The organism is Algicola sagamiensis DSM 14643, assembly GCF_000374485.1.
GTDB classification, from domain to species: domain Bacteria; phylum Pseudomonadota; class Gammaproteobacteria; order Enterobacterales; family Alteromonadaceae; genus Algicola; species Algicola sagamiensis.
This window is the reverse complement of sequence record NZ_KB894499.1, coordinates 115,344-173,014: the sequence shown is the minus strand read 5'-3', so window position 1 is coordinate 173,014 and position 57,671 is coordinate 115,344. Positions and strand designations below refer to the sequence as shown.

The 57,671-nt window shown below is 43.7% G+C and carries 53 protein-coding genes (2 of these 53 cut by a window edge); 36 read left to right on the top strand and 17 right to left on the bottom strand.

Annotated elements, in window-relative coordinates; all coding sequences use genetic code 11:
• The 11 genes from tssC (C505_RS0113965) to tagH all read right to left on the bottom strand — a co-directional run.
• Nucleotides 1–47, bottom strand: partial view of a type VI secretion system contractile sheath large subunit gene (gene tssC / locus C505_RS0113965; RefSeq protein ID WP_018693245.1) — the 5' end (the start) only. It extends 1,516 nt beyond the left edge of the window; the window shows 47 of its 1,563 coding nt (coding positions 1–47); the start codon lies at nt 45–47; its stop codon lies off the left edge, out of view.
• Between the two features lie 26 nt (nt 48–73).
• The gene (gene tssC, locus C505_RS0113960) at nt 74–1,567 is read right to left on the bottom strand and encodes a type VI secretion system contractile sheath large subunit (RefSeq protein ID WP_018693244.1); all 1,494 of its coding nucleotides are present in this window, start codon (nt 1,565–1,567) and stop codon (nt 74–76) included.
• Nucleotides 1,564–2,067, bottom strand: coding sequence for a type VI secretion system contractile sheath small subunit (gene tssB, locus C505_RS0113955; RefSeq protein ID WP_018693243.1), 504 nt, complete (start codon nt 2,065–2,067; stop codon nt 1,564–1,566). Before tssB ends, tssC (C505_RS0113960) begins: the two co-directional genes overlap by 4 nt.
• Nucleotides 2,068–2,096: 29 nt before the next feature.
• On the bottom strand, nt 2,097–3,227 hold the full coding sequence (gene tssA, locus C505_RS0113950) for a type VI secretion system protein TssA (protein ID WP_018693242.1): 1,131 nt from the start codon (nt 3,225–3,227) through the stop codon (nt 2,097–2,099).
• Nucleotides 3,228–3,370: 143 nt separating this feature from the next.
• Nucleotides 3,371–4,210, bottom strand: a complete 840-nt coding sequence (locus C505_RS0113945; RefSeq protein ID WP_018693241.1) for a PP2C family protein-serine/threonine phosphatase — start codon at nt 4,208–4,210, stop codon at nt 3,371–3,373.
• A gap of 3 nt (nt 4,211–4,213) precedes the next feature.
• On the bottom strand, nt 4,214–4,930 hold the full coding sequence (tagF, locus tag C505_RS0113940) for a type VI secretion system-associated protein TagF (RefSeq protein ID WP_018693240.1): 717 nt from the start codon (nt 4,928–4,930) through the stop codon (nt 4,214–4,216).
• On the bottom strand, nt 4,912–8,424 hold the full coding sequence (gene tssM, locus C505_RS0113935; protein WP_018693239.1) for a type VI secretion system membrane subunit TssM: 3,513 nt from the start codon (nt 8,422–8,424) through the stop codon (nt 4,912–4,914). Before tssM ends, tagF begins: the two co-directional genes overlap by 19 nt.
• Before the next feature lie 18 nt (nt 8,425–8,442).
• Nucleotides 8,443–9,744 carry a type VI secretion system protein TssL, long form gene (gene tssL / locus C505_RS0113930; protein ID WP_018693238.1) on the bottom strand — a complete coding sequence of 434 codons (1,302 nt, stop codon included), beginning with the start codon at nt 9,742–9,744 and terminating at the stop codon, nt 8,443–8,445.
• 13 nt (nt 9,745–9,757) lie between these two features.
• The gene (gene tssK / locus C505_RS0113925) at nt 9,758–11,083 is read right to left on the bottom strand and encodes a type VI secretion system baseplate subunit TssK (RefSeq protein ID WP_018693237.1); all 1,326 of its coding nucleotides are present in this window, start codon (nt 11,081–11,083) and stop codon (nt 9,758–9,760) included.
• A 24-nt stretch (nt 11,084–11,107) separates the two neighbouring features.
• A complete protein-coding gene (tssJ, locus tag C505_RS0113920; protein ID WP_018693236.1) occupies nt 11,108–11,578 on the bottom strand; it encodes a type VI secretion system lipoprotein TssJ in 471 nt (156 codons plus the stop codon).
• Between the two features lie 38 nt (nt 11,579–11,616).
• Entirely contained in the window at nt 11,617–12,903 is a 1,287-nt protein-coding gene (tagH, locus tag C505_RS0113915) for a type VI secretion system-associated FHA domain protein TagH (RefSeq protein ID WP_018693235.1), read from the bottom strand.
• Nucleotides 12,904–13,108: 205 nt separating this feature from the next.
• Between tagH and C505_RS0113910 the strand changes: the two genes are divergently transcribed.
• From C505_RS0113910 to C505_RS0113895, 4 genes are all read left to right on the top strand, one after another.
• Complete coding sequence (locus tag C505_RS0113910) at nt 13,109–15,286, top strand: serine/threonine-protein kinase (RefSeq protein WP_083938349.1); 2,178 nt, start codon at nt 13,109–13,111, stop codon at nt 15,284–15,286.
• A gap of 147 nt (nt 15,287–15,433) precedes the next feature.
• Nucleotides 15,434–16,477 (top strand): hypothetical protein, encoded by a 1,044-nt coding sequence (locus C505_RS0113905; protein ID WP_018693233.1) that lies wholly within the window; start codon nt 15,434–15,436, stop codon nt 16,475–16,477.
• On the top strand, nt 16,477–17,349 hold the full coding sequence (locus C505_RS0113900) for a hypothetical protein (RefSeq protein WP_018693232.1): 873 nt from the start codon (nt 16,477–16,479) through the stop codon (nt 17,347–17,349). Before C505_RS0113905 ends, C505_RS0113900 begins: the two co-directional genes overlap by 1 nt.
• A gap of 24 nt (nt 17,350–17,373) precedes the next feature.
• Complete coding sequence (locus tag C505_RS0113895; protein WP_018693231.1) at nt 17,374–20,889, top strand: RHS repeat-associated core domain-containing protein; 3,516 nt, start codon at nt 17,374–17,376, stop codon at nt 20,887–20,889.
• A gap of 32 nt (nt 20,890–20,921) precedes the next feature.
• Here C505_RS0113895 and C505_RS0113890 read toward each other — a convergent pair whose 3' ends face one another.
• Together C505_RS0113890 and rne are read right to left on the bottom strand one after the other, a co-directional pair.
• Complete coding sequence (locus C505_RS0113890) at nt 20,922–21,299, bottom strand: DUF2784 family protein (RefSeq protein WP_157369042.1); 378 nt, start codon at nt 21,297–21,299, stop codon at nt 20,922–20,924.
• 134 nt (nt 21,300–21,433) lie between these two features.
• Nucleotides 21,434–24,517, bottom strand: a complete 3,084-nt coding sequence (gene rne / locus C505_RS0113885; RefSeq protein WP_026317974.1) for a ribonuclease E — start codon at nt 24,515–24,517, stop codon at nt 21,434–21,436.
• A 556-nt stretch (nt 24,518–25,073) separates the two neighbouring features.
• Between rne and rluC the strand changes: the two genes are divergently transcribed.
• Nucleotides 25,074–26,021 carry a 23S rRNA pseudouridine(955/2504/2580) synthase RluC gene (gene rluC, locus C505_RS0113880; RefSeq protein WP_018693228.1) on the top strand — a complete coding sequence of 316 codons (948 nt, stop codon included), beginning with the start codon at nt 25,074–25,076 and terminating at the stop codon, nt 26,019–26,021.
• A gap of 12 nt (nt 26,022–26,033) precedes the next feature.
• Nucleotides 26,034–26,684, top strand: a complete 651-nt coding sequence (locus C505_RS0113875; RefSeq protein WP_026317973.1) for an HAD family hydrolase — start codon at nt 26,034–26,036, stop codon at nt 26,682–26,684.
• Here C505_RS0113875 and C505_RS0113870 read toward each other — a convergent pair.
• Nucleotides 26,681–27,283, bottom strand: coding sequence for a Maf family protein (locus C505_RS0113870; protein ID WP_018693226.1), 603 nt, complete (start codon nt 27,281–27,283; stop codon nt 26,681–26,683). The genes C505_RS0113875 and C505_RS0113870 overlap by 4 nt on opposite strands.
• A 217-nt stretch (nt 27,284–27,500) precedes the next feature.
• Here C505_RS0113870 and yceD point away from each other — a divergent pair, with 217 nt between their 5' ends.
• From yceD to tmk, 11 genes are all read left to right on the top strand, one after another.
• Complete coding sequence (yceD, locus tag C505_RS0113860; protein WP_018693224.1) at nt 27,501–28,016, top strand: 23S rRNA accumulation protein YceD; 516 nt, start codon at nt 27,501–27,503, stop codon at nt 28,014–28,016.
• A gap of 17 nt (nt 28,017–28,033) precedes the next feature.
• The gene (gene rpmF / locus C505_RS0113855; RefSeq protein WP_018693223.1) at nt 28,034–28,204 is read left to right on the top strand and encodes a 50S ribosomal protein L32; all 171 of its coding nucleotides are present in this window, start codon (nt 28,034–28,036) and stop codon (nt 28,202–28,204) included.
• 13 nt (nt 28,205–28,217) lie between these two features.
• Nucleotides 28,218–29,243 carry a phosphate acyltransferase PlsX gene (plsX, locus tag C505_RS0113850; RefSeq protein WP_018693222.1) on the top strand — a complete coding sequence of 342 codons (1,026 nt, stop codon included), beginning with the start codon at nt 28,218–28,220 and terminating at the stop codon, nt 29,241–29,243.
• 6 nt (nt 29,244–29,249) lie between these two features.
• Complete coding sequence (locus C505_RS0113845) at nt 29,250–30,209, top strand: beta-ketoacyl-ACP synthase III (protein WP_018693221.1); 960 nt, start codon at nt 29,250–29,252, stop codon at nt 30,207–30,209.
• An 18-nt stretch (nt 30,210–30,227) separates the two neighbouring features.
• A complete protein-coding gene (gene fabD / locus C505_RS0113840; RefSeq protein WP_018693220.1) occupies nt 30,228–31,166 on the top strand; it encodes an ACP S-malonyltransferase in 939 nt (312 codons plus the stop codon).
• Nucleotides 31,167–31,178: 12 nt separating this feature from the next.
• Entirely contained in the window at nt 31,179–31,922 is a 744-nt protein-coding gene (gene fabG / locus C505_RS0113835) for a 3-oxoacyl-ACP reductase FabG (RefSeq protein ID WP_040439991.1), read from the top strand.
• A 160-nt stretch (nt 31,923–32,082) separates the two neighbouring features.
• Nucleotides 32,083–32,322, top strand: a complete 240-nt coding sequence (gene acpP, locus C505_RS0113830) for an acyl carrier protein (protein WP_026317972.1) — start codon at nt 32,083–32,085, stop codon at nt 32,320–32,322.
• Nucleotides 32,323–32,396: 74 nt separating this feature from the next.
• Nucleotides 32,397–33,635 carry a beta-ketoacyl-ACP synthase II gene (gene fabF, locus C505_RS0113825; RefSeq protein WP_026317971.1) on the top strand — a complete coding sequence of 413 codons (1,239 nt, stop codon included), beginning with the start codon at nt 32,397–32,399 and terminating at the stop codon, nt 33,633–33,635.
• 107 nt (nt 33,636–33,742) lie between these two features.
• Nucleotides 33,743–34,546, top strand: coding sequence for an aminodeoxychorismate lyase (gene pabC / locus C505_RS0113820; protein ID WP_018693216.1), 804 nt, complete (start codon nt 33,743–33,745; stop codon nt 34,544–34,546).
• Nucleotides 34,539–35,522 (top strand): endolytic transglycosylase MltG, encoded by a 984-nt coding sequence (mltG, locus tag C505_RS0113815; RefSeq protein WP_018693215.1) that lies wholly within the window; start codon nt 34,539–34,541, stop codon nt 35,520–35,522. Before pabC ends, mltG begins: the two co-directional genes overlap by 8 nt.
• A 3-nt stretch (nt 35,523–35,525) precedes the next feature.
• Nucleotides 35,526–36,173 (top strand): dTMP kinase, encoded by a 648-nt coding sequence (gene tmk / locus C505_RS0113810; protein WP_018693214.1) that lies wholly within the window; start codon nt 35,526–35,528, stop codon nt 36,171–36,173.
• A gap of 13 nt (nt 36,174–36,186) precedes the next feature.
• On the opposite strand, the gene C505_RS0113805 is transcribed toward tmk, so the two are convergent.
• Nucleotides 36,187–36,651, bottom strand: a complete 465-nt coding sequence (locus C505_RS0113805) for a DUF2721 domain-containing protein (protein WP_018693213.1) — start codon at nt 36,649–36,651, stop codon at nt 36,187–36,189.
• Nucleotides 36,652–37,455: 804 nt separating this feature from the next.
• Between C505_RS0113805 and fliR the strand changes: the two genes are divergently transcribed.
• The 16 genes from fliR to C505_RS0113715 all read left to right on the top strand — a co-directional run bounded on the left by fliR (nt 37,456) and on the right by C505_RS0113715 (nt 53,564).
• The gene (gene fliR, locus C505_RS0113790) at nt 37,456–38,229 is read left to right on the top strand and encodes a flagellar biosynthetic protein FliR (RefSeq protein ID WP_026317969.1); all 774 of its coding nucleotides are present in this window, start codon (nt 37,456–37,458) and stop codon (nt 38,227–38,229) included.
• A 23-nt stretch (nt 38,230–38,252) separates the two neighbouring features.
• Nucleotides 38,253–39,383: a flagellar biosynthesis protein FlhB gene (gene flhB, locus C505_RS0113785; RefSeq protein WP_018693210.1), complete on the top strand. Its 1,131-nt coding sequence runs from the start codon at nt 38,253–38,255 to the stop codon at nt 39,381–39,383.
• 87 nt (nt 39,384–39,470) lie between these two features.
• Nucleotides 39,471–41,564 carry a flagellar biosynthesis protein FlhA gene (gene flhA, locus C505_RS0113780; protein ID WP_018693209.1) on the top strand — a complete coding sequence of 698 codons (2,094 nt, stop codon included), beginning with the start codon at nt 39,471–39,473 and terminating at the stop codon, nt 41,562–41,564.
• Nucleotides 41,565–41,578: 14 nt separating this feature from the next.
• Nucleotides 41,579–43,057, top strand: a complete 1,479-nt coding sequence (gene flhF / locus C505_RS0113775; RefSeq protein ID WP_018693208.1) for a flagellar biosynthesis protein FlhF — start codon at nt 41,579–41,581, stop codon at nt 43,055–43,057.
• Entirely contained in the window at nt 43,050–43,931 is an 882-nt protein-coding gene (locus C505_RS0113770) for a MinD/ParA family protein (protein ID WP_018693207.1), read from the top strand. Before flhF ends, C505_RS0113770 begins: the two co-directional genes overlap by 8 nt.
• Nucleotides 43,928–44,647 carry an RNA polymerase sigma factor FliA gene (locus C505_RS0113765; RefSeq protein ID WP_018693206.1) on the top strand — a complete coding sequence of 240 codons (720 nt, stop codon included), beginning with the start codon at nt 43,928–43,930 and terminating at the stop codon, nt 44,645–44,647. The genes C505_RS0113770 and C505_RS0113765 overlap by 4 nt, the downstream gene beginning before the upstream one ends.
• Before the next feature lie 51 nt (nt 44,648–44,698).
• Complete coding sequence (cheY, locus tag C505_RS0113760; protein WP_026317968.1) at nt 44,699–45,079, top strand: chemotaxis response regulator CheY; 381 nt, start codon at nt 44,699–44,701, stop codon at nt 45,077–45,079.
• Nucleotides 45,080–45,097: 18 nt separating this feature from the next.
• Entirely contained in the window at nt 45,098–45,922 is an 825-nt protein-coding gene (locus tag C505_RS0113755; protein ID WP_018693204.1) for a protein phosphatase CheZ, read from the top strand.
• 12 nt (nt 45,923–45,934) lie between these two features.
• Complete coding sequence (locus tag C505_RS0113750; protein WP_018693203.1) at nt 45,935–48,121, top strand: chemotaxis protein CheA; 2,187 nt, start codon at nt 45,935–45,937, stop codon at nt 48,119–48,121.
• Between the two features lie 15 nt (nt 48,122–48,136).
• Nucleotides 48,137–49,231: a protein-glutamate methylesterase/protein-glutamine glutaminase gene (locus tag C505_RS0113745; protein WP_018693202.1), complete on the top strand. Its 1,095-nt coding sequence runs from the start codon at nt 48,137–48,139 to the stop codon at nt 49,229–49,231.
• Complete coding sequence (locus C505_RS0113740) at nt 49,224–49,964, top strand: flagellar motor protein (protein WP_018693201.1); 741 nt, start codon at nt 49,224–49,226, stop codon at nt 49,962–49,964. The genes C505_RS0113745 and C505_RS0113740 overlap by 8 nt, the downstream gene beginning before the upstream one ends.
• 9 nt (nt 49,965–49,973) lie before the next feature.
• On the top strand, nt 49,974–50,972 hold the full coding sequence (locus tag C505_RS0113735) for a flagellar motor protein MotB (RefSeq protein ID WP_018693200.1): 999 nt from the start codon (nt 49,974–49,976) through the stop codon (nt 50,970–50,972).
• On the top strand, nt 50,969–51,739 hold the full coding sequence (locus C505_RS0113730; protein ID WP_018693199.1) for a ParA family protein: 771 nt from the start codon (nt 50,969–50,971) through the stop codon (nt 51,737–51,739). The genes C505_RS0113735 and C505_RS0113730 overlap by 4 nt, the downstream gene beginning before the upstream one ends.
• A gap of 8 nt (nt 51,740–51,747) precedes the next feature.
• Nucleotides 51,748–52,512 (top strand): chemotaxis protein CheW, encoded by a 765-nt coding sequence (locus tag C505_RS0113725; RefSeq protein ID WP_018693198.1) that lies wholly within the window; start codon nt 51,748–51,750, stop codon nt 52,510–52,512.
• A 128-nt stretch (nt 52,513–52,640) separates the two neighbouring features.
• Nucleotides 52,641–53,132 carry a chemotaxis protein CheW gene (locus C505_RS0113720; RefSeq protein ID WP_018693197.1) on the top strand — a complete coding sequence of 164 codons (492 nt, stop codon included), beginning with the start codon at nt 52,641–52,643 and terminating at the stop codon, nt 53,130–53,132.
• 93 nt (nt 53,133–53,225) lie between these two features.
• Nucleotides 53,226–53,564 (top strand): DUF2802 domain-containing protein, encoded by a 339-nt coding sequence (locus tag C505_RS0113715; protein ID WP_169337047.1) that lies wholly within the window; start codon nt 53,226–53,228, stop codon nt 53,562–53,564.
• Nucleotides 53,565–53,600: 36 nt separating this feature from the next.
• Here the strand turns inward: C505_RS0113715 and C505_RS0113710 are convergent, their stop codons facing one another.
• Entirely contained in the window at nt 53,601–53,921 is a 321-nt protein-coding gene (locus C505_RS0113710) for an EscU/YscU/HrcU family type III secretion system export apparatus switch protein (protein ID WP_018693195.1), read from the bottom strand.
• Nucleotides 53,922–53,936: 15 nt separating this feature from the next.
• Entirely contained in the window at nt 53,937–55,538 is a 1,602-nt protein-coding gene (fliK, locus tag C505_RS0113705; RefSeq protein ID WP_169337046.1) for a flagellar hook-length control protein FliK, read from the bottom strand.
• A gap of 107 nt (nt 55,539–55,645) precedes the next feature.
• Here fliK and ccmA point away from each other — a divergent pair, with 107 nt between their 5' ends.
• The 3 genes in view from ccmA to C505_RS0113690 are tightly spaced (at most 4 nt apart) and all read left to right on the top strand, a layout consistent with a single transcriptional unit that may run on beyond the window.
• Complete coding sequence (ccmA, locus tag C505_RS0113700) at nt 55,646–56,260, top strand: cytochrome c biogenesis heme-transporting ATPase CcmA (RefSeq protein WP_018693193.1); 615 nt, start codon at nt 55,646–55,648, stop codon at nt 56,258–56,260.
• Nucleotides 56,261–56,264: 4 nt separating this feature from the next.
• Nucleotides 56,265–56,939 (top strand): heme exporter protein CcmB, encoded by a 675-nt coding sequence (gene ccmB, locus C505_RS0113695; protein ID WP_040439945.1) that lies wholly within the window; start codon nt 56,265–56,267, stop codon nt 56,937–56,939.
• Nucleotide 56,940: 1 nt separating this feature from the next.
• Nucleotides 56,941–57,671 carry the 5' portion of a heme ABC transporter permease gene (locus C505_RS0113690; protein ID WP_018693191.1) on the top strand. 22 nt of this gene lie beyond the right edge of the window, so the window shows 731 of its 753 coding nt (coding positions 1–731); the start codon lies at nt 56,941–56,943; its stop codon lies beyond the right edge, outside the window.

Sequence of the window (57,671 nt, the reverse complement as noted above, 5' to 3'; positions counted from 1 at the left end):
TGAAATTCGTCATGCGTATCAATAAACGTAAAATTATCAGCACTCAATGCATCATTCCTTTGCTTGTGAACAATTAGCTACCCATTTCAGGGATTTTTGCAACTAACCTGAGTGATGTTGTGAGCTCTTCCATCTGGAGCCAAGGTCTCAACCAGGCAACAGCATTGTATGAACCAGGCGCACCAGGAATTTCTTTCACCTGTACCTTTGCGTCAGCAAGTGGGTATTTGGCGCGAATGTCCTGGCCACCGCCTTCAGATGCGTTGACGTAAGTGAGGATCCAGCGTTGTAGCCATGCTTCAACATCTTCAGCTTCCATGAAGCTTCCGATCTTGTCACGTGCCATCACTTTTAAGTAATGTGCAAAACGTGATGTTGCCATCATATATGGCAGACGAGCGGAAATCGCAGCATTTGCTGTTGCATCCGGGTTGTCGTAGATTTTTGGCTTCTGGCAAGTTTGTCCACCGAAGAAAACGGCATAATCGGTATTCTTGTAATGGCAGAGCGGCAAGAAACCAAGTTTACTCAATTCTGCTTCCCGGCGATCGGTAATACCGATTTCTGTCGGGCACTTCAGATCAGGATCGCCATCATCACTGGTGAAAATATGTGTTGGAAGACCGTCTACACGACCACCACCTTCTGCCCCACGGATAGCTGTACAAAACCCATATTCAGAAAATGCCTTGGTTAGGTTTGTCGCCATCGCATATGCTGCATTCGTCCAGCAGTACTTATCGTGGTCTGTCGTTGATGTCTGTCCTGTATGTGGATCAACATCAAATTCTTCGTAACGGAACTCTTCAACTGGTTTTGTGCTTTCACCATACGGAAGACGCGCAAGTACGCGTGGCATCGTCAATGAGACGAAACGAGAATCATCGCTTTCACGGAATGAACGCCACTTTGTGTACTCCAATGATTCGAAGACTTTTTCTAGATCACGTGGTTTGCTCAGTTCTGTCCAGCTATCAAAACCAAATAATGATGGTGAAGATGCAGAAATGAACGGGCAGAAACCTGCTGCTGCAACATTCGACATTAATCCCAGTGTTTCAATGTCTTCTGGGTGATTCGTGAATTCATAATCACCGACAAGCGCGCCGTATGGTTCACCACCTGGTGTGCCGAATTCAGATTCATACACTTTTTTGAAGATCTGACTCTGATCGAATTCAACGGCTTTGCTTAAATCTTTGTGAAGTTCTTTTTTGTTTAAACTCATCACCCGGATCTTCAACGATGCATTTGTCTCTGAATTGTTGATCAAGTGATGCAGGCCACGCCATGAACCTTCTAGTTTTTGGAATTTTTCATGGTGCATGATTTCAGCAAGCTGTTTGGAAATCGCTGTATCAATGACTTCAATCGCTTCGTTAAAAGTCACAGTCAGGTTTTTGTTCCAACGAACAGTCCCTTTGAGTGCTTCTTCAGTCAACGTTTTGAGGAGTTCTTCTGCACGAGAGCTTTCAGTTTGTTTTGTTGCACCAATTGCTTGGTCGAGTAATGAAAATGATTGTTCTTCAGCAAGTTGGCCTTCTTGTGCTAACGCTTCCGTGGTCATGCTTCACTCTCCTCAACGTTGAGTTCTTTTGCGAGTTGGTCAAGGTGTTGTGTATTGCTTAGAACGTCTTCAAGAATATTTTCCAGTTCTTCAGAGCGGTCAACCTTCGTCATGAGGTCACGAAGTTTGTTTCGAGTTTCCATGAGTTTGCTGAGGGGTTCAACTTGATTTACGATTGCCGCAGGTTCGAAGTCGTTTAGGGATTTAAAGCTCAAATCAACAGCAATCTCGGAATCATCGTCTGCCAACGTATTCTTGACTTTGAAGTTCAATGTTGGGTTCATTCGCTTTAATACATCGTTAAAGTTATCACGATCGATTTGAATGAATCGTCTGTCCTTCAGAGGCTTCAGTGCTTCTTTATTGTCCCCAGAGAAATCACCAATGACACCAACGACGAAAGGGAGTTCCTTTTCTACTGTAGTGCCTTCTGTTTCAACATCATATGTGATGTGGACGCGTGGCTTGCGAACACGTCTGAGTTTGTCATGGATGCTCATTTTGAACTCCTTTCCTTTTATCAATTATTCTACTCGTCGACTTTGATACCGGAGAGCTTGAAATAGCCCGAACGTGCATCTTGGTCTGAAATTAATTCTTGTAATAAATCTGGCAGCGGCATATCGCTCCAACGGATCACTTGTTCCAGTGCGTAGGACATGGGAGAGTGAGGCTCGGTTTTACGAAAATACTCTGCAGTACTTTTAAGTGACGCAATCGCTTGGTTTCTGGATTGAATGGCGAACTCGATTGGATCAATGTCTTGAACTTGTGACTGAACGACAGTTGTTGATGCTGCTGTACTTTCTTCACCCTCTGTGTCATCAGCTTGTGGCGTTTCTGGTGCTGGTTGAGACGTTCGGTGCATTTCAAGGCGATCACCGACGAGATGTGTGATGGCCTGTTGGCAAAGTTCAAGTGTTTTTTTGATATACGAGGTGGGTTGTGGCTCACCAATGGCATCATCCATTGCTTGGCTCAGACGCTGATAGCTGTCCAATGCCTGCTGAATTTCCTGTTCAAGCTCAAGGAAGAACTCAGTCGGGGTTTCCTTCACACTCTGTTCAATATCCGCTAAAGTTACCGCGCCATTTTCAGCACGTCTTGCGCGTTTTTCTTCATCGAGTCTTTGTAGATCGACGGCGCGTTCATATTCCCAAAGAGAGTAGGGGCCAAGTGAACCGCCAACGGTTAATGGGATACTTTTAATCGGCAGGATCAAAGCACCTTCGCTTTCATAACCATTGAGTCCAGCCAGTGGAGAAACACGTTCCGATAAGTCCCCGTCGTCTGGATCTGGCATAGGATACAGCGTATCCCAAAATTGCTCTATCAAAGTCGTTGCAAGTTCAAATCCAGCAGTCATCCCCGGGAAACCATCAAGACGACACAAGGCTTCAATCAACCACGCGGCCAGTTCTAAATCTTTGCTTTGTTCTTGTAGAACTGTTGGGATCTGTTCAACGAGTGGGCGCCAATCACGGATAACGGACAGGATACTTTCTTCATCAATCAGTGCATTTCTTTCATTAGCTCGAAGGGTATTACGAATATCCTTGAGTGTGTAATAAGCTGAGGTTGGCGATATATCCTGTCTGAGGTCTTCTCCGGTTACAGCATCTTCTGAAATTGGTAATATCAGTTGTGGGACATCGATCATATAAATCCCTGACCTTATTGGTTTCCATGAGTTAAACAACGCAGGCTATGATAATTAATTTCGAATGTAATAACAATCATTAACAAGCCTAATTCTTTTGTTATTTGGTTTCTTTTTTTGTTATTTTAAATAGGTAATTTGTATTAGTTAAAATGGTCCCTTGTTAAGATTGGAACGGTTGTGTCAACATCGTGTTGTGTTGCTCCAAATTCACGAATTGGCGTGCGTGTTGTCTCGTTCATATCGCTGACGCCCATGTTCTGAAAGCCTTTATTTTTGACGATGATACAGGTCACATTGTCTTTAGCACCCCGAACAAGAGCAGAGTGCATCAATGCCATGCCGCCATCAATGATCTTTTGTGGTTGCAGAACACGTTCAATCTCAGCATCAGACATTTCCCCAGTGAGGCCGTCGCTACAGAGTAAGAACATATCGTTCGGATTCAAATCTCCTTCGACAATCGAAATTTCTACTTCTGGGGTGACGCCAACCGCACGGGTGATCACGTTGGAAAGCGGGTGGTTCTCTGCTTCATCTTCGCGGATCACCCCTTCATCAATGAGGTCGTTGACCTGGCTATGATCACGGGTTTTTTGTTCAAGATGATTTTGACGGATCAGGTAGCCACGACTATCTCCAACCCACATGAAGTAATATTTATCCTGGTCGATGAATAATGCGACAACGGTACTTCCTGCTGTTTTTCCATCAAGATGCAATCGACTGTATGAAAACAGCAAATGATTTGCTTTGTGGATCGCTTTTAGGACATCTTCACATTGAGGTTGTTGATGTCCCAATGCATCCATGCTGGATTTGATGGTATCAATCACCATTTGACTGGCGACATCACCGGCTTCATGACCGCCCATGCCATCAGCAACGACCCATAGATTGTACTCTGGTAGCTCGATGCAAGCATCTTCATTAAGCTTTCGGACAATACCGCGATGACTTTGGGCATAACTCGTGAAATTCATGGTTTATCCTTGATCCAACACCTGATGCGCATTCCACTGCCAATGTTGCCAACGGCCGTCTAACATTGCAGCAAATTGGTTGATTGCAGGAAGTCCTGGTGTCACAAGAAGATTTGGCTCAATGAGACAGGAACCTTGAGTCCACCAAAGGCAATACTGACCATAATGTTGATGGAGCATGGCGTGCATCAGATCAGCGTGGGACATATGATCACCCAGTTCAAACAAAGTGCTTGTTTTGTGCGGGTCAGCGCTCTTTTCAAATAATGCAGTTTCAAATTCCGATGGCGCAATGTTGAGATAGTCTTGAACTTGCTTGATCCACTTACCAAGATCCAGTGAGTCATCTAACGCAATCAGAACCTGATCTTCATACGCTTCGTTCGTGACATTTTGCAGATAGATATCAATTGGCCTGGCATTGATGGGGGTTGCGACTGTCATTGGGAAATGACGTCCTACAGCATCAATACTTGGAATAAAAGTTCCAAAATATGCTTGTTGTCCGCAGGTTGCAGGCGAGATGGCGAAATGCCATATCGGAGATGTCAAGTAGCGATCAACCCAGCTATCTCCCAGTTGCTCTTTGCTGACTGCAATGACAGCTTGAAGCCATTCATTCCAAGGAGCAATAAACGTCTTATCCAGACCTTGTTCAACAAAATCACCGCGGGAAGGGAGCTTCCCGCAGTAACCCAAATTTATAGTTTGTTCGGACATTTGAACTTCTCTATATTTGCGCTCCAGAATGGATGAATACTGCTGCTTGGGATCATCTTCAACTGAGCATGATTCCCATTGAGCGAGATATGGAGCTCGTGATCTCGCTTTGTGGATGGACGACGCGTCTGTATCTCATCCAGCATACGGAAAAACGACCATTCTCCTTTCAATGTCGTATTAATCGAACGTTCACCTCCTGGCGGTGTGAACACAATCCGTGTTTCATTATCAGCGGAATCACCAGGCCAGACGAAATTAATCACACGTTGTGGACCATGTCGGTAATTAATGGATTGCCCATCAACTTCTAAGAGGAAATGACTGACATGACTGTCGAGATAGACTGGCTTGAGGCCAAACTCAACATGTGGCGTATTCGAACCGCCTTCAAAGAAAGCCTTACGAATTTTGTCAGCACGCTCAAATGCGATGAGCGTGGATGAATGTAACCCAATGTTACTTTCGAAGCGCCATGGCGACTTACTCGTATCAACGTGACGTTTTAAGTAACGATTAAAGAATTTATCCAATGTGCCTTGTGGGCCGAAGAAGCGAGTAAAGTCTTTCATACGGACTTCTTTTTTCGAGTTCGAAGAAAAAGGGTAGCGTCCCGCAATCGTAGCGCGATATTCACGTAGGACCTGACTCTTCCAGATTTCATTCAAGTGCTTGCCTGCAAAAGCGCGATTGATACTTTGCGCATCTTGGGACATGGTTCTGATCCAACCTTCGAAAGGCATGGGTAATGAACGTGCTGTTTGGTTGAGCTTCGTCATAAAATCAGGAGAACCATTTCCTGCGAAACTTGACTTGAACGAAATTGACTGGGCATCACCATCTGCCATTTTATCTAGGTAGCGGTGAAGCTGACGCAAATTGCTTTGCAATTCGTCCAAAGTTGCTGGAGAGACTTCAAGCAAGTTTGCAAAAGCAAGCTCGACCTCTTTTCCAGGAAGAGAAACTTCCACGTTGATACCATCTGCTGGCAATAAACGCTTCAAGCGGGAAGTTTTGCTATGCAGTGCTTTGTCGGCAACCGATGCAGCTGCTTTTGCAGCAGACTTTTGCTGATCACTGATAGGCAGGCTGGTTAAGCGAATATTTTTCTGAGCCGCAGTTACCAAGTTTTTGATAGGCGCTTCTGGTCCAGATAAAATCTCGGTCATTGCTGCGCCATCAGCAGTGTTGGCATACGACTTTAACGTGAGGTCGTCGAGGAAATCTTCCCAGTAATAGACGTAGTCACGTAAATATTTATACTCAAGCTCTTTTTCAATCTCAGCTTTTGCATCTTCAGAAATGATCCCTATATCATCCCCGTACACCCAACTGTCCTGAAGCAGGTTATCCAGTAGTTTTTTCTTCTCAATATTGAAGATACTGTGATAACCATTGTAGGTGTATAAGCCTGGAATACCGGTATTCATGGGTTTTCCACTCTTAAACTGGAACGCTATTGTACTGTGGTTACTCATGACATCGATCAACGTAAAGTCAGGAACTCGGCTTTTTAGAAAATCGGCTTTCAGGCGCTGATAAGCACGTTCGACCAAGGGGAGCTTTGTCAGTTGTATTTGCGCATTTTTCACCGCTGCTAAATCTTGCTCTCCTTTACTAATTCCTTTCGATAATAGGGTTGCAAAGTGCTGCTCAAGATTGACGCGTGTTGGCAAATTGACGTCGCCAGGCAGTTTGCGCTCAAGATATGCAGCAAACCAGGCACTGATATCTTCACGATTAAAATGCTCTGGGAAATACAGCATCAGATATACTTTGAGGGTTTCATAGAGATAACCCAAATGTTGCTCGTGTTGCTTCATTTCATCAATGAGCGCATTTGTAAGCACTGGTGAGAGTAATGCTTGCAATGCACGTTGATATGTTTGAACAGATGGAATATTGAGATCATCTGTTGTGTCATAACCAAAGGCAGCTGTCTCTTCCAATGGCATTTGCTGTGTATATCCCATTGGGAGATCACGCAGACGATCCAATGCATTGGAGAGGGTGACTAAATCTGGACTCGTCTGAAAAAGACGATCACTTTCTCCCTCAAATTGGGTCAACGCTGCTTGGGATTTATCCAACAATGCTTGGTTCCAGTGATAACTGCTGTACCATGAGATAGACAGTCCAAGTGTCAATATGCTTGCTGTTGTGAGTGTTCCAACACGCAGCCATTTGTTTTGTTTCGCATGGTGGCGGTTGGTAGAAGCAAGGTCTTGCTCTGGGAAAATCACCTGTTCCAGAACTCGTTTGACGAAGTAACTGCGAGACTCAGACTGAGTATTTTTCGTCTTAGAAACTGACTGTGATGTGAGGAGATTTTCAGGGTTTCCTTCCTGAGTTGAGCTGGAGAGGTAAACACCGCGAAGCATCGGAATTTCTTCATAAGCATTCGGTGTAAAAATTTCTTTCAAAAACGTATCCGTGATCCCTTGTAATACGCGGAGTTGGCGTGGGAATTCGAAAATCGCCGAACGTCTCTCAATATCGCGCTCTTGAGAAAGTCGTTTATTCAACCTAAGCGTCAATTGCGAAATCAGATGATGGAATTCTTTGTTGAACTGGTGAACAGGCGCATTATCAGCCCCGCCAGCTTGTAGTGGAAACGTGACTCCCCAGACTTGCTCCGTTTCTTCTTCAGAGAAGTCGTCAAAAAACTCTTCAAACCCGGCAATTAGGTCAGCCTTGGAAAGCATAAAATATACAGGGAACGTCATGCCTAGCTGGTTTTGTAGCTCTTGTAGGCGTTGCTTAATCGCTCTGGCATGGAGGTTTCGTTCCGTCTTGGTCTGGTTCATCAGCTCCAAAATACCCATACTGATGATCACGCCATTGATCGGGCGAAGTGGTCGGTATTTTCTTAATAGGCCCAAAAAACCCTGCCACGCACCTGAGTCGTGTGTTGCGTGGCTGTCCTGAGTTGTATAACGACCTGCAGTGTCAATCAAAACCGCTTTGTTCGTGAACCACCAATCGCAGTTTCGTGTACCACCAATCCCTTTGACCATATCGATACCAAGAGACTCTCGTAATGGATAATCGAGACCTGAATTATGGATCACAGTTGTTTTTCCAGATCCAGGAGGGCCGATCATGAGATACCAAGGCAGCTGATAAATGCTCTTTCCTTGATAAAGCTTGGCATTTTTCAGCGTATCAATCGCTTCTTGCATGCGCTTTCGTAATTGAGAAATTTCATCACTGGTGACCTGATCGTCGTTTTCCATCAACTGACTGGTCATTTTTTCATTACGCTTTTCTTGCTGGATTTTACGTGTGAGATTTAACACACCCCAGATAATGGCAATGAATAGAAGAACCCCAAGGCGGGTGACAGGCGAAGCAAGTGGTGTGCTTTCACCAATGCTCACTAAAGGCCCACCGAACCAGATCAGCATCGCTAAAGCAATAAATCCGATCGTTGTTACGACAAGCTTTGAAGTCATTTTGTAATATAAATGGCTGGCTTTTTGCTTAAATGACATAGGACTATCCCTGGTAAGTTAAAGCAATAACAAATCGATTTCGATGCGTCGGTTGAGTGAGCGGCCGTTTGCGTCCGTATTTGGTGCAATCGGCTCTGCTTCTCCGCGGCCTTCTGGCCAGAGTCGTCCTGCTAAGGTGGCGTTTCTGTCCATGACATTGGCAATTTGGGTTGCTCGAGCAAGCGACAAGCGCCAATTCGATGAGTATTCACCATTCCCAATCGGCGTATTATCTGTATGTCCTGTAATAAGGATTTTTCCTCGTGTGCCTTCTAATGAGCGGGCAATTTTGGCGATAATTGGCTCAATATCTGAACGAATGGATTTACTGCCCGAATCAAATAAGGATTCACTACTAATACGAATACGAACGCGTTCAGGTGTTTCTTCCAATGTTAGGATTTGTTTTTGTATCTCTGTTTGTAAGAGTTGTAACAGCAGTTGATATTGATCACTGCTTTGCCCGCCAACAACACTGGTGTTGCTCATGGGCACTGCCGAGGCAAGACTTTTTGTGACGTCAGTAAGGCGCGTATCCAGTTTGTAATTCAAACTGGTATAAATCATCAACATCAATCCGGCAAAAAGGGTCACAATGACCCAAAGGGGAAACGGTTGCCTCAGTTCGACTCCATTCGCAACGCGATCCTGCCATTGTGGTGAAAGTGCTTGTTTGATTGGACCTTGAAGGGCACTTAATTCTCGATAAAGCTGATCCAGGTAACTATCAATCGCTGCACCACCATGTTTATCCAGTCGATATTTGCCTTGGAAGCCAAGCTGTAAGCAAAGGTATTGAAGCTCCAATAAGTCATCATTTGCACGCGTATTGAGTAGAGAGTCATCCAGTAGTGTGTAGAAGTATTCGCCACCAAAAGTTTCTTTATGGAATGTTGAGAGGAGACTTTCTCCCGCCCAAGCGCTGACACCGCCCCATTCTGTATTCAGGACAGTCTCATCTATCAGAGCGCACAGACAATAGCGGGCCGATTGAACCTTCTCTAGAGAAATATTGGCTTGACGAAGTTTATTTTCATACAGTTTGATACCGTCAATACACTGGCGCTTGAGAGTATCAATCTGATCAAATTGGTGATAACTTCTGATCCGGATCACGATCGAAAACATATCAGCAGCGTGCTCAACCAAAGGGTACTTAAAAATTGGCACGACTTGCTGTTTTTTGATGGGATCTGGCTCCTGAGGAATGTTGATGACCGTTTTTGCATCCTGATCCACTGGTGATCGTTCAGGTGGTTGTTGGGCTTGTTCTTCCCTTCCTCGGCGTCCCGGTCTGGGTCTGATGATTGTCTTATCCATGAGTTCCCTATCGTTAGTTTCTGATTGCCCAAAGCATGATGTTTAAGTTGGGATAGTTTCCAGCAAAATGGATTGCAATACCGCCACTATTTGCAAGGCGTCCCCAATGTTCGTTTGACTTATCCAGCTGAAAGTAAATGAATCCATCGTAATGTTTGACCTGGCGTGGAATGTAAAGCAAAGGCTTTAATGTGATCCCAGGGATCTGGTTGTTGATGAAGTCACGGATGGTTTCCACTGGACCAATTTTGGTTTGGCGAGGAATGTGTTGTCTCATTTCTTCTTCAGGCACATTTGCTTTGATTGCCAATACAAATGAAGCCTGATTTAGCAGGCCTTTATCACGAATTGCACCATGGAAGATACCGACTTGTGAACGTTCTAACTGGATCTGCTGTGCTGTTTGTTCTAGCACATGGCTGAGGAGCTGATTGGTGAGTCCTTTCAATCCATCAAAGATATCGCCAAGGTTGTGGTGGTCGTATTTGGGCAATTCAGGCACACGCTTTGTTGCAAGGCAATAAGTACTGAGCTCACCAATCATATCTGTGAGTCTTTGATAAAGCATGTAAGGATGAATAGAAGCACTATCCTGAAAATGGATAAATGCTGGCTCGTGTTTATTCAATACTTGCAGTTTTAAGAAATCCGTAACAGAACCAGTCACATTTTCCTGATTAAGGAGCTGTGCTGTCGCTTTTGCTCTTTGTTGGATGAGTCCTTTGACTTCATTAATCAACTTTTCTAACAGCGGTGAATTGTCTGTGGTCAAACACGGTGGGATAAAGTGACTGTCAAGTTTGATCTGTCCTTCGCCAGTCACTTCAAGTATGCGAGCAACAGGCATTGTGATAAATCCTGTTAAATCTTCACTCGATAGTTTAAAAGACAGGTTCAGCTTTGCGACCTGAAGCAATTCCTGAGCTTCGCTACCAACACTGATATCTGTGCTTGTATGATCTTCATACTGAAAGCGAGTGATCGTCATATTTCCGTTTTCAGAGATATTCAGTGTTTTTGTTTTGCTGCTCGGGATGGCCAGATGAATAACTTGATTTCTGACTTCTCGGTCAATTTTCAATCCCAATGGTAGCGGATCATGAACAGGTAAATGGATGAGTGTATGATCAGGCATCAGACCAATCGCATGTTCCAGCTGGAATTCACCCTGGCTGAGCATAGCATGGTTGATCTTCAGCTCTTGAAACCCCCAGTGATAGGGAGTCGTATACTCAATTGCGCGATGGATGTTATTCAACAGGTATCTTTCAGTCTGTTGAAAGTGCTGTGGACGCAGGAACATACCTTCGGTCCATGCGATTGGCGTAAAATCACTCATACATTCTTCCTTTTGAGTTCGGTATTACTTCTGTTGTGGGTAGACCGCGATAGACTCAACATTCACCGAGAAGTCATCGTACCCAGTCGGATCGACCGGGAGTACTGCACGCCATCTGGCTTTATCAATACTACGATATGCGACGACCAGACCGATATATCGTGTGTTTTCATTGAGTGACATGTTGTGTTCCAACTTGGAAGCTGGTTGTAATTCAAGTTCGTCTTTCTTTAACAAATCAGGTCCTAATACGGTCTCTGGGGACTCATAGAGCGTAAAGAAATCTTGCGTATCAAAAACAGTTCTCGAGCTCAGCTCGAAAATTTTCACCACGACAGGTGAGGGGCGTTTATTGATGTCCGGGTTAATATCCGGCGCGACGTTGAATGTAACGTCCGTGTATGGCTGGACCACTGTGTTTACGAGCGTACAACTGACATTCATCAATGTGAAAACAAAAAGAGTAAATAAAACTTTAAAACGATTGAGTTTCATTCTTCCTCCATACAGGGGTAATTGAGTTGAACCAAGGGTTATAAATTATGTAATTTTTCGTCGTAAGCTTTGACGAAGTCATCGGACAAGGCTTTGGTACCGTTTTGCTCTATATCTTGCATCAAGTCAGCATACAGAGATTGATAGAGACGCCAGCTGGTTGCCTGTTGCTGATTTGGTAAAATCTTTGCAAATGACAGCTGCTCAGTTGCTTTGGTGCCAAGCTGTTGTGGTGATAGTGTCTCCAACATACCTTTAATGGCACCAAGTGTGCCAGCAAGCAGTGCTGTATCGTGATCTCGCGTATCCTTAAAGGCTTCTTCAATTGATGCCGCGGGAGGAAGAAAGCTGCGGCTACGACGGGTAAACAGATTTTGAAATGCATCATCCACGTTGCCAGAAAACTTGAGCGGGTTATTTTGCTCAGCCTGAAACATGGTGTGAGACAGCTTCAGTTCCTGCTTGATTTCGTTGCGATGACGCAACGAAGCAATCACCCCCTCAAATAACAAGCTCATACATTGGCCCATTTCCTGCCAGACTTCTGGGCTGTTCAGCTCATCGCAGACACTATCAGAAACTTGTAACCCACGTAAAAATGCCTGAACACATGGATCATCATTTGAACCTGTGCTTTGTGTCACTGGTGCGATGGGTTGTGAACCTGATTGACTCGGCTCCTTTACAGGCGCTGGAGTGGCTGGTTGCGAGAAAGTTGGCGAGCTTTCTTGATCTGGTACAGAGGGTGCTTCTGCCGGTTCAGGTGAAAAAGCAAGATTCCAGTCCTCAGGAATATAAATTGGGTCTGATTGGGAACCGATTTGTGTTTCAACGGTTTGATGAAATGCTTCATCTATAGGAGCAGGGTCAAGAGCCTGCTCCAGCGCTACAACTGATGGGCTTAATCCAAAATCATCAGAATTGTTATAACTGCTTGAAGCGTCAAAATCATTCGAAGCAGTGAACTCATTTTGCGATGCAGAAGCATGTGGAATAGCATTTGTTTGCTGAATTTCAAAGATGAGTTCATAGTCTCCAATTCGGATACTATCGCCTGACTCCAACAGATATTGGTTCCCTTTTCCAATTGGAGAAACCTGGTGGTTAATAAATGTACCGTTTGTTGATGTGTCGTGAAGAAGAAAGCCACCAGCAGGCGCTTGCTCAATCATAGCATGCTGACTAGAAATGATTTTTTCCGGGTCTGGGAGGTGCCAGTCAGAGCTCGCTGAACGCCCAAGAGTAATGGTTTGATTTACTCTTTTTTCTTTTTCAATATCAAGGGATTGCTGGTGATAGCTCGTAATTCTTAGAATCGCTTCCATGTTGATGCGCTTAAATTTTCCAAACTGAAATATGGGTGATAATGGGAGGATATTTCCAGGTTAATCAGCCCGTGTTTTTTGGCGTCATCCTAATGAAGAATCAATAAAATGTCAATCAGTCCTCAGTAGGATGAAACTAAAACTTTAGTTGTATATTTACGACGATTTAACGACAACACCTGATATTAAATAACTTGGGCTTGTCATGAGCATATTGTTATTGTATCTTCGCCCTTTGTATGGAATGTATGAGCATTTTGCTACTAACGAGCGACTGGACTTCATGGATAATAATAAGCCTTCCCAAAATAAAGAATCTTCTGAAAACACACCACAAACCGAATTACCAGAACAAAACGATAAAACACAAATCGCTGGTTTTGAGAGCAATGCTAGTTTTAAGAGCAATCAGATACATATTGCAGATTTTGATGACAATAAGACGCAAATTGCACAAATTGCAGGTATTCAATCCAGTTCGACATCCTTTTCAAATAACATTGAAGGTGTCACGCTCTGTGATCGTTATCAGGTTGATAAACTGATTGGACAGGGGGGAATGTGTGATATTTATCGTGCTTATGATCGCTTTTTTGAGAGTGAGAAAAGCGAGAAATTTGTCGCGATAAAAGTGTTGCAACGTCAGTATAGTGATACACCAGAAGCAGTTGATTTATTGAGAAAGGAAGCGGAACGTTCTCGCGAATTATCGCATCCGCATATTGTGCGTGTGTACCACGCAGATAAATGTGAAGATTTGAACTTTATTGTGATGGAATACATTGAAGGTGAAACGCTCGACGCGCTGATTCGTCGCTCTCGTCCTGCGGGCGTTGGATTGAAAAAAGCAAAAGTGATCCTCAATCAAGTCATCGACGCCCTGAGCCATGCACACCAGCTTGGTGTGATCCATACCGATCTCAAGCCTTCAAATATCATGATCACGAGTCAAGGTGAAGCAAAGCTGCTGGATTTTGGGATTGCACGAACAGAACAATGCAGGGATTTATATGCTTATACACAAGAAGTGGTTGATGAAGGTGTTGCGGGATATACCCCTGCCTATGCCAGCCCTGAACAACTGAATGGGTCTGATGCCAGTATTGCGGATGACGTTTTTTCCTTAAGTTGTATTGCTTACGAGTTAGTTGCCAGTAAGCACCCTTTTGACAAGGTCGCAGCCAATAAGATCAAAGCAGACTTTCAATTGAAAAAGCCATCTGGTATTCATTTGCTGGCATGGCAAGCCTTAAAGTTAGGCTTATCATTGAAAGCAGCTAATCGCCCGGCGTCAATTGAGCAGCTTCGAAAAGGTCTGAATCGAAGCTTGAAAATGCCACTAGCTACAGCTGCTTCAATCATACTTTTTTTGGGTATCATCTACTCAACATTTGATCGGCAGAGCACTTCCTATCAAGAGTTGGAAGCCAAATATCTCAATACCCAAGCACAAAACAAACAGATTGAGGACTGGATGCAATGGCGCGGTCAGGATGTACTCACAAAACTTGGTGATATACCGCCACAATATGACGCACTAAAACAAGGTTTATTACGCCTCAACCAGGAAAGGATCCTCAACAGCTTTGCAAAAAGAGCTGAAGATGAATCGTCCTCAGCCAATAGTGAAGTCAGAGACTTTACAAAGATGCTGCAGATCTATGAAGAAGCGAAAAAACATTTCCCTGACTCGAAGCAGCTATCCGATTTGGTTTATCACGCGGAGTCAGAACGACAATCGGTAGTCGATGGTATTGTCGAGAAATTGGAACTTCTATTAAGCCAGGGGCGCTATGAAGAAGAAGGACGTAATGGAATTGGTTCACTCATTCAGCAATTGAAATTTGTGTCTCCTGCATCACGTTATCAACCGTCAGAAGCTTGTATTGAATTATATTCAGCTGAGTTTGACAAAGCGATGCAGCTGAATCATGCGGCAAGACTTCAAGTACTGCTTCGTGTTGGAGAGCAGGTGTTTCTTCATGAGCAGGCGCTGCAACCGCTTCTTGAAAAAGCTAGGGAACTTAAAAGTGCGATTGAAGCACTTGCACAATACGAAGATAAAGTTTCTCAAGGTTTGGAGGCTAAATACCCAGCTGCGCAAGCTGAGTTGCTTTACGAAAATGCAATTGCGGATCTGACCCAAGCACTTCAAGCCGTCAAGGGGCCGAAGGATTTGATTGCGCTTGAAGCGCATGTGGGGGAGTTTTCGCGTCAGGTTCCGACTAACTTTGCACCGATTCGACGCTTAAAAGAAGATATGGCAAAACGTTATTTATCACTAGCAAATCAACTCATGGAAAAACGTCGATATCGTATTGCAAAAGACCTCATCAGTCGCAGTGATAGAATTTACAGCGAGTTGTCAAAGACAACGCTTTAGTCATTCGATTGTGATTTAGCAAGATACTTTGTTATTGAGACAAAGTATCTTGTGTTGAGCGTGCACATATTTTAGATCTGATAAGGAAGCTGACAAAGGTATTCATTGCGGTATCTTACAAGTATTCAAGGAGTAACCCTATTCGAGATGGAAGACTTTCAAGCATTTTTAAAATCCCTAACACAAGTTGCGCATCTGGCTTATCAACCTTTTGCTTCAAATATGAATTATCAGAATGATATGCGGCGATTGTTGTTGCAGCTTGAGCAACCTGACTCTTTTTGGCGGGGCTGGAAGTCTAGTCAGCAACCGATTGAGAAGAGTGACTTTGCTGACCTGATTGGCCACGTTGATCACGAGACTCAGGTGAGTTTTTTTCAAGTCTTGGATGCGTTTCAGTTGATTGACTTGGTGGACTGGGTGAATAAGCATATCAACACTCATTGTGATCAATCACGTGCAGCGTTAGAAGCTTGTTTTCGACAAGGTCTGCTTGCACATATATTTTTTTGTAACGCGGATAAGATATTTCATGACTACCTATTGTTGAAAAGCATGCTTGGTCTTTGTCATGAATTAGAAAAACCACAGCTATCACAGGTTTCCAGTTCTTACTTATTCGAGATGTCGGATATCAAAACGATAGAGATGACAGGAAAGCTTTGTAAAGATATTTGTGAGCTTTCTCCTGTATTGATGGAATTGATTTTACTTCGTCTCACTTCAGAACAGATACACCAACTTGCAAATTATGTGAATCAGTTTCATTCACGCGAACAGCTTTGTGATGTTTTGCTGAAAAGCCGCTTGCTGAAATACAAAAAACTAGTTCTATCCATCCTAGAGTCAGGAGAAATGAAGCAAAGCTATTTGGCTGATTTTCGATATAGTTTCGGTGATATGCTGGATAAATTTATACCGATGTCTTTGCAGATGGAGGCGTGGGAGGCACCATGCGACCAACAAGAGGCGTTTATTCACGTATTTCAAAAGCACTGGGAGATGCTTTCTGACAGTCTCCCTTATCATACCGCTGTCCTTCATAGTGTGCCACTTGATCACGAGTCGACTGGACCAACTCAACAATTGCTTCTCTCTGTCGCACCTGCACATATCAACTTAATATATAGACTGTTGACGCATACACCAGACAAGCTGTTTGAGCACCCTCTCAGGATTGGAAATTCCTAATGGCTATTGACTTGATCCCACATGCGTTGTGTCTTCCTTTTCTCAATGACTTTTCAACTCTGTTGTCTTTGGAAGAACAGCCGTTGATGACAGACTTCCAAGAAACCTATACACCATGCCCTCAGTATCTGGATCTCATCGATACAATCAAATCATTTTATGCAACACATGCCATCCAGCCTGACAAAACCCCTATTTTTTGGCTATTACGGGATTTAACTGGTAATGAGCAAGTCATGATGACGTTGATGCAAACACTCACAAAGTCATTTCCAGGACAGTCACTTCATTCATTGACGCGACTTTATCCCTATGGGGATGTGTCATTTCAAATGGCTTGGTCAACAGCCCAGGAATTGTTGTTAGCGGATAATCTGAGTGAAATTTGGCTGGTTGCAGTTGATTATATTTCTCAGCGAAAAGATACGGCGATACAGCAAGTCACGGGAGTTGGATTGGCCAGCATGATCCTCAAACCGTCAGATACAGGGCTATATCAACGTGATTTTATTGCAGAGGCGACGTTAGATCCGCAACAATTCAATCCGTTTCAATCGTTCTTTGAGCGATTCAGCCAACAAATCAACCTGTCTGTTGATACGATGTTCGTACCTGTGGTCCAGGAGGGAAATGCAAATGGCGCTTTTGTCCCGTGGTTAGATGCTTTTGCATCACTTGGTGAGCACGTATCGCCTTTCATCAAGTTTGCGCAACCGCAATACCGTTTTGGCGATGTAGGTTGTTTGTCTGCATTTTGTACAATTCTGTTGATCAAGCAATGTCTTGAACAGAAAAAGAATCCATGCAGTGCCATACAGGTTGGTCAAACAAAACGGTATCAAGCAGCCTCTTTATTTGAATGGAAAGCATAAAATAAGATTAGGAACGAACTTGATATGGATTGCAAGCAAGTCACTTTTCCAAATAGCCAATTAGCGGTAAGTTTGCCTGGTAGCCGACAAGAACAGCCTTCAGTGGAAGTGTCTGTGTTTGAGCAGGATTGTCGTGGGGCGGGTGTATCGATGCTTACTGGTGAAACAATCCAGTTTTCTTCAGATATCACAGTGGAGAGCCCAATAGGCATTGAGTGGCAGCGTATATATCGTTCATCGAAAGCAGACCATTCTCTGGGAATGGGGTTTGGCTGGCGGCACCTTTTCCAGGTGTCTCTTGTAGAGTGCTGTGAACCGCCAGCGAAAATTGGCCCGAAGAAAAAAGGTCGTGAATGGATCGAGTTTACGGATGAGCAAGGCCGTGTACACACCTTCGATAAGATATTACCAGGACAGTCATGTTTTCAAGCGGACAGTCGATTGGAGTTGTGTGCCTATCAGTTTGGGTTGACATTATCTTATGACATCGTATATCCAGATGAGTCCCGGCTCATTTTTAAGGTGGTCCATGGGCAGTGGCAATTAAGCGAAGTACATCGAACTCAACGACGGGTATGGCTCCTTCAGTATGATATCAATGGGCGGCTCTTTCGAATTGTCTATAACAACCAACGTGGAGTTCAACTGAAATATGACAGGCAGAAACAACTCATCGCTTTATTTGTACTGAACTTTATCGACGAGAAGCTACAAGCTGTCAGTACACCGATTGTGCGTTACGAATATGACTCGTTTGGGCACTTAATTACAACAATGAAACAGCAGGGAAGCCTCGAGCGCTATACATATGACGTAACACATCGGTTGTTGACGCGGGTTCACCCTTGTGGTCTGTCCCATTATCTTCGTTGGGAAGGAGATGTTGTGTCTAGGTGCCATATCTCGAAATCAGGCAATGATGATATGGCGACTTATCGATTTTGTTTTAACCATGTGGAACGTCAAAGTACCTGCATGGATGAGCGTGGAGGAACAGAAACTTTCGAATATGATATTCGTGGGAAACAAATACAGTACATTGATCCAAATGGGCATTGTTGGCGTAAAGTATACAACGCATCAGGACAGTTAAGTCAGTTGATTGAGCCATTGAGTGGTATTACGACTTATGAGTACAACGAACAAGGTATGTTGGAAAGAGAAACAAATCCATCAGGTCATCACACGTATTCTCATTACAACCGATTTGGCCATTGTGATATCACTATTCAGCCAGATGGCACAGAAATACAACGCATATTAACGCCGGATGGTCTGCTTCAAAGTGAACAGTTACCTGATAACCGGGCAAGTTTGTACGAATATGACTCGAAAAATTTGCTGATAAAACATATCGACTTTGATCGGACGTGTCGTACCTTTATTTGGGGGAAGCAAAATGAGCGACTTGCCGACACAATTGCTGGTGCGACGACCCGATACAGCTACAATGAATTTGGAGCACTCAATGCCATTCTAAGCCCAACGAACTTGCTCTGCACTTGGTTCCGGGATGAACAAGGGCGGCTTGAACGTGTAGAGCATTATGATCGAAATAAGCCGGAGCTTAAGCAGGTTGATACGATTGGCTATGACCCACAAGGCCGTTTGAGTTTCTGGATAAATAGTTTGGGTCATCTTCAAAGCCTTTCCTATATAGACGATTCTGAACCGAAGCTGCTTGAGCGCCCAGATGGCACCACTTTAGCGTTCACGTATGATAAACGACGCTCCCTGACAGGTATTGAACGCAGTGATGGTTGTCAGTTTCTGATTGAGTATGATTTGAATAAAAACCCGATCCGTTTGAAAGAGGCTGATGGACGTATCAAACAATATCAATTTGATCCCTGCAACCGAGTGCTCTCTTTTGAAGACGGTAAACAGCGTTTTGTGGCATTGACTCGTGATCAATTAGGGCGTATCACGCATCAGCAAGGTAGTCTCAAAGCGCATCGTGACCCTGTACGTACTCATGTTCATAATCGATTCAAATATGATGTGATGGGACGGATCATTCAGGCCAGTAATGGATATCAAACAGTGACAGAACGTTGGGATGAAGGCGGGAAATTAATCAGTTCACAGCAGGGATCCTATCATGTTATTACATTTGAGTATGATCGGTTTGGTCGCCGAACAACGCTCAATTTACCCAATGGGCCTCAAATTCAATATTCCTACGATAAGCATGGTCGCTTAATGAGCATGCATGCAGGGGAGGATGAACTTTGTCATTGGAGCTACGATAATGCTGGGCAGCCGGTGAAATTGAGATTTGGTAATGGTATTGAGACGACACAGCAGTTTGATGTGTTCGGTCGTTTGTTGGAGCAAACTCTTTCCCATCCAGATGCATTGATTGATGATCACTGTTTGTATCGTTATAACAAAGGCCATCAATTGGTTAAACGTGAAGCAGTCGGTATTCTAAACCAACAGGTATCATTTGAATACGACCAAGTTGGACAACTCTCGACAGTTTGTATCAATGGAGAAAAGCACCAATTTGCGAAAGGGAGCTTTGGAAATCCAAACGAATACTTTTCTGAAGTATCTGAAAAACAAATTCGTGTCACTGGTGATCTGGTATACGTCCAAGATGATGTCGAATTGACTTATGATGAAAGTGGGAATCAGACCCAATGTCTTGGTCGTCAGCGCCGAGTCAATTGCAGTTATAATGCGCTCAATCAACTCATTGATTATCGCCGAGGCAATGATGTTTGGGCACAGTATGAGTACGATGCATTTGGTCGGCGTTGTGCAAAAACCATCGGCAGAAAGCGCATACAGTACATTTGGGATGGTGATCAGCTCATTGGAGAAACATGCAACGGTCTGGATACTTGGTATTTATATCCTCCGGGGTCATTCGTGCCAGTGGCACTTATCCGAGATGGGCAAGTCTATTTCTATCATAATGACCAGCTTGGCACACCTCGCTTCGTCACAAATACACAATGTGAAGTGGTATGGCAGAATCAATCCGATGTTTATGGCAAAGAACATGACTGTCCCGAAGCATTTCATGTTTATGGCAAAGAATATGACTGTCCTGATATCGGTCCTGATATCGTTGGTGATAAAAAAATCAGCTTTCAGTCATTTGAGCAATCACTACGGTTTCCTGGTCAATATCATGATGCAGAGTCTGGTTATCACTACAATCGTTACCGATATTATTCGCCACAACAGGGACGTTATATCAGTCAGAACCCGCTGGGAATTGTTAGTGGTTTAAATCCATATCAATATGCCCCCGACCCTGTGAATTGGGTGAACACGCGAGGTCTTCAATTTCAGGGAAAGGGAGACAATCATTTCAATCTATTTGAAACAATTACAGGACAGTCACTTCAAAATCATTTGAATAAAAATCAATATTTGAATGAAAAACACCCTTTGAATGAAAAGCTGGCAGTCATGATACGGGACTGTGTGTTGAGTCCAAATGAGCAGTATGAGAAACCCAGGACGTTTATTTTTGAACAGATAGGCTCAGCTGAACATTCTGATTCTGACTTTATCAAACTGTAAAGTACAATAAGAACCTATTCAATGTGGGATACTTATAAGAAAGACAACATAAGCTTGATGATACTGATGATATATATTCCAATCGCGATAGCGTTGGTCATATAGTTAACTTTTCTTTCATTAAACCCTTCACGAATCGCTTTATCCAACATGTATTTGATATAGAGCTTCGTTTCCGGCTTTTGATCGTACCTGTCCTTAATTTTCCAATGAATATGCGTCAAAGGACAGAAGCCAGCACCATATTGACCAGGCAGTCCATACCAAAAGACAATCATTAAAGTAGACAGACTGAAATGCAGTATATGCGTTGCAGGAAACAACCAACCAATTAGAAAAAATGTAATATAACCGAGGTGCAGACTATGGAGAGCACAGTTGAGTAGGTGGTATATCTGTCTGTTTTTCATGGATGAGCATGTATCATAGAGTGATTCTATATCATTATAGAGCGACCATGATGCATATCAGTGTGCATGCAGGAAAGTGAACAGGCCATGAAGAGTAAAGCCCGCATGAGCGAGCTTTACTGGTTGTCAATCAATTATTCCGGCTTTGTCATTGGTGCGGAACTTGATGAATGTGCTGTTTTCGTACCAGCAGCACGTGTTGCGACATAAAAGCGATGTCTGCTTTCACTTGGCATGGCTGGTGGGATCACTGAAATAAGATTTGCAGCAGCCTTTTCCGGCTTCGTCATTGGAAAGTTGACGGCATGCTCGTAACGATTCAACGGGTTGATTTGTTGCATCGGCGCGGTTTTCTTTTCTTCAGTAGGTGCTTGTTCTTGTGCTTCTTCAACTGGTGCAACTTCTGATTGAACAGGAGCTGTTACAGATGGCCCGGCCTGAACTGCATCTGTAATTTGCCCATTGACAGGTGTCTCTTTTGCTTCCAGTTCAGCCACGGGCTGTGAATCAGGCAATTCCTTTTGTTGCTCTGATTTTTCTTCAACCTGAATATGATTGGAAACTGATTCTGAGCTTTCCTCAATCGCTACCGGCTGCGGTGAAGCATCCTTTACAACATGCTCAATAGGCTGTTCAGTTGTATTCACTGTATCGGAAAGTTGTGTCCCATTCCTTTCTTTTGCTTCATCCACGAGTTGCTCTTGATTATCCGCAGTTGTTTCTGGAGCTGTATCCATAGAAATGACTTCTTGCTGAGCAGGAGCCTGCATATCTGCGTTATCCGAATCCTCAACAGAAGATGCATTTTCGCTGGTCACGTCTTCGGGCTTATCATCCATCGTACGACGACGCTTTTGTCCAGCAGCTCTTAAATGACGTGGCGAGCGACGAGAACGATTGCGTGTTTCTTGTTTTTCACCGTTCTTTTCTGCGTCAGCTTCTGTTTCTGCAGACATTTCAACTTCTGCTTGAGCAGATACAATCGCTTCGGAAACTGTTTGCTGTGCAGGAACTATATCACCACGTTTTTCAGCAGCCTTATTCGGTTTTGCTTGAGGTTTTTCAACCTGTGATACTTCTTCTACAGTAGCCTCAACAATCACCTGCTCTTGCTCAACAGGTTTTGGTTTCGCCTCTTTTTTTACAGGCTTTTCTTTTTGTTGTTGTGGCTTCTCAGCTTGCTTCGGAGCATCAATACGGACGTTCTTACGGAGCTGTCTACGCTCACGGCGCTCAGCAATTTTCTGCTCTTTATGTGTCTTTTCGCGTTGTGCCGGTTTTGCACCTTTGGCTGGTTTTTGCTGTTGCTCCTGTTTTTGTGTCTTCAGCGATTTATTGTCTTCCTTCGAGAATTCTTTCGCATCCTGCTTACGACCTTTACTACTGCCACGTTTATCCTGAGGGCGCTCTCTATCCTGTTGACGCTCGCGATCTTGGCGACGTTTTTGCTGATGATGTGCTTTCTTCCCACCTTGTCTACGCTTTTGGCCTTCGTGGCGTTTCACTTCTGGCTTTGGAGCTTCCTCTTCAATACTGTCAGAGGAAAAGATGGACTTAACCCATCCGAAGAATTTACTCAGACCACCTTCGAGACGATCATCTTTTTTCGCGACTGAAGATTTTTCTGGTGCAGCGACCATCCCTTTAATTGCAGGCTCTTCACGCTTCGTTTGAATATCAACTGCTGTAATATCAGGTGTTTCTGGTTCTTTGATCAAAGAATAGGAAACATCGCTAATTGATTCGTCTTTTCTTAAACGGAGTACTTCATAGTTGGGAGTTTCCAAGTGTGGGTTTGGAACAATCACAACCTGAATATTACTACGCTGTTCTAACGTCTGGATGCTGTCACGCTTTTCATTCAATAGATAGGAAGCAACAGGGACGGGAACTTGTGCCTGAACTTGTCTGGTGTTTTCCTTGCGACCTTCTTCCTCAATGAGACGAAGGATGGACAGTGCGAGTGATTCGTTTCCCCTGATAGTACCTTGACCATTACAGCGTGGACAAAGTAATTGGCTTGCTTCACCAAGAGATGGACGAAGGCGCTGACGAGACATTTCTAACAAACCAAAGCGAGAAATGCGTCCAATCTGGACACGCGCTCTGTCTTGTGAAACGGCTTCACGAAGTTTGTTTTCTACTTCGCGCTGGTGACGAACTGGTGTCATATCGATGAAGTCGATGACAATTAAACCACCTAAATCTCTTAATCTGAGCTGGCGAGCAATTTCTTCTGCTGCTTCTAAGTTGGTGTTGAGTGCGGTTTCCTCGATATCTCCGCCACGTGTCGCTTTTGCGGAGTTGATATCGATTGATGTTAACGCTTCCGTTGGATCAATGACAATAGAACCTCCAGAAGGTAGTCTGACTTCCCGTTGGAAGGCCGACTCAATCTGGCTTTCAATTTGATAGCGGTTGAATAGCGGTGTGTCTTTGTCTTTGTAGAGTTTCACATGGTCACTAAAGTCTTTACGGAAGACTTCAATATGGCGTTTCGTCTCTTCAAATTTCCCTGGATTATCGATCAAGATTTCGCCAATGTCGGGGCGCAAGTAATCTCGAATCGCACGGAAAATGACATTGCTTTCCTGGTGGATCAGGAATGGGACAGGCTTTGCCGCGGCTTCTTCTTGGATACGTTGCCAGTGGTTTAACAAGGTATCGAGATCATCCGCAAGATCTTCATAGGACTTGCCAATCCCAGCAGTACGAACGATAAGCCCCATGTCTTTCGGTCTATTGAGACGGCTGAGCGCTTCTTTGAGGTCGGTACGTTCATCCCCTTCAATGCGGCGAGAGATCCCACCTGCACGAGGGTTATTCGGCATCAAAACAAGATAACTACCTGCAATACTGATGAAGGTTGTTAAAGCAGCCCCTTTTTGTCCACGCTCTTCTTTATCGACCTGGACGATCACCTCTTGGCCTTCGCGAACAACATCTTTAATATTCGGACGACCTTGGATCTGGTAACCTGCTGGGAAATAAGACTTTGCGATTTCCTTCAAAGGAAGGAAACCGTTTCTTTCACCACCGTAGTCGACAAATGCTGCTTCTAAACTGGGCTCGATTCTTGTAATGCGACCTGTATAAATATTTGCTTTCTTTTGTTCATGACCAGGACTTTCGATATCTAAATCATATAGTTTTTGGCCATCAACCAGAGCAACGCGTAATTCTTCTTCCTGCGTTGCATTGATTAACATGCGTTTCATAAGTTGTGACTCTAAATTTTTTGCTCAGCTGGCCACAACACACGACGTTTCATATCTGTGACTTCAGACATTCCCAAAATAATATTTAATTGTCTATGCAGTCTCACGACTGGAAATGCCTATGGGAATTTAAGTAATTAAAAAATCTATTCTTTCTTTTCTCGTTTTATCTGAATCACCGCGCGCTATTCGTGTGTTTTGGCACGGATTAAACAATTCTGCCTTTGCTTACTGAAAAGGATATCCATCCTTTCTTTTTGTGAAGATAAACCCTTTTCACTGGAGAGAGCGATTGTCAAATTTTGGCAACAAGTTACTCGCGTTGCCTCAAACAATATGCGTAATCATCCCAAGACCGACCAACGAAAGAATTAACTGGGTATATACCCCTAATCTATGTATAATCTGGCGTCCGGGCGTGCTGCGCTTAACTCTCCAATACTGATTTAAGCCTTGGCGCGTTATACCGTATTATTCAAGGTATTGAGGGCCCGCATTATCCCATTATTTAAAATGCGAGCGCAACTAATTATTTATCATCAAATCGAATTTTTCCATGACAGAACAAAAAGCATCTGGCGTTCAGTATCTCACCGTTGAAGAAGGGTATGAAGGCCAACGAATTGATAACTTCTTGAAGGCAAGACTGAAAGGTGTACCGAAAAGCGTGATCTACCGCATTTTGCGAAAAGGCGAAGTCCGTGTGAATAAGAAACGAGTGAAGCCTGAATACAAGCTTGCAAGCGGCGATTTACTCCGTATCCCGCCTGTTCGATATACGGAAAAAGAGCCTGAAGTAAATACGAAGCTCAATGCTGTGATAAAACTAGAAGATGCAATTCTGTATGAAGACAAGTATCTGATCGTGATGAATAAGCCTTCTGGGATGGCTGTTCATGGTGGGAGTGGGTTAAAATTCGGCGTCATCGAAGCGATGCGTCAGCTTCGCCCACAAGAACGTCATCTTGAACTTGTCCATCGGTTGGACAGGGATACTTCAGGTTGTTTGATGATTAGTAAGCGGCGCTCTGTCTTAAAGTCATTACATGAACAGCTTCGGAATAAAACAGTCCAAAAATATTATTGGGCGCTTGTTGATGGAGAATGGCCCAAGCACCGTCATAAAGTCATTGAACCTCTGAAGAAGAACCAACTGCAATCCGGTGAACGCGTAGTCAGAGTTGACAAAAAAGAAGGGAAACCGTCCGAGACACGATTTAAGGTGTTGGAGGTTTATGATGGTTGTACACTTGTTCAAGCATTTCCTGTGACTGGACGTACACACCAAATCCGAGTGCATACGGCCTGTAAAGGTCATTCAATTGCGATGGATGATAAATATGGCAATGAAGCATTTGATGACCGTATGTCAAAACTTGGGCTAAAGCGTTTATTTCTTCATGCCAAAAGCTTGAAGTTCATGCATCCAGTCGATGAAACCACTCTTTTGGTTGATGCGCCTTTGGACGAACAATTGGAAAATACACTCAAACGTTTGAAGTAAAGAGAACGAGCGATGAAATATAAAATGGTCATCTTTGATTGGGATGGAACCCTAATGGACTCAATCCCAAAAATTGTGACTGCGATGCAAACAGCAGCTGCTGTGGTCAAAGTTCCAATCCCCACCGAACAACAAGTCAAAGATGTGATTGGGCTTAGTCTCACACCTGCGATACAAGGACTATTCCCAGATATTTCTGATTCAGACAAAGCATCCATTCTCAGTGCTTATCGTGATGCTTTTTTAGGTCTTGAGGAAGTAAAAAGTCCTTTCTTTCCTGGAGCAGAATCCTTAATCCATCAGTTGCATGAACAAAAAGTCATTTTGTGTGTGGCAACTGGAAAGTCCCGAAAAGGGCTAGAGCGGGTATGGCAGAGTCTTGCACCAATGTTTGCGAGTTCTATCTGTGCTGGAGAGGCGGATTCAAAGCCTGCGCCAGACATGATCCATCAGCTTATGACTTGGCATGACTGCCAGTCAGAAACAGTGATCATGATTGGGGATTCGGTTCATGATATGCGCATGGCTGAGTCAGCTGGGGTTGTTAGAGCAGCAGTCACACATGGTGCTCATGATGCTGCTCAGTTATCTCAATATGACCCGATTTCAGTTCACGATGACCTGTATTCATTACAAGATTGGTTGATGAACGAACGCATTTAACGGTTCATCATCGAGAAAATGTCGTAGCCCAGTTCTTCAAAGTATTGAGTCAGCTTAATGAGAGGTAAACCAATTAAGCTGTTCGGATCACTGCCTTCCATTTTCTGAAACAAGCAAATGCCTAATCCTTCGCTCTTGAAGCTTCCGGCACATTGGTAAGGCGTTTCTTGTTCCAAGTAAGTTTGAATTTGCGTGTCAGTTAAATCCTTAAAATAGACACTATAGTGAGCAATCCCATCCCGCAGCGTGTGATGTTTTGTATCAATCACAGCTAAACCAGTAAAAAAGTCTACCTTTTGTCCACGAAAAGCGCTGAGCTGAGCAAAGGCATTTTCAAAGTTACCGGGTTTTCCTAGTATGTTTCCATCATATACTGCGACTTGATCAGAACCTATAACGAGCGCATTCTCTGTGTGTTGTGCAATAACATCTGCTTTATCAATGCTTAATCGACGAACCAGTTCTTGTGGTGATTCACTTGGGAGCGGTGACTCATCTATATTTGGGCTTTTACACTGAAAAGGAATATTTAACTTCTCGAGCAGTGCTCTTCGAAAGGGAGAGGTAGAAGCAAGGATTACCGTTGGTGTTTTATTCATTTGTCATGTCTTCGAATTATTCAACGCATTGAAAGAAATCATACTTTTTGATGTAAATGGGAGTTTTACTCGCGTTTCGCGAAACAGGTCGTATCCTGCAACAGAATCTTTGCGGGACAGCCTACCATAAAATTGTTGAAAAACACGGCCGGATTGGTGAAAAAAGATCATAATTTCCTTTGACTCTTTTTGTTTGTAACTATAGAATTCGCGGTCTATGACGAATGTGAAAATTCCAGTGACTTTGGATCCTGTTCGTGCAGCCCAGAAAAGACTGTCTTTTGTTGGTGTTGTAAACACGTCAAATTTGACTCGTCTTCTGGACGGTGCAGAGGGTGCGGATGAACAGGTAACAGTTGAAATTCACTGCGGCATTGATGAGCAGAAACTGTATCATATATCAGGTTCTGCAAATGTAAGTGTTAACTTACCTTGTCAACGCTGTGGTGAGGTTATGACAGTGGATTTGGCAGCGAGCTTTGCGTTCTCTCCTGTTCGGAGTGAAGACGAAGAGCTTCCTGAGCGATACGAACCCGTCGTTTTAAATGAAGATGGCGAGGTAATGTTGCATGAACTTATTGAAGATGAGTTGATACTCGCACTACCTATCGTGCCTAAACACGAAGATGATGGTTGTCAGTACGCTCAAGAAGCGATGAGTTGGGGTGATTTACCCGAGGAAAGTACTCAGTCAAGTCCATTTGATGTCTTGAAAGAATTAAAGCGTAAATGATTTTAGGAGAAGGGTAAATGGCGGTACAACAGAATCGTAAAACTCGTTCTAAGCGTGGTATGCGTCGCTCTCACGATGCACTAACGACTGCAACACTATCAGTTGAATCTACTACAGGTGAAACGCATCGTCGTCACCATGTATCTGCTGATGGGTACTACAAAGGCCGTAAAGTTATTCATAAGTAACGAGGTCTGATCGATGCGGCGGCTCACCGTTGCTATCGACATCATGGGGGGTGACTACGGCCCCCGTTCAACTATACCTGCTGCAATTAAAGCAATTGATGAGATTTCCTTTTTGCATCTTATTCTTTGCGGTGATGCACAACTCCTCCAAACTGAGCTGAATAAATACAACAAGCTCCACCATCCTCGGATCCAAATTGAACACTGCTCTCAAGTGATTAATATGGGCGAGCGTCCAGTCACTGCGCTGCGTACTAAAAAAGATTCCTCAATGAGAAAAGCGCTTGAGCTTGTCAAAAAAGGGAAAGCGCAAGCATGTGTCAGTGCTGGGAATACAGGGGCCTTATTGGCCATTGCTCGTTTTGTTTTAAAGATGCTCCCTGGGGTGGAAAGACCCGCTTTAATTACTTCATTGCCAACCAATAGCAAAGATCCTGTTTATCTGCTTGATCTTGGAGCAAATGTCACTTGTACTGAAGAATTACTATTCCAATTTGCGGTCATGGGTTCTGTTCTTGTTCATGAAGTTGAAGGCATTGACAATCCACGTGTTTCTTTACTCAATGTTGGTTCCGAAGAAATCAAAGGAAGCAAAGAAATTAAACGTGCAGGTAAACGCCTCTCTCAGGAAGAGCATCTAAACTATATCGGCTTTGTTGAAGGGACAGATATATTTGCTGGAAAAGCGGATGTTGTTGTCTGTGACGCGTTCGTCGGTAATGTTGCATTGAAGACTTGTGAAGGTATTGCCACCCTCATCATGAATAAGCTCAAACAGGAATTGAGCAGTCACATCTTTGGTAAAATATTGGGCCTCTTTCTCTTCCCTATTCTAAAAAAATTGTATAAACGCGTGAACCCCGACCACTATAACGGTGCAAGTTTGATAGGATTGCGGGGAATTGTGATAAAAAGCCATGGAAATGCGTCGAAAGATGCGTTTTTTAGTGCCATTAAAGAAGCTGTCCGAGAGATTGAGCGACAAGTACCACGCAAGATTGAGCACAAGCTTGATCAAGTTTTGAATCAACAAAATTAGAGTCTCATGTATTCAAAAATAATTGGAACAGGAAGCTACTTCCCTGAAACAATCCGTACAAACGAAGATCTAGAAAAAATGGTGGATACCAGTCACGATTGGATCGTTGAGAGAACCGGGATCCACGAAAGACGCATCATTGGTGAGAATGAAACTGCGTCTTCGATGGGGTATCAGGCTGCACTAAAATCGATTGAAGCTGCCAATATTGATAAGCACTCGATTGATATGATCGTTGTTGCAACGACCAGCCATCACCGCGCATTCCCTTCTGCTGCCTGCGAGATACAACGCGATCTTGGCATTCTAGAAATCCCTGCTTTTGATGTTGCAGCAGCTTGTGCCGGCTTTTCATATGCCCTTAGTGTGGCCGACCAATTTATCAAATCAGGCGCAAATCAACGTGTACTTGTGATTGGAACTGATTGTTTGTCACGAATGATGAGCCCAGAAGACCGTTCAACCATTATTCTCTTTGGAGATGGTGCTGGCGCAGTTTTACTTGAAGCGAGTGAAGAACCTGGAATTTTGTCGACTCATGTTCGTGCTGAAGGGAAACATTCAGAGCTTCTCTATGTTGACCAGCCAACGCGCGGAGACGAATCAACGGTTCACTCGTCCTGGGGACATATGAAAGGTAATGAAGTTTTCAAAGTTGCTGTGACGCGTCTATCTCAGGTTGTCGAAGAAACGCTTCAGCACAACCAGCTCACGAAAAAAGACATTGATTGGCTTGTCCCTCATCAAGCAAACTATCGAATCATTTCAGCCGTCGCGAAGAAGCTAGACATGTCGATGGAACAAGTCGTTGTGAACTTGGGCCGTTACGGAAATACGTCCGCTGCCTCAGTACCGACAGCGCTTGATGAAGCGATCCGAGATGGCCGTATTCAACGTGGCCAAACCCTTCTTCTCGAAGCCTTTGGCAGTGGATTTGCCTGGGGCTCAGCATTAATCAAATATTAATGACAGGAATTTAGTACGATGAAAAATTATGCCGTTGTCTTTCCAGGGCAAGGTTCTCAGTTTGTCGGTATGCTGTCCGATTTTGAACAGTCTTCTATTGTCAAAGAAACCTTTGAGCAGGCATCTGATGCGCTTGGTTATGGCTTATGGGCGTTAACACAACAAGGCCCTGAGGAAGAACTCAATCCAACACACAGGACACAACCCGCTTTGCTGACCTCTAGTGTGGCAATCTGGCGTCTATGGCAATCTCAAACTGATATACAGCCAAGTCAACTCGCAGGACATAGTTTGGGTGAATATTCAGCATTAGTTTGTGCTGGTGTTTTCGACCTTGATGATGGTGTAAAACTCGTAGAAAAACGTGGTGAATTAATGCAAAAGGCTGTGCCTGAAGGTGTTGGTTCAATGGCAGCAATTATTGGGTTGGATGATGAGAAAATTGAGACTGCGTGTCTGGAAGCTGCACAGGGACAAATCGTTTCTCCAGTCAATTACAACTCACCAGGCCAAGTTGTCATCGCAGGAAACCAAGAAGCTGTTGGTCGAGCCTCTGAATTATGTAAGGAATTTGGTGCGAAAAGAGCAATGCCTCTAGCTGTCAGCGTTCCTTCTCATTGTGCGCTCATGAAGCCAGCCGCAGATGAGTTTGCGCAGTTTCTTGCAGCAGTCAATATGCGCTCGCCAGTCATTGACGTAGTGAATAATGTTGATGTAGCGATTGAAACAACACCAGAAGCGATTCAGCACTCGTTACTAAAACAGCTATATAGTCCGGTTCAATGGACAGCAAGCGTTCAGTCCATGATTGATACTGGTGTAAGTCAGTTTTTTGAAATGGGACCAGGTAAAGTACTGACAGGACTGTCAAAAAGAATTAATAAGTCTGTGCCATGTGCAAATATCGGAAATGAAAGTACACTCAATGATGCGCTGGCTTGGCTAAAAAATGAATAAATGGGGAAAGCAATGAGTTTTTGTTCTTTAGAAGGGAAAGTTGCTCTAGTGACCGGAGCAAGCCGCGGAATTGGCAAATCAATCGCACAAACACTGGCAGAACATGGCGCAACAGTGATTGGTACAGCAACCAGTGAAAATGGTGCGAATGCAATTTCTGATTACCTTCAAGGGAAAGGTGAGGGAATGGTTCTCAATGTCACCTCTCCTGAGTCAGCTGAAAACGTTCTTGCTGCAATTCAGGAGAAGCATGGGGGTGTGGATATTCTCATCAATAACGCTGGTATCACACGCGATAATCTGATGCTGCGCTTGAAAGATCAAGACTGGCAAGACATTATGGATACAAACCTCACATCTATTTTCCGTATGAGTAAGCAAGTTTTACGGGGAATGATGAAGAAACGCTTTGGTCGTATCATTAATGTGGGTTCTGTTGTTGGTTCAACAGGGAATGCAGGACAAGCAAACTATGCAGCAGCAAAAGCGGGCGTCATTGGGTTTAGTAAAAGTCTTGCACAGGAAGTTGCATCACGCGGTATTACAGTGAATGTTGTTGCCCCAGGTTTTATTGATACGGATATGACTCAGGAACTTACCGATGCTCAAAAAGAGCAGATCCTTTCAGGGATCCCAGCTTCAAGGCTTGGCCAACCGAAGGAAATCGCGAATTCTGTTTTGTTTCTAGCGTCAGAAGAGGCGGGTTACATCACAGGAGAAACATTGCATATCAATGGCGGTATGTATATGAATTGATTCTTGAAAATCTCAGTTTCATGGTTATTATAATCCATTGGACTGAGGTTTGACCACAAGCTTTATATTGCGCGATATCTTGCAACCTGCCGAATCAGGCAATACACTACGCGCAAATTTATATAATTCGCAAAATGGCGAAATCAATAAGGAAACACAAATGAGCAACATCGAAGAACGTGTAGCTAAAATCATCGTAGAACAACTAGGTGTTAAAGAAGACGAAGTCAAAGCAGAAGCGTCTTTCGTTGAAGACCTTGGTGCTGACTCTCTAGACACAGTTGAGCTTGTGATGGCGCTAGAAGAAGAATTCGATACCGATATTCCTGATGAAGAAGCTGAAAAAATCACAACAGTTCAAGCTGCGGTTGATTACATTACAGCGAACCAAGAAGCTTAAGCATTTCTTAAAAGGGCAGCAGAAGCTGCCTTTTTCTTCCCATTACAATTCCATTTTTCTATTCGGAGGTTTCTGTGTCCAAAAGGCGTGTCGTTATTTCAGGCATGGGAATGATATCACCACTTGGTAATGATTTATCTTCCAGCTGGGAAGCATTGCTTGCCGGTAAAAGTGGCATCAATCTGATTGAAAATTTTGACGCTTCAGAGTACAGCACACGTTTTGCTGGGCAGGTCAAAGGACTTGATATTGAGGCTTATTTAGAAAAAAAAGACGCCAAGAAGATGGATCTCTTCATCCAATATGGCGTCATTGCGGGTATCCAGGCATTAAAAGATTCAGGACTTGAAATCACTGAAGCAAATGCTCATCGAGTTGGTTGTGCTGTCGGCTCTGGTATCGGTGGCCTTGGTTTGATTGAAGAAAACCATATCAAACTCCTCAATGCTGGTCCACGCAAAGTATCTCCATTTTTTGTACCTTCGACCATTATCAATATGATCGCGGGTCATTTATCCATTAAGTTTGGATTAAAAGGACCGAATATCTCGATTGTGACTGCGTGTACAACAGGCACACATAACATCGGGCATGCTGCACGTATGATCGCCTATGGCGATGCAGACGTCATGCTTGCAGGTGGTGCAGAGAAAGGCTCGACACCACTTGGGATGAGCGGCTTTGGGGCAGCAAGAGCACTTTCAACAAGAAATGACTCACCAGAGTTAGCATCCCGTCCATGGGATCAAGATCGAGATGGCTTTGTACTCGGTGATGGTGCAGGTGTGATGGTGCTTGAAGAGTATGAACACGCGAAAGCGCGCGGTGCCCATATTTATGCAGAGCTTGTCGGTTTTGGGATGAGCGGTGATGCATATCATATGACATTACCTGCTGAAAATGGCGCAGGTGCAGCATTATCTATGGAAAATGCGCTTAGAGATGCGCAAATCAATCCAGAAGAAGTCACATATGTGAATGCGCACGGTACGTCAACACCGGCTGGCGATCTTGCTGAGTCACAAGCTGTTGAGCATGTTTTTGGTGAGCATAGCCGCGCAATGATGGTTGGTTCTTCAAAGTCGATGATTGGCCATTTGCTTGGTGCTGCGGGCGCAGTTGAAGCGATTATTACAGCGATGTCACTTGCAGAGCAGAAAGTGACACCGACAATTAATCTGGACAACCCAAGTGAAGGATGTGTGTTAGATTATATTCCCCATACAGCTAGGGAGTGTTCAATGACCTATGCCTTAACGAACTCCTTTGGATTCGGTGGAACGAATGGGAGTTTGATCTTCAAAAAGATCTAAGACTCAAATCCGATGCTAGCCGTCTTGCTGGCATCGCACTCTTATCTGTAGCTTCTCTTTTTGATCCGAGATATTATCCCCTTTCCAAATCATTGATAGATATCATCATGGATTCTGATCACATTTGTTTTGAAGATAAACGAGTGAGCTTACGCGACCGTGCTTTCAACTATGGCGATGGCTTATTTACGACGCTTCTGTATGATGGAAAAAAGCTACACCATTGGGATGCGCATGTTGCGAGATTTCAACATGGCTTAGCTGTTCTATCAATTCCAGAACCGAACTGGCAAACAATTTATCAAGCTGTTTTATCCCGCCTATCAAGCGAGAGACAAGTCGTGAAAATTCATATCAGTCGTGGATGTGGTGGCAGGGGTTATGCTTGTGGTGAAATTGAGGGGCCAGATATTCGCATATCATTCAATAATTTCCCAAAGCACTATGAGATGCTTCAAATGTCAGGCGTTGGGCTTATCACCTGTAACTTTCAGCTTTCAATTCAACCTTTTCTTGCTGGTCTTAAGCATTTAAATCGACTTGAGCAAGTGATGATCCGTCAGGAACTTGATGCTAAAAATGCGTTCGAAGGGATTGTCTGTGACTACAACGGTGATGTGATTGAATGTTGTAGTGCGAATATTTTCTGGTATTCCAACGGTGTATGGTTTACACCTGAATTATCTGAGTGTGGTGTGAAAGGCATAATGAGAGGGCATGTGATCCGTCAACTACAAGAAAATGCACAATCGCTCCAAATTGGGCGGTTTGGTATTCAAAATATATTATCTGCTGAGTCAGTATGGATATGTAATAGCTTGATGGGTATTGTCCCGGTTTTCAAAGTGGATCAGCAAGCCTATGATGTTCAGCAAGCAACAGAATTGAGTCGTAGGTGGTTGAGTGCGTAATTACCTTGTTTTATTTAGTGCATTTCTCACAATCGTTGTGATTGTTGTCAGTGCTTTATTCTATCAAGCATATGATAAATCGACCTTGAATGAGACCACGATCAATATTCAAGTGAAAAAGGGAAGCACATTATACTCCAATTGTCAGAGGTGGGCACAGGATGGATTGGTCCAGACTTGCTTTGACTTTAAGCTCATTCGTTTGATGCTCGGGGAAGGTGTGATCAAGGCAGGAACTTATCAGATAAAGCCTTTTACATTGTTGCCCGATTTTTATGAAATGCTGATGGAAGGTAAGGAGCATTTGTTTTCGCTGACGCTTGTGGAAGGAAAAAACGTCACACAATTTCTTGAGACCTTAAAAGCCCATCCACATATTATCTATGATCTGGAAAATACTTCGTTGGATGCTGTTTCTAAAATAATTCATCAACCAAACCCGGAAGGCTGGCTACTCCCAGAAACATATCGATTCAGTACAGAGACAAAGGCGTCGACGATTATTTTGCAAGCTTATCAGCTTATGGAGGAGAAGCTCGAAGAAATCTGGTTGACTCGCCCAGCAGAAACGCCGCTGAAGTCAGCCTATGATGCATTAATCCTCGCCTCTATTGTTGAAAAAGAAACGGGGCAAGCTTCAGAGCGTCCTGTGATTTCGGGCGTTTTTCATAACCGATTGAAGAAAAAAATGCGCCTGCAAACTGACCCAACCGTGATTTATGGGATTGGTCCATCGTTTGATGGCAATATTACTCGCGCCCATTTAAGGCAAAAAACACCTTATAACACTTATGTGATCAAAGGGCTGCCACCAACGCCAATTGCAAACCCCGGTGCTGAGGCGATTCAGGCTGCGGTTCATCCAGCAAAAGTGAAATATTTATTTTTCGTATCAAAGGGAAATGGTACGCATCAGTTTTCGGCGACGCTCAAGGAACATAACAAAGCCGTCAATCAATATCAGAGAAAGAAATAACGTATGAGCGAAGTGAATCAATCAGGCATGATGATAGTATTTGATGGCATGGATGGCGCAGGGAAAGGCACGCAGATCCAGCAAATTTATCAACGGCTGAAGGCCATTGGTAAAAATGTGATTGTGACACGTGAGCCAGGTGGTTCTGCTTCTGCCGAAGAAGTGAGAGAGCTGTTGGTGAAAGGTGAACCAGGCAAGTGGGATGCGATGACAGAATTACTTCTGATGTATGCGTCTCGCCGTGCACATTTAAGAGATACCGTTTTTCCTGCTTTAGAGAAAGGTCAGTGGGTGATCTGTGATCGCTTCGCGGATGCATCTCGCTGTTATCAAGGCATTGCAGGGGAGCTTGGTTTAGAAAGAGTTGAGTGTTTACATGAGATGGTTGTCGGTGATTTTCAGCCTGATTTATCGATTATTATGGATGTCAGCCCAGAAGTCTCACTCTCCAGAGCACTCAAACGAGGCGGCGCTGAAGATCGCTTTGAAAAGAAAGGACATGAGTTTCATGGCAAAGTACGAGAAGGCTTTCAACAAATCGCAGCGCGTGATCCACAGCACTATGTCCTCATCAATGGTGATCAGCCCGTTGAGCAAGTCACCAATGATATTTGCAAGGCATTGGAAGAGAAACTTGGCATTGTTCTTTAATACCTTGGGAAGGTTAAGCCTTCCCTTTTGTCCCTTTCATACCTTTCTTAATTCCTTCTGCGGCCATATAAATTTCTCTTAATAGTCCAGCGAGACTCATAATGAGAAAAACCATGGCAAGAATAAAGAGTACGGAAATGACTTTAGACAGATTGACGGAAGCAAAGTGGCTGTAGAATAGTGAAACGACAACCAAGCAAATATGAAGGGCTGATAAAACCGTTAAGCTGAAGGAGCGTGTGATCCAACGTGCCCGTTTCCAAATCAGGAGAAGTTCCAGATTGAGTGTCTTAGCTTGTTCTGTGCCTTCATTATTTTGAATTCTAGCTTCTAACACGCGTGCGCGATCTGTCAATCGGCCTAATCGAGTCGACAAGACACCAAGTAGAGCAACAATACCTGTCAGTAAAAATACGGGTGCAACAGCTGCTTGAACAACTTTTCCGATTGTCACGATATCAATTACACTCGGTTCCACAACTTACGCCTTTCAACATCAAAAGTGCTATTTTAGCAATCCATTTTTTGAATATCGAGGACTCTATTTTCATATGGGTTGAAAAATGAATTCTCTTGTATTTTTCACGATTTTTTATGCGGTGTATTCGATATTTGGGCCATATTTCGTTAGATTAGATAGGTGAAAAAAATATAAAAAACAATATGTTGAAATATCGCCTCTTCATGTTAATGGAATTTGCACAGTATGAAAATAATTCAAAAAAAGAGCCAGGTATGTCTGCGTAGATAGCCTCTCCCATGGCTGGCGTCAAAATTCCAACACTGCATGACGTTGTACCCATCGTAATCGATTTGGGTTGAATCAATCTACGGCATTTTGTTGAAGGTCAGCGCAGCTCGGGTTATCTCATGTAATGACCAAATTTCTCTCCTCACGCCTTGATTGAAGCTTTTTCAGCGGTAACAGCGTGCATTTCCGAAAGATCAAGAGATCCTTGTTTTCACTTGAATGCAAACATCTTGTTGATGACGACAGTCCTGACCACAGTCTGCGATAAATTGTGGCCCATATATTGCTGTGATGATAGGAAGAAAACGTGTATTTTTTGCATAGAGTTCGCCTTTTCTTGTTGTATCGTTTGAGATTTTGAACTGCTTCAAAAGTATGAGGAAAAGCGGCCAGAATACACAATGATCTGGAAGGATAAATGACGCTCTTTTACAGATTATCTTTCTGAAATCATTTATAATTTCCCAATCACTCACGAGTATTTACTTTCAATGAAGAAAATTCAGTTTAAACGAAGAGATAAAATGCATGATTGAGTATCCTTTTGCGATGATCATGCAGTTTCTTGCAGACTTCTTGCTTGTATCTAGTCGTGTGTCCGGAATGTTTTTAACGATGGCTGGTATTGGGGGGAAGTCAATCCCTTCTCGTGTAAAAACAGCACTAGCTGTGACATTTAGTTTAATGTTGATCCCTGTTTTACCGCCATCTGGTTTTACAGAACTATTTTCCTTTCAAATGATCTTGGTCGTGGCACAGCAATTACTCATTGGCATTGTGATTGGCTTTATTTCCCAGTTATTTTTGAATGCATTTATTCTTGCAGGCCAAATTCTTGCGATGCAAACGGGCTTGGGTTTTGCGTCAATTGTTGACCCAATCAATGGGCTCAATGTACCAGCAGTTGGTCAATTTTATCTGATCTTGGGGACTCTAATTTTTTGGGCAATTGATGGGCATTTGACGATGTTTTTGATGTTAGTCCATAGTTTTGAGTTATTGCCGATTTCTACTGAGTGGTGGTCGGTTGTTAATTACACCAAGGTGATCGCGTGGGGTACTTACGTCTTTTTGACGGCAGCAAGCCTCGCTCTTGCGCCTGTCACTGCGATGTTACTGATTCAATTTGCATTTGGTGTGATGACCCGTGCAGCGCCACAACTGAACATTTTTTCACTTGGCTTCCCAATTACGATGACAACTGGATTAATGATCATTTGGTTGACGCTTGGAAATTTCATGTATCATTTTGAAATCCATTGGGATCGTGCTGTTGTCTTAATGTGTGATATAGCCAAGTGCTAAGCAACAAATTGGAAGCAAACTAAATGGCTGAATCCAGTGATCAGGAACGAACAGAAGAACCCACAGCCAAGCGTCTTGAGGACGCAAGGCAGAAAGGCCAAGTAGCACGCTCCCGTGAAATGGGCACTGCTGCAGTGTTGATCACAAGTGCGGTTGGCTTTCTTATCGTTGGGGATGAGCTGGCTATAGGTCTTATGCAGGTTATGCATTCCTTATTTAGTCTCAATCGTGACCAAGCTTTTGATACAACGAAAATGACTGAGGCTTGGGCCATTGCATTCGAACCGATTGTTTGGCCTTTGAGTATTCTATTTATTTTGGTACTTATCGCTTCTTTTATAGGAAATATCCTATTGGGAGGGTTTAATTTTTCAATGCAAGCCGCCCAGCCAAAGTGGAGTAAAATGAGTCCACTAGCAGGCTTCAAACGGATGTTTGGATTAAATGGACTTGTTGAACTCATTAAATCAATTTTGAAAGTACTGGTCGTATCACTCAGTACATACTTCCTATTAGATGCTTTTTTCATTGATATCATTCGGTTAAGCATTGAAAGAACGCCACTCAATATGATCGATGCAGCTGAGATTTTTATTTGGTTGTCACTGATCATTGTGAGTAGCTTGATGGTGATTGTTGTTGTTGATGCGCCCTATCAAAAGTGGAATCATATGAAGCAGTTGCGGATGACAAAGCAAGAAATCAAAGACGAGCATAAAAATACGGAAGGTTCTCCAGAGGTCAAAGGCCGTATTCGTCGTCTGCAAATGGAAATGTCTCAACGCCGAATGATGCAGCAAATCCCAGAAGCTGATGTTGTTGTCACCAACCCGACTCACTTTTCTGTTGCCCTCAAATATGATGGTGGAGATGGCGCAGCGCCAATTGTTGTCGCGAAAGGTGCTGATGAAGTTGCGAGGCAAATTCGGAAAATCGCCAATGCCCATGAGGTCCCGCTGGTAGAAGCTCCGATGCTTGCTCGCGCGATATACTATACAACCGAATTGGATGATCCGATTCCAGAGCAGTTATTTGTTGCGGTGGCCCAGGTCCTTGCCTATGTTTATCAGCTGAAAAAATTCAAAGCTGGAAAAGGAAAGCGACCAAACAAACTTGCATCAAACTTACCGATTCCACCAAATTTTAGATATTAACCTATTGAATTTTAATTTAATTATCTTGGCCTGATTATTGCTTTTCTCAACTTGTGTCAATTTTTTGCAAGTAGAGAAGAGCGGTATATGGCGTTATCTGGAATTATCGACCAAATCAAACAAGGTGACTTATCGATCATTAAAGGTGTCGGTGCGCCATTACTGATCATTGCAGCACTTGGAATGGTTGTTCTTCCCATTCCGCCTTTACTGCTCGATATCCTCTTCTCGTTTAACATTTCTTTATCGCTGGTTGTTTTACTGGTTGCGATTTATAGTTTAAAACCACTCGATTTTGGTGTTTTCCCAAGTATTCTTCTGATTGCGACGATTTTGCGACTTGCCCTGAATGTTTCGAGTACCCGAGTTGTCCTGTTGGAAGGTCATCAGGGCACGGGTGCCGCAGGAAAGGTTATTGAAGCATTCGGCTCTGTGGTGATTGGTGGTAACTTTGCAGTGGGTCTCGTGGTCTTTCTGATTTTGATCATCATTAACTTTGTCGTCATCACCAAAGGTGCAGGTCGGATCTCAGAAGTGAATGCCCGCTTTACATTGGATGCAATGCCAGGGAAACAAATGGCAATTGACGCGGATTTGAACGCTGGATTTATTACGCAGGAAGAAGCACGCACGAGGAGAACAGAAGTCCGCCAAGAAGCCGACTTTTACGGTGCAATGGATGGTGCGAGTAAATTTGTGAAAGGGGATGCGATTGCTGGGATTGTGATCCTATTTATCAATATCATCGGTGGATTATTTATAGGGATGGTACAGCATGACTTGCCATTTGCGAATGCTGGTGAAATTTATACCTTACTCACCATTGGTGATGGTCTGGTTGCACAAATCCCATCACTATTGCTTTCAATCGCAACCGCACTAGTCGTCACACGCCAGAACGAAGAGCACAATATGGGCGACCAAGTGACCAAACAGCTTGGGAATGAAAAAGCGCTCTATATTGCTGCGACTGTCCTCTTCGTGATGGGCATAGTACCAGGTATGCCACATTTTGCTTTCCTTAGCTTCGCGACTGTTTTAGCGGGTGTTGCGTATTCTCGGAAATATTTTGCAAAAAGAGCAGCGCAAGCTAAAGCAGAAGTTCAGACTCCGGTTGAGCAAGGGCCACCACCAGAGCGTAAAGAAATTAGTTGGGATGATGTGAGTCAACTTGATGTAATCGGACTGGAAGTTGGCTACCGCTTGATCCCGCTGGTGGATAAAAACCAGGGTGGCGAACTACTTTCTAGAATTAAAGGTGTCCGTAAAAAGCTCTCTCAAGAACTAGGCTTCCTCGTCCCGCCTGTTCATATTCGTGATAATTTAGATTTAGATCCGAATGCTTACAATATCTCGCTACTGGGTGTCGGCACAGGTGGTGGAGAATTACGTCACGATAACGAAATGGCGATTAACCCAGGTCAAGTCTTCGGCAAAATAGAAGGGATTGCAACGAAAGATCCAGCCTTTGGCTTAGATGCGGTCTGGATCAAGTCGAGTCAGCGTGAACAGGCGCAGACATTGGGCTACACAGTTGTGGATGCTGCAACTGTGATTGCAACGCACCTTAGCCAGATCCTCATGAATAATGCAGCCACTCTTCTGGGCCATGAAGAAGTTCAAAATCTACTCGATATGCTTGCAAAAAATCATCCAAAGCTTGTTGAAGGATTGGTTCCAGAGATTGTACCACTTGGCACTGTCGTCAAAGTATTGCAGAACTTACTTCATGAAGGTGTTTCGATTCGCGATATGCGCTCCATTGTACAGACCTTGACAGAATATGCACCGAAGAGTGTCGACCCAGATGTATTAACGGCTGCGGTGCGAATTAACCTACGCCGGCTCATCGTTCAGGAAATCGTTGGACATGCTGATGAAATACCTGTCATAACTTTGGCACCTGAGTTGGAACAGATGTTGCATCAGTCTATGCAAGTGACTGGGGATGAAGGTGCAGGTATCGAACCAGGTCTTGCTGAACGCCTTCAGCAGTCACTGAAACAGGCAAACCATGAGCTTGAAATGAATGGAGAACCTTCCATTCTGCTGACGTCAGGGATTTTACGTAGCGTGATGGCCCGGTTTGTGAAGCATACAATCCCAGGTTTGCGAGTACTTTCTTATCAGGAAGTACCTGATGACAAACAGATTAAAATTGTCAGCGCGATTGGGCAGTAACAGAGGAAGGGAAAATGAAGATTAAACGTTTTATAGCAAAAGACATGAAAACCGCACTTCGTGAAGTCAAAGCTGTACTCGGTAATGAAGCAGTGATCATGTCCAATAAGAAAACCCCTGAAGGTGTCGAAGTTGTTGCTGCGGTTGATAATGACACATCTGTTGAACCAATTCGCAAAGCGAGGCCACAAACCGTAGCAAAAGCAGAACCACAAGCTGAACGCGTAGCAAAACAGAGTGTTGTAGATATACCTGCGAAAAGTGGTGAAAGCTTCGCATCTTCTCTCGATGCTTTATTAGCACGTCAATCGAACGACAGTAAGATCTCTCAAGAGGCATTTTCAAAGCCTGGTGCACTATCACAAGCACTGAAAGCGCAAACACAAGCAATTGAAGAGTTACAATCTCGTCAGTCAGAACAACAGCCAAAAGAATTGGCCCAATCAGCACCGCTTAGTGAGTCTGAACAGCATTTTCAGGATTCATTTCGTCAACGACAACCCAATACTTCGAGTCGTCTATCGCAAACTGATGTCGATCAGTTGATGAGCGCACAACGTGACGAAATGCTGACATTGAAAAATGAAATGGCCTCGATGCGAATGCTGCTCGAACATCAGGTTTCCGGTTTGATGTGGCAGGATTTGGCTCGCAGAGAACCTCGCCGTGCTTTAGTTTTAGAGCGGCTGCAAAGTTTAGGACTGTCTGACCAGATGTCTGATCAGCTGGCATGCTTTATTCCAGAAGATGTCTCAGAAGAAGAAGCAATGTCCCATGGCCTTGAACTTTTAAAAGGACAAATCAATACAACGAATAATGAAATATTAAAGCGTGGTGGTGTTTTCGCACTGGTAGGACCGACAGGTGTAGGGAAAACCACAACAATCGCAAAACTGGCGGCGCGTTTTGCGCAAAAGCATGGCGCTGATAAGGTTGCACTGATTTCAACAGATACCTATCGCATTGGTGCATACGATCAACTTGCTACTTACGCCAAAATCATTGGCTGTTCGATTAAAGTGGCGGAGTCCGTTGAAAAATTGCAGGTTGTTTTGGAAGGTTTTCGAAATAAAAAACTTGTTTTAATTGATACAGCTGGAATGGGACAACGTGATCTGCGTTTAGCAAAACATTTAGACACATTGGTGAATCATCGCCACTTCCGCATTCGGACATACTTGGTTGCATCAGCGACAGCACAGCGTCATGTTTTGGAGGATACAATCGAACAATTTAAGACAATTCCAATCGCTGGCTGTATTTTTACAAAACTAGATGAAAGTCGTAGTTTAGGTGAAATTATCAGCGTTTCTTTACAACATTCACTTCCGATCGGATATTTAACAAATGGGCAACGCGTCCCAGAAGATATATTGCTCGCTACTGCAGATCATTTAATCAATCAGGCGCTTGAAATGCAGGAAAATATTAGTAGAACAAAGCACTTGTGGTATTCTGATAATGATGGTCAGTCAGTAGGAACCTATGGATAAACAAGTCATCAGAGATCAGGCCAGTGGCCTACGAAATATGAATCAAAATCATCTCGTAAAAGTAATCGCAGTCACAGGTGGAAAAGGTGGTGTTGGTAAAACCAATGTGGCATTAAATACAGCCATTTCACTTGCACAACAAGGGCGAAAAGTGCTCGTACTTGATGCTGACCTCGGGTTGGCAAATTGTGATGTTCTGCTTGGTTTACGTGTTGAAAAAAATCTCTCCCATGTTTTGGCAGGTGAATGCGATCTGGAAGATATTTTAGTCACAGGACCTGCGGGTATCAAAATTGTGCCAGCTTCTTCCGGTATCCAGTCTATGGTCTCCCTAACACCCACTCAGCATGCTGGATTGATCCAAGCTTTCAGTCAACTCAGAAGTCAATGTGATGTTTTGATTGTGGATACGGCTGCGGGGATTTCCGATATGGTTCTCTCTTTTGCTAAAGCATCTCAAGATGTGATGGTTGTTGTCTGTGATGAACCGACATCAATCACGGATGCTTATGCCTTGATGAAGGTGTTGGGACGGGACTATCAAGTGCAGCGCTTTAAAATCGTTGCAAATATGGTGCGATCTCTGCGTGAAGGTCAGGAACTCTTTGCTAAGCTATCTAAAGTAACAGAACGCTTTTTGGATGTGAGTTTGGAATTGGTTGCGATTATTCCGCAAGACGAAAACGTCAGAAAATCAATTCGAAAGCAACGTGCTGTTGTGGATCTCCATCCCAGTTCACCCGCTTCAATAGCAATAAAAAAATTAGCAATGAAAATTGAGACTTGGCAGGTGCCAGATCAGCCATCAGGACACTTAGAATTTTTCATTGAACAATTAATTAATCATCATCAGTTGGCGAAGGAAGATTTGTGAATAAGCTTGCAGCCTATGGCAGTGCCGATCAAATGCAGCAGCTCGTTGAGCTCCATGCAGGTTTGGTGAAACGGATAGCGCATCACATGATGGCACGTTTACCTGCTAGTGTGGTTGTGGACGATCTGATCCAGGCTGGCATGATAGGTTTATTGGAAGCTGCAAAGAATTTTGATGGGTCTAAAGGGGCTGCATTTGAAACATTTGCAGGGATCCGGATCCGTGGTGCGATGATTGATGAAATTCGTCGTGGGGATTGGACGCCGCGTTCTGTCCACCGGAACAGTCGTATGATAGCGGATGCAATCAACGAATTGGAAGGTCAACTAGGCCGTGACGTGAAGGATACAGAAGTCGCTGAAAAACTTGATATAAGTCTTGATGAGTACCATCATATGCTTAGAGATGTCAGTAGTGGCAAGATCCTTGGCATTGATGATCTGGGTGTCACCGAGGACGTAATTTCTCCTGAGAACCAAGACAAGGAACAGGACGAACCATTTGAAGGGTTTGCATCTGACGCTTTCCAACAGGCTTTGGTTCAAGCGATTAGCTCCTTACCTGAAAGAGAAGCATTGGTGCTTTCCCTGTATTACGATGATGAACTAAACTTGCGAGAGATTGGTGAAGTTCTCAATGTTAGTGAATCTCGCGTAAGCCAAATTCATAGCCAGGCGATGTTGCGATTAAAAGCAAGAATGAAAGCCTGGACATGATTTGCGAGATGTGAAGTTTTAACGAGCAGACGAGCCTCACTGGAGGGTGCTTTGGATAAAAATATGAAAATTCTTGTTGTAGACGATTTTTCTACGATGAGAAGGATTATCAAAAATCTTCTGAGAGATCTTGGCTTTACAAATGTACAAGAAGCTGATGACGGGAGTACGGCCTTGCCAATGTTGCAAGGGGGGGACTTTGATTTTGTTGTGACCGATTGGAACATGCCAGGTATGCAAGGTATTGACCTGCTGAGGGCAATCCGCGCGGATGACAAATTAAAGCACATCCCGGTACTCATGGTGACAGCTGAGGCCAAGAAAGAGCAAATAATCGCTGCTGCACAGGCTGGTGTAAATGGTTATATCGTGAAGCCTTTTACTGCTGCGACGCTTAAAACCAAATTAGATAAAGTATTTGAGCGCCTGTAAAGCGATGAGGAGAACTCGATGTCTGCGACTATTGCTCCATTGATTACGCTTGAGCAAGCCAAACAGCTTGTCTCCCACCTTGAGAATGGGGAAAATGAAGCTGCAAATGAGATATTGCAGATGTCGTGTCCTCCATCAACTGATGAAGATGAGTCAGACGCAGCTGGAGAAATGAGCATCGCTGATATGGCTGCGGCAATGGAGGGCAAAGATACATCGGAACTATTTAGTGAAGTCGGTAAGCTCACTCGCCAGCTTCATGACTCCTTAAAAAATTTCCAGCTAGATGCTCGCCTATCGAATCTGGCAACGGAAGATATTCCCGATGCGAAACAACGACTCAATTATGTCATCGATATGACGGAGCAGGCCGCCAATAAAACGATGGATGCTGTCGAGTCAAGTCTCCCAATCGCAGACAAACTCAATGAAGGAATTTCTTCCATTAAACCCAAATGGGCAAAACTGATGAGCCGAGAGTTAGAACTTGGTGAATTCAAAGATTTATGCCATAAGCTGGATGAATTTATTACTGAAGCAGAGCAAGATTCTGCTCAGTTACACCTATTGATGACAGAAGTCCTGATGGCACAGGACTTTCAAGATTTGACTGGACAGGTGATCCGTCGCGTGATTGAACTGACCAGAGAGGTTGAAGACAGTCTGATCCATTTGTTGACCGTGTTTGGAGATACGGATCAGGAAAAAGCATCTGAAGTTGCAGCAGAGAAGAAAATTGGTGCTGCGGACCCAGAAGGACCAATCATGGATGCGGACACCAGAGATGATGTCGTTTCTGGGCAAGATGACGTTGACGATTTATTGTCTAGTCTTGGATTTTAACGGGAGCTGCGCATGGCGTATGATCTTGATGAAGACATTTTGCAGGACTTTTTAGTCGAGGCTGGAGAGATACTCGAGCTACTCTCTGAACAGCTTGTGGAATTGGAAAATAATCCCGAAGATACGGATTTGCTCAATGCAATATTCCGAGGGTTCCACACAGTGAAAGGCGGTGCAGGGTTTTTGGCGTTAACGGATCTTGTTGAAGCTTGTCATGGTGCTGAAAACGTTTTTGATATTCTAAGAAATGGCCAACGGAGTGTCACAGCCGAACTCATGGATGTGATCCTTCAAGCATTGGATACTATCAACGAGCAGTTTGCATGCGTGCAAAACCGTGAGCCTACGAGCCCAGCGGATCCCACGCTTATCGAAATGCTGACAAAGCTTTCAAAACCAGAAAGTGAAGATGAAGCTTCGGCAGCACCAGAAGCTCCTGCTGCGGAACCAGAGGCACCTCAAGATGAGTTTATAGAGATTGATACGGTTACCTCATCAGAAGGGGAAAGCATTGATGAAATCACCGAAGATGAATTTGAACAACTCTTAGATGAACTTCACGGGGATGGAAAAAGCTCAGAACCGAGTGAAGAATCTGCTTCTGAAGATGAAATCTCTGATGATGAATTTGAAAACGTCCTTGATGAGATCCACGGTAAAGGGAAGTTTAGTGCTGGTGAGTCTGCACCTGAGACACCGCCAGCTCCAGCGCCATCAAGTGGTGGGGATGATGAAATTACGGATGATGAATTTGACGCACTATTAGACGAGCTGCATGGTTCCGGGAAAGGGCCTGGCGAAGGTGAAGCACCGGCACCAGCGTCTGCTCCTCCGCCTCCAAAAGCAGAAGCCCCGAAAGCGGAGCCTCCGAAGCAAGAGAAGCCAAAACCTGCACCAAAACCAGCAGAATCTCCAAAACCTGCTGCGAAGCCAGCCGCCGCCGCAAAATCTGCCCCTGCAGCACCAGCCGCTGCTAAATCTGGTGGTGGCAGTCAAGCGCCACAAGCAGAAACAACGGTCCGTGTTGATACGAAACGACTCGATCAGATTATGAACATGGTTGGTGAGCTTGTTCTCGTGCGGAACCGCTTAGTCAGTCTCGGTGGTTCGCTTGCCGATGAAAGTATGGGCAAAGCAATTTCTAATCTGGATGTAGTGACCGCCGATCTGCAAGGTGCGGTGATGAAGACACGGATGCAGCCGATCAAGAAAGTTTTTGGCCGCTTCCCTCGAGTTGTTCGTGACTTGGCCCGCAGCTTGAATAAAGAGATTACCTTACAACTGGAAGGTGAAGAAACGGATCTGGATAAAAACCTCGTTGAAGCATTGGCAGATCCATTGGTCCACTTGGTTCGAAATTCAGTGGATCACGGAATAGAGATGCCCGATCAACGGGAAAGTGTTGGTAAACCCCGTGTTGGTACAGTGAAGTTGTCAGCGTCTCAAGAAGGTGATCACATCCTCCTCACAATCAAAGATGATGGTGCAGGGATGGATCCTGAAAAATTGAAAAATATAGCCATTGAGCGTGGTGTATTGGATGCAGATGCTGCGCAAAGAATGCCAGATACAGAAGCATATAACCTGATTTTTGCACCTGGTTTTTCTACCAAAGAAGAAATCTCTGATATCTCTGGCCGTGGTGTCGGCATGGATGTTGTGAAGACGAAGATCAACCAGCTCAATGGTTCGATCCATATTGAATCTCAAAAAGGAGAAGGGACTGTTCTGCAAATCAAAGTCCCACTCACTCTTGCGATTTTGCCAACACTTATGGTTGTTGTAAACGAACAACCTTTTGCATTGCCACTTGCAACGGTCAATGAAATTTTCCATTTAGATTTAACGAAGACCAATAATGTCGATGGACAGTTGACGATTATCGTGCGCGAAAAGGCGATTCCGTTATTCTATCTTGAGCAGTGGTTATGTCGTTCTTATGCGTCTTCGTCATCATCTGAGGACAAAAATGAAGGCCATGTTGTCATCGTTCAGATTGGTACACAGCAAGTAGGATTTGTTGTTCACTCGTTGATTGGACAGGAAGAAGTGGTCATCAAGCCACTGGATAACTTACTTCAGGGAACGCCTGGTATGGCTGGTGCGACCATTACATCTGACGGGAGCATTGCGCTCATTTTAGATGTACCTAGCTTATTAAAACGTTATGCATCACGTTCAAAAATACAATTAAGATAAGGATGATGTTATCCCATGTCAATTAAAGTACTGGTTGTTGATGACAGTAGTTTCTTTCGACGCCGTGTTTCAGAAATTATTAATTCTCATGCAGAAATGTCTGTGTTGGATACGGCTGTCAATGGGAAAGAAGCGGTTGAAAAGGCAAAAAGTTTATCACCTGACGTGATCACAATGGATGTCGAAATGCCGGTCATGGACGGGATAACTGCTGTGAAAGAAATCATGAAGGATTCACCAGTACCAATTATCATGTTTTCTTCGCTGACACATGAAGGTGCGCAAGCAACACTGGATGCTTTGGAAGCTGGTGCTTTAGATTTTCTTCCCAAAAAGTTTGAAGATATTGCTCGGGATAAAAAGGAAGCAACTGAACTTTTACAAGAACGGGTGCGAGCTGTTGCAAGGCGGAAGTCTTTTATGCGCTCATCTCCGGCGCCAAGAACAAGGTCGGCAAAACCTGCGGCACCAGCTGCAAAAGAAAGTGCAGCTCCCAAGCGTGCAAAATCAACAGCGCCATCACGTCGAATGGATTTTAAGCTTCTTGCCATTGGAACATCAACGGGTGGGCCCGTTGCTCTGCAAAAAATTCTTACTCAGCTTCCTGAAAATTTTAAAACCCCGATCTTACTGATTCAGCATATGCCTGCTGCATTTACACCGACGTTTGCGGTTCGTATGAATTCACTTTGCAAAATCAATGTGAAAGAAGCAGAACAAGGGGATGTGCTTGCACCAGGGACTGCCTATCTTGCACCAGGTGGAAAGCAAATGTTTCTGGATAGCTCTTCAAGTCCACCAAAGTTGGTGATCAAAGAAGATAATACGGGGAAAGTGACCTATAAACCAAGTGTTGACATTACATTTGGTAGTGTCGCTAAAATCTATAAAGATAAAGTACTTGCGGTAGTGTTAACTGGGATGGGAGCGGATGGACGCGAAGGTGCAAGATTATTAAAGCAACATGGTTCAAAAGTTTTAGCCCAGGATGAACAAAGCTGTGTCGTATATGGGATGCCTCAAGCAGTTGTTACTGCTGGTCTGGCTGAAGATCCAATCGCATTAGATGATATGGCAGAAAGAATACTAAACGAGATGGGGCATGGATAAATTAACCCCTCTGGGGTTACTGATCGCATTTGTTGGAGTTATTGGGGGGTTTGCAGTAGAAGGTGGAGTCGTAGGAACTTTATTCCATATCCCTGCTTTTTTTATTGTTTTTGGGGGCACACTCGGCGCCACTTTACTGCAAAGTCATATGGATTTATTTCTACGCGCATTACGAATACTACCAAAGGTGTTATTTCCGCCCGATCTGCATATGGAACAGGGGATAGAAAGTATCTCTCGATGGTCTTTTGAGTGCCGGCAAAATGGCTTTCTTTCTCTAGAAGAGGAAGCACTCCATGAAGTCGATCCATTCATAAGCAAGGCACTCAATATGCTTGTAGATGGTGTTGAACCTGAGATCCTACGTAGCAGCCTCGATGCAGATATTTTTTTGGAATATGATAAAAATATTAAAGCCAGTAAATTTTTTGAGGCGATGGGTGGTTACAGCCCAACTATCGGTATCATCGGCGCAGTGCTTGGTTTGATACAGGCAATGACAAACCTGCAACAACCTGAGTTACTTGGCCAAGGGATTGCGACTGCATTTGTTGCCACTGTTTATGGTGTTGGTTTTGCTAACTTCATCTATATTCCCGTGGCAAATAAATTAAAAGCACAAAGCCAAAATGAATCCTTATATAAAGAAATGATGCTTGAAGGTTTTTGTGGAATAGCGAGTGGGGATAATCCTCGAAGCATCGAATTAAAACTATCTGCTTATATACGTTGAGAAGTTGTGATGAGGAAGCCACTGAGTCGCTATGTCGAAGAGGAAAGCGAAAATCATTTAGAACGCTGGCTAATTTCATATGCTGACTATATGACATTGATGTTTGCACTTTTCGTGGTGCTCTATGCCTATGCAATGGTCAATGAAGAACAGTATAAATCTCTGCGAGAAACAATCGAGACCGTTTTTACTCAGCCGACTGAAGAAGGCACAGGTGTAAAAGGAGAAGGATTACTTTTGGCAAACAAGGATGAGAGAGAGCAAAACCTGTATGGTGACTCTTTATTACCGGAAAAAGGCCCAGAGTTAGTTGAAGAAGCAACGGCATTGTCGAATATCACAAAAAAAGCATTGGGTAATCCTCTTGCGGCTGTTGAAAAAGACTTACAAACTGCACTCACTGAGCATATTGATAAAGGTGATCTGAAAGTGACCCGAGATGAAGACTGGGTCACGATTGAAATGAGTAGCGGGCTTTTGTTTTCTTCTGGCAGCGCTGCGCCAACACCTTTTGCATATGCGTTAATGTCAGATGTTGGAAAAATAGTGAATCGTAGCGAAAATTTTGTTCGGGTACGTGGCTACACAGATGACTTACCAATCAGAAATGAGGTCTATGAATCAAACTGGGAACTCTCTGTAGCAAGGGCGACAGCCGTCCTTCGAATGTTAGAACGGCAACAAGTCAAACCTTATCGTATGGCGATAGAAGGATATGGGCCATACTCTCCATTTGTGCCCAATGTCGATGAATCGAGCCGGACTCAAAATAGAAAAGTTGTTGTCGCAATTTCTAAATTTTTGGCAACACAGCCACAATTTTTAGTGAAGAAAGAAGCAAAACCTGTCGAAGTACCAGTGAAGATTGAACTGCCTTCAATTCCTGAAGACTCCAAGGAAGTTCAGATTATCCAATTAGAAGGTGGTGGGATCAGAGTGACCACACGTCGGAATAACCCTGATAGTGCACAAGAAAATATAGAAAATAAAGAAGAGGATAACCCTTGATTGTCTGGACGGTTGCAAATCAAAAGGGTGGGGTTGGTAAAACCACAACAACGGTAACACTAGGAGGACTGCTAGCTGAGCGTTCCGAACGTGTGTTGCTGGTTGATACGGATCCGCATGCCTCATTAACCTATTATTTTGGGATTGACTCTGAGCAGCTTGAAATGAGTGTTTTTGACTTATTTATCAAAGGAAAAAATGTCAAAAAAGAAGAAATCATTCAAATGCTTTGTCCTAGCACGATTGAAGGATTGGATATCCTTCCTGCTACAATGGCTTTAGCAACACTTGATCGCACGTTAGGCAGCAAAACCGGCATGGGGTTGATCTTAAAGAATGCTTTAGAAGTTCTCTCTGATGAATATGATTATGCCATTATTGATTGCCCGCCAGTGCTCGGTGTTCTGATGGTCAATGCGTTGGCTGCATCGAGTCGTATTCTTGTTCCTGTTCAAACGGAATTCCTAGCTTTAAAAGGATTAGAGCGGATGCTTCGCACGATGGAGTTGATGCAATCTTCGCAATCCAAGGCATACCGCTACACAATTGTTCCCACAATGTATGATAAAAGAACCAAAGCTTCTTTAGAGGCTTACCATCGCCTTCGAGAAATGTATGGTGATAGAGTTTGGACGAGTGTGATCCCTGTTGATACAAAATTTCGTGATGCAAGTTTGGCTCAGCAACCACCATCGACCTATGCTCCGAAGTCAAGAGGCGTGTTTGCATACAGTACTTTATTAACCTATTTGCAGCAGAAACGTTAGGAGTTGGAATGAGTGAAGTTTTTGCGAATGAAAAAGTCATGCGGACATACTTAACAGCTTTACTTGAAGAGGAAGTGGAGCCTGATGGGCGTGTTGCGAAACTCTTAGAACAAGTTGAGGTGCTTGAACATTCTCACCCGACTGTTGTGATAACGCAAGAAGAAGTTGAGAAATCGCAAGAAGCTCCTGAAACCCAATACATTGCGGAAAACCTGTTAGAAGAAGCGCCTGTTGAAGTAATTCAGGAACCGATCGAAACAGTGATTGTCAATACGCAGCCTGAGATACAAGTTGACGTCTCAGATACTCCGGTACTTCCCAAAGAGACAGCCTTTGAATCCAGCTTTCAGTCACTTTTGTTCGAAGTTTCAGGCCTGACACTGGCAGTTCCTTTAATCGACTTAGGTGGTATTCATCGCATTGAAAAGCTCAATAGTATTTTTGGAAAACCACCTTGGTTTAAAGGTGTGATGTCTCTACGTGGACAGCAAATGAATGTCATTGATACAGCGCTTTGGGTCATGCCAGAGAAATATGATGCATCAATGAAGGATAGCTTGGACTATCAATATGTGATTATGTTGGGAAATAGCCGATGGGGGTTGGCGTGTGAAAAGCTGATCCATACCGTTACGTTAGATAAGGACGGAATTCAATGGCGACAAAATCGAGGAAAGCGTCCTTGGTTGGCTGGGCTCGTCAAAGAAAAAATGTGTGCGTTACTTGCAGTGAATGAGCTCGTTGATTTACTTGAGAGTGGCCTTGCCAAGTAGCGAATTCGTCTACTTATATTGTCATGTCTAAACATCCTCAGCTAGGATTAGATAAGTTTTTAACATTCAATCTATTCTATGACTAATCTTATAGGATAGGCAGTAGGAAAGTTATTGGAGCCATATGCATGAACGAAGAAAGAAATATCAATAATACGGTGGACGCCAATGATGAGGTTTTGCAATGGGTGACGTTCCGGCTCGATGATGAGACTTATGGTGTCAATGTGATGCAAGTTCAGGAAGTCTTGCGTTATACCGAAATTGCACCTGTACCAGGGGCACCTGATTACGTCCTTGGGATCATCAACCTGCGGGGTAATGTCGTTACTGTCATTGATACTCGTCTCCGTTTTGGTCTTGCTCCCGCTGAGATTTCGGATAACACGCGCATCGTGATCATTGAGGCTGAGAAACAGGTTGTTGGTATTTTGGTGGATAGTGTTGCGGAGGTTGTTTACCTCAAATCATCTGAAATTAATAGTGCACCGAATGTCGGCACAGAAGAAAGTGCGAAGTTTATCCAAGGTGTTTGCAACAGAAGTGGCGAGTTGCTGATCTTGGTTGATCTGAATAAACTCCTCAGCGATGAGGAATGGGATGAAATGTCCGCATTATAATAACAATAAAGAGGTAATCATTTTAGGATGCTCTATTTATGGATTGGTTTCGCAATATTGCTGTTTATCAATATTGTGATCGTTGTACTGTTCATGAAACAAAAAAAAATGTGCGTAAACTTAACGAAGCAACTTCAAGAAAATCAGGAGTATGTTGTTCAGTTGACGAAGAAAGATCGTATTCTTGCAAGTGAAATTGGGGAAATGCGTGCAGGGATCCTTGGTCTTGGAAAGCGGGTTGCGGAGCTTGAAAGTATGACACAGCAGGTTTCGACACGTCAGGAAGAAATCGCCGCATCTGATCCAGACAGCCGTCTATATTCCCGAGCGGCAAAATTAATCGAAAAAGGGGCGGATGTGCAAGAAATCATGCAGGAGTGTGATTTACCGCGAGCCGAAGCTGAACTGATGGTTTCTTTGCATCGTAAATAAGGTATAAAAATTTCAGAAGGGGTGGGTTTACTGCCCCTAAACCTGTTCATCCAACTTGTTATGAATATTCCGCCACTTGTCTGGCTTCTTACCTTGCAGTACGTATGAGAAAGCAATAAGCTCAGCAATAATGACATAGAGAACGCGAGGAATTTCTTCTCCAACTTCCAGCTGGGATAGCATTTGATTCAGCATTGGATCCTCATGGATCAATACATTCCCATCTTCTGCGTGTCGGATCAGTTCTTCAGCAAGTGGCCCATAGCCTTTTGCGACAACCTCAGGTGCCTTTGGGGCATTATATTTGAGTGCAACGGCTGCTTTTTCTATATTATCTGGTGATGTTTGTTTATTCATAAGCCCTCGTTTGAATTAGACTTCAACATGTAAACTGGATATTGGGCGAATATGGCTTTCTGGTTTTACTTTGCCAACGACGGTTTTCATTTGAAATTGTTCAACTCCCTGCTTACGTAGCATCTCAGATAAAGACTGGGTATGTTGTTCTATTTTTTCTTTGAGTTGCTGGTTATCACAAACAAAGTCACAGGAAGCCGACTCTTCAACGAGTCTGACATGTGCAATGAAATGCCCAAGTTGTGGTAAATTAAAGTGCAAACGCAGTGACCAACCATGCCTTTGAACCGTTTTTTTTCCCTTTTTCTCCTTCTCTTTTTTTAATTCAATATGAACACTACCATGCTCCTTTTCGGATTCTCCTGGAAGAGGCATTTCAATACACCAAATACTTTCTGGCTGCTGCATCAACTGTTGAAGTTGGGAAAATTTTGAGTTTGCCGCAAATTGGCTCAATGTTCGTTGAAGTGACTGTATCTCAGGCGATCCCTTTAGTTGCCCAGGTTTGATAGTGGTTGTGCTGTCATCTTTTTGAGAAGACTTCGCCCTGGGTACAAGGCGAAATAGAATCCCGAGTGCGGCGGATATCGCCGATAAAAAATTTGAGCTGGTACTCATCATTTGTGTTGGGGATGTTGTCGCCTGATGCAGCTGTGCCAAATCATCTGCAGTTAAGTTGAGTTGGGGGGTCATGAGTGTCGACTTCAGTAATTGTTGAAGTGCGGGGGGAAGACCAGCTTTTTGCAAAGCCGTTGACTGTTTATCGAGTTGAGTGATTAATTGTTCCCATGGCGCAGTATCCGGCAGGATTTTTCGTATGGCAGCATCAATAATATCCTGCATTGCTGGAACTTGTGCAGAACTCGTTGTGGGCTTCGTTAAAAAGCTGAGAAGGATATTTTGAGGGAGTGCGTGGGATTTCGCAGTTTCAATATGAAATTGTCCTTCTTTCAACAAGACTTGACTCTGTGTAGATACGCCCATCAATTGCTGTAATCGTTGTGTGATTGCCTGATCAATTTCTTTTGGAAGTTGCCCATTGCTTAGTTGTTGAAGTGTTTGTTGAATCAGCTGGTTGATGACAGGCGCTTGCATTTGTCGACCATCTGTCAGATGCAATTTGAGTTTCCCGTCTGATGTAAGAGTAAGATCATTGACCGACTGCTTCGTCATTTTATCCGGAAGAATAATTTGAATTGAAAGTGATGGGATCTCCAGAACGGTCTGCATCCCCTTCGCTGTGATTTGAATGCCAAGTCGGAAAGCACGAATTTGTGATATCAGTTGTTCGGCAATTGCATTTTTTAAGGCCTGAGAGCCATCAATAGTGTGCTGTTGAATTTGTCCGGGAGACAAAAACTTGAGTTGTGTTTGCCCGCTGGTATCCGTGTCCTTCATGACATACATTTTTCCATCTGCAGGTATTCGCAGTTGTGTGTCAGGTTTGACCTCAATGGTGAACTTTTGTCCCTGAGATAACGTAATACTGAGCTGATTTCCTTTTCTGCTGATGTGTGCCGTATACAACCGATTAGTTTGTAAATGTTCCGAAATATCACCACTTTTGGTGTGTGTTTGCGTCCTTATTTCAGGGATATGTGAGGAAACCTCGGTCATAAATTTGATCTTTGTCCTATGTTCGGCGGGTTTACCCATACAAGTTCTATGGAAGCTTGTGTTAGAATAGACGCCTTTCGGGATCTGATGAATTGAAATTCGACAAAATGCTGCGCGGAACTTCGTTAACCTGTTATCGGCAGGATTCGATTTTATTTGAAAATTTAGATCTGGCTTTAGATGCTGGTGAGATATTGCTGGTTGAAGGCCGTAATGGTGCAGGCAAGTCGACTTTGTTGCGTATTTTATCTGGTTTACTTCGTCCGACATCAGGTGAAGTCAGCTACCAGCAAGAACCAATTGATAATGTGTTGGATACGTTTAATCAGGATTTACTTTATATTGGGCATAAACCTGGCGTTGAACCACACCTTTCTGCTGAGGAAAATATCCGATATTGGGAAAAACTTCATCAACAGGAAACATTATCTGACCTCGTTCCCGTGATCCAGTCAGTGGGTCTGTATGGTTATGAAGATATACCAGCAGCACAACTCTCTGCTGGCCAACAGCGCCGTGTTGCGTTAGCACGACTCTGGTTGACAAAAGAAAAGCGGATTTGGATATTGGATGAACCATTTACCGCAATTGATGTGAAAGGCGTTGCGCTTCTTCAGCAACGGATCCAGTCACATCTTGCACAAGGTGGTTGTCTTGTCATGACAAGCCATCAACCGTTCAATGATATTTTAAAGATCGATCATCGCATCGTTTTGGGCTAGTGGCATGAATTGGTGGCACGTATTTTTTACGGTCATGAAAAAGGAATGGTTACTTTCATTCCGACAAAAATCTGATCTGATCAACCCGCTTGCATTCTTTTTGCTGGTGTTGACGTTATTCCCGATCGCTGTCGGACCGTTTCCGAAATTGCTCCAACAAATCGGGCCGGGTGTCATTTGGGTGGCTGCAGTGCTTGCAACCTTGTTAGCTGCTGAGCGTATGTTCAAACAGAGCTTTCATGATGGGAGTCTTGAGCAGCAAGCATTATCTTCGGTCCCGTTTTCTTTGACCCTCATCGCAAAAGTGGTTGCAAACTGGTTTGTTCTACTGGTACCACTCATTCTTATTTCACCGGTGACCTTGATGTTTTTTCATCTGAACTTCGAAATATGGTTTGTGACGATTTTGACGCTCATCATTGGTGGTTTAACAATTTTCTTATTTAGTGCCGTTGGTGCGGCGTTAACGGTGAGTTTGCATCGCGGTAGTGTATTGATGGCACTACTCGTGATCCCTTTGTATATTCCTGTATTGATTTTTGCGACAGGTGCAATTAATGCGGCATCCCTCGGGTTTGCTTATCATGGACAATTGGCCATCTTGGGAGCAATGATGATTGTTTCATTGTTGGCTGCACCATTCGCAATGTCGACAGCGATTAGAGTAGGTTTAGGATAATATGTGGAAGTGGTTACACCCTTATGCAAAGCCAGAGGTAACATATCATTTTTGTGCAAAGCTGATCCCTTGGCTATGGCTATTTACCTTTGGATTATTGGTGGTTGGAACTGTTTGGGGACTGGCGTTTTCTCCAGAAGATTACCAGCAAGGTGATACAGTTCGGATCATGTATATTCATGTTCCTGCTGCAATCTGGTCGATGGGGGCTTACTCTTCGATGGCAATTGCTGCTCTGATTGGTTTTGTTTGGCAAATCCGACTCGCGGATATGGCTATTTCTGCAATTGCTCCTGTTGGGGCTGGATTTACAGTGATTGCACTTTTGACTGGTGCTATCTGGGGTAAACCCATGTGGGGAACATGGTGGGAGTGGGATGCAAGACTGACTTCAGAATTGATTTTATTTTTCCAATACATCGGTATTATTGCACTCTATCATGCCTTTGAAGATAAACAACAAGGTGCCAAAATCGTAGGCATTCTCGCCATTGTCGGTGTCATCAACTTACCGATTATTCACTTTTCTGTTGAATGGTGGCAGACCTTGCACCAAGGAGCCAGTATCACAAAACTTGAAAAACCAAGTGTGGATACATCGCTTTTATGGCCACTTCTTTTGAATATCTTAGGTTTTGCGTTTTTCTTTGCTTCGCTGGTCTGTATGCGATTACGGACTGAAATTTTATCCCGGGAACAACATCGCCCGTGGGTAAAAGCACTTGTCATGGA

Excerpts from the sequence above, each read along its gene's own strand:
- tssC (WP_018693244.1), bottom strand. The coding sequence starts at position 1,567 with ATGACCACGGAAGCGTTAGCACAAGAAGGCCAACTTGCTGAAGAACAA.
- tssB (WP_018693243.1), bottom strand. The coding sequence starts at position 2,067 with ATGAGCATCCATGACAAACTCAGACGTGTTCGCAAGCCACGCGTCCAC.
- tssA (WP_018693242.1), bottom strand. The coding sequence starts at position 3,227 with ATGATCGATGTCCCACAACTGATATTACCAATTTCAGAAGATGCTGTA.
- C505_RS0113945 (WP_018693241.1), bottom strand. The coding sequence starts at position 4,210 with ATGAATTTCACGAGTTATGCCCAAAGTCATCGCGGTATTGTCCGAAAG.
- tagF (WP_018693240.1), bottom strand. The coding sequence starts at position 4,930 with ATGTCCGAACAAACTATAAATTTGGGTTACTGCGGGAAGCTCCCTTCC.
- tssM (WP_018693239.1), bottom strand. The coding sequence starts at position 8,424 with ATGTCATTTAAGCAAAAAGCCAGCCATTTATATTACAAAATGACTTCA.
- tssL (WP_018693238.1), bottom strand. The coding sequence starts at position 9,744 with ATGGATAAGACAATCATCAGACCCAGACCGGGACGCCGAGGAAGGGAA.
- tssK (WP_018693237.1), bottom strand. The coding sequence starts at position 11,083 with ATGAGTGATTTTACGCCAATCGCATGGACCGAAGGTATGTTCCTGCGT.
- tssJ (WP_018693236.1), bottom strand. The coding sequence starts at position 11,578 with ATGAAACTCAATCGTTTTAAAGTTTTATTTACTCTTTTTGTTTTCACA.
- tagH (WP_018693235.1), bottom strand. The coding sequence starts at position 12,903 with ATGGAAGCGATTCTAAGAATTACGAGCTATCACCAGCAATCCCTTGAT.
- C505_RS0113910 (WP_083938349.1), top strand. The coding sequence starts at position 13,109 with ATGAGCATATTGTTATTGTATCTTCGCCCTTTGTATGGAATGTATGAG.
- C505_RS0113905 (WP_018693233.1), top strand. The coding sequence starts at position 15,434 with ATGGAAGACTTTCAAGCATTTTTAAAATCCCTAACACAAGTTGCGCAT.
- C505_RS0113900 (WP_018693232.1), top strand. The coding sequence starts at position 16,477 with ATGGCTATTGACTTGATCCCACATGCGTTGTGTCTTCCTTTTCTCAAT.
- C505_RS0113895 (WP_018693231.1), top strand. The coding sequence starts at position 17,374 with ATGGATTGCAAGCAAGTCACTTTTCCAAATAGCCAATTAGCGGTAAGT.
- C505_RS0113890 (WP_157369042.1), bottom strand. The coding sequence starts at position 21,299 with ATGAAAAACAGACAGATATACCACCTACTCAACTGTGCTCTCCATAGT.
- rne (WP_026317974.1), bottom strand. The coding sequence starts at position 24,517 with ATGAAACGCATGTTAATCAATGCAACGCAGGAAGAAGAATTACGCGTT.
- rluC (WP_018693228.1), top strand. The coding sequence starts at position 25,074 with ATGACAGAACAAAAAGCATCTGGCGTTCAGTATCTCACCGTTGAAGAA.
- C505_RS0113875 (WP_026317973.1), top strand. The coding sequence starts at position 26,034 with ATGAAATATAAAATGGTCATCTTTGATTGGGATGGAACCCTAATGGAC.
- C505_RS0113870 (WP_018693226.1), bottom strand. The coding sequence starts at position 27,283 with ATGAATAAAACACCAACGGTAATCCTTGCTTCTACCTCTCCCTTTCGA.
- yceD (WP_018693224.1), top strand. The coding sequence starts at position 27,501 with ATGACGAATGTGAAAATTCCAGTGACTTTGGATCCTGTTCGTGCAGCC.
- rpmF (WP_018693223.1), top strand. The coding sequence starts at position 28,034 with ATGGCGGTACAACAGAATCGTAAAACTCGTTCTAAGCGTGGTATGCGT.
- plsX (WP_018693222.1), top strand. The coding sequence starts at position 28,218 with ATGCGGCGGCTCACCGTTGCTATCGACATCATGGGGGGTGACTACGGC.
- C505_RS0113845 (WP_018693221.1), top strand. The coding sequence starts at position 29,250 with ATGTATTCAAAAATAATTGGAACAGGAAGCTACTTCCCTGAAACAATC.
- fabD (WP_018693220.1), top strand. The coding sequence starts at position 30,228 with ATGAAAAATTATGCCGTTGTCTTTCCAGGGCAAGGTTCTCAGTTTGTC.
- fabG (WP_040439991.1), top strand. The coding sequence starts at position 31,179 with ATGAGTTTTTGTTCTTTAGAAGGGAAAGTTGCTCTAGTGACCGGAGCA.
- acpP (WP_026317972.1), top strand. The coding sequence starts at position 32,083 with ATGAGCAACATCGAAGAACGTGTAGCTAAAATCATCGTAGAACAACTA.
- pabC (WP_018693216.1), top strand. The coding sequence starts at position 33,743 with ATGGATTCTGATCACATTTGTTTTGAAGATAAACGAGTGAGCTTACGC.
- tmk (WP_018693214.1), top strand. The coding sequence starts at position 35,526 with ATGAGCGAAGTGAATCAATCAGGCATGATGATAGTATTTGATGGCATG.
- flhB (WP_018693210.1), top strand. The coding sequence starts at position 38,253 with ATGGCTGAATCCAGTGATCAGGAACGAACAGAAGAACCCACAGCCAAG.
- flhA (WP_018693209.1), top strand. The coding sequence starts at position 39,471 with ATGGCGTTATCTGGAATTATCGACCAAATCAAACAAGGTGACTTATCG.
- flhF (WP_018693208.1), top strand. The coding sequence starts at position 41,579 with ATGAAGATTAAACGTTTTATAGCAAAAGACATGAAAACCGCACTTCGT.
- C505_RS0113770 (WP_018693207.1), top strand. The coding sequence starts at position 43,050 with ATGGATAAACAAGTCATCAGAGATCAGGCCAGTGGCCTACGAAATATG.
- C505_RS0113755 (WP_018693204.1), top strand. The coding sequence starts at position 45,098 with ATGTCTGCGACTATTGCTCCATTGATTACGCTTGAGCAAGCCAAACAG.
- C505_RS0113750 (WP_018693203.1), top strand. The coding sequence starts at position 45,935 with ATGGCGTATGATCTTGATGAAGACATTTTGCAGGACTTTTTAGTCGAG.
- C505_RS0113745 (WP_018693202.1), top strand. The coding sequence starts at position 48,137 with ATGTCAATTAAAGTACTGGTTGTTGATGACAGTAGTTTCTTTCGACGC.
- C505_RS0113740 (WP_018693201.1), top strand. The coding sequence starts at position 49,224 with ATGGATAAATTAACCCCTCTGGGGTTACTGATCGCATTTGTTGGAGTT.
- C505_RS0113735 (WP_018693200.1), top strand. The coding sequence starts at position 49,974 with ATGAGGAAGCCACTGAGTCGCTATGTCGAAGAGGAAAGCGAAAATCAT.
- C505_RS0113725 (WP_018693198.1), top strand. The coding sequence starts at position 51,748 with ATGAGTGAAGTTTTTGCGAATGAAAAAGTCATGCGGACATACTTAACA.
- C505_RS0113720 (WP_018693197.1), top strand. The coding sequence starts at position 52,641 with ATGAACGAAGAAAGAAATATCAATAATACGGTGGACGCCAATGATGAG.
- C505_RS0113715 (WP_169337047.1), top strand. The coding sequence starts at position 53,226 with ATGAAACAAAAAAAAATGTGCGTAAACTTAACGAAGCAACTTCAAGAA.
- C505_RS0113710 (WP_018693195.1), bottom strand. The coding sequence starts at position 53,921 with ATGAATAAACAAACATCACCAGATAATATAGAAAAAGCAGCCGTTGCA.
- fliK (WP_169337046.1), bottom strand. The coding sequence starts at position 55,538 with ATGACCGAGGTTTCCTCACATATCCCTGAAATAAGGACGCAAACACAC.
- ccmA (WP_018693193.1), top strand. The coding sequence starts at position 55,646 with ATGCTGCGCGGAACTTCGTTAACCTGTTATCGGCAGGATTCGATTTTA.
- ccmB (WP_040439945.1), top strand. The coding sequence starts at position 56,265 with ATGAATTGGTGGCACGTATTTTTTACGGTCATGAAAAAGGAATGGTTA.